The following is a 57671-nucleotide window of genomic DNA, read 5'->3' as shown; positions in this document are numbered from 1 at the left end:
AAAACGAAACTTCATTTCTCCATTTAAATCGGTTTCTTCCAGTAAATCGATCTCTGCAAAATCATGGAGATTCCGATAAATCGTATCATAACTTACACCTTTGAATTCCTGATTCATATAGTCAAAAACTTCTTTAGCAGATACGTAGCGGTTACGCTTCACTAAATAAGTTAACAATGCTTCTCTTTTTTTAGTATATTTAAAACCGTTATTTTTCAATGTTTCTAATGATTGTTCGATCAATGTCTGTTTTTTCATGACTTATTCCTCCAAATCAAAATGATTACGAAGTACGCATTCTAGAGTATGGTATAATAAACATAAAAAAAATGCAAGTGAGGTTTTATCCATGTCTTCCGATTCTACAGAAATCGTTACTTTTTTTGTCATCTCCGACTCTGCTGGAGAAACTGCGACAAAACTAGCGCAAGCTACTATGGCTCAGTATCCTACCGTTGAGTTCAACCTATTCCGCAGAACGTTCGTGACAGATGAAAAAACATTAAGGCAGGCATTGCAAGATGCATTAGAAGAAAAAGCACTTGTCCTGCATACATTAATCAATCAAGAACTGATCGAGATAACACGTTCTTTTTGTGAAGAACATCAATTATTTAGTTTCGATGTGATGACGCCACCGATATCAGAAATTGAACGTTTAACTGGTATCAAGCCAATTCGGCAACCTGGTGCCCTCCATTTATTGAATGAGAACTATTTCAAACGGATCAAAGCAATGGAATTTGCTGTAAAATACGATGATGGGAAAGATCCTCGTGGTTTTTTAGAAGCAGATGTCGTTTTGCTAGGCGTATCCCGAACTTCCAAAACGCCTTTGAGCTTGTTTTTAGCAAATAAAAATTTAAAAGTTGCCAATTTACCTTTGATTCCCCAAGCACATATTCCCAAACAGCTGTGGGAAATCGATCCTAAAAAAATCGTGGGACTGACGAATAACCCAGATATTTTAAATAATATCCGTAAAGAACGGATGCGCTCTTACGGATTAAACCCTGATACTGCTTATTCCGATATCGAAAAAATTAGAGCTGAACTCGATTTTGCGAATGATCTTTATGAAAAACTAGGATGTGTAGTGATCAATGTGGCATCTTTATCTATTGAAGAAACGGCTTCGCTTATTTTGAATGCTTTAGACCTAGAAGATCATAGTTATTATGGAACTGAAACAACAGAAAAAAGCGATTAATCATTTTTGTCTTTTTCTTAAAAAACACTGGAGTGTGACAACGAAATTTCTTCGTTGTCACACTCCAGTGTTTATCTATTTGCACCTATCGTTATTGATGTTCCACATGTTTGAGTGTCTGGTTCAAAATATCCAGTACATGAGAATCATCAAGACTATACAAAATCGCTTTTCCCTCGCGATGAGACTTGACGACATGATTTTCTCTTAATAAACGTAGTTGATGCGATACAGCAGACTGCTCCATTTCCACTGCTTGGGTGATTGCTGTCACATTTTGTTCCCCGTCTTTCAGATATAGCAGAATTTTAAGACGAGTGGGATCACTCAACATTTTGAATAATTGACTGACTTTCTCTACTTTTGATTTTTGCGTGTCTGGCAATCCATTCACCTCCAACTTGAAAAAAGACTGACTTCTAAAGTTTACCACTTTTTCCATCAGTCTCAAGTTTTTTATTCTTCTGTCATCTTTTTGATAATCGCTTCATAAGAGGCTACTTTTTCGGCTGCGTCTTCTGTAGAGCTTCCTTTTACACCAATATAAAACTTGATTTTCGGCTCAGTTCCTGAAGGGCGGATAGCAATCCAGCCATTTTCTTCCAATGTATATTTCAATACGTCGGATGGCGGTGTTGTGAGTTTTTCTACGTTTCCTTCACGGTCTGTTCGCGTCAATTCTTTAAAGTCTTCTGTTTGAATAACTTTTGCTCCGGCAAATTTTGTCGGTGCTTCTTTACGGAATTTTTCCAACAAAGCAGAGATTTTCGCAGAACCTTCTTGTCCGCTCATTGTCACAGAAATCGTTTTTTCTGCGAAATAGCCATAGGTTTCAAAAATCGTTTGCAAGCCGTCATACAACGTTTTGCCTTGTTTTTTATAGTAAGCTGCTACTTCTGCTAATAAAAGCAATGCTTGGATCGCGTCTTTATCGCGAACAAAAGGTTTAACTAAATAACCATAACTTTCTTCGAATCCAAACATAAAAGTATGTGAATGGTCTTCTTCAAATTGTTGGATTTTTTCAGCAATGAATTTAAACCCTGTCAACACATTGAACATGGTAGCACCATAGTGTTCCGCAATTGCTGTAGGCAATTCGCTGGAAACGATTGATTTCAATACCGCTGCGTTTTCTGGTAAAGTCCCCCGTGATTGATGTGCTTCCAAAATATATTGAGCAAACAATGCTCCGATTTGGTTCCCAGTCAATACTTCATAAGAACCATCTGGCAAACGAACCGCTGCGCCTAAACGGTCTGCATCAGGATCTGTTGCAATCAGCAAGTCAGCTCCTTCTTTTTCTCCAAGTCGTATAGCATATTCAAAAGCTGAATGTTCTTCTGGATTTGGCGATTTGACCGTAGTGAAATCTGGATCTGCCACAGCTTGTTCGGCAACTAGTACGAATTGTTCAAATCCAGCTTGTTTCAACGCACGTTCGCCCAACATTTTCCCTGTTCCATGAAGTGGTGTGTACACAAGTTTCAAATCTTTCCCCATTGTTTCCACCAATTCACGATCAATCGTCACTGCTTTGATTTCTTCTAGATAAGCAGCGTCCACTTCTTCTCCGATGATCGTGATCAACCCGCTATGTTTAGCTTCTTCGTCAGATAATACTTCGACTTTTAGCGGATTGCTGACTTCACGGACATATTTCGTCAATGCATCTGCGTCTGCAGGAGGCATTTGTCCGCCATCTTCTCCGTAGACTTTATATCCATTGTAAGCCGCTGGGTTGTGAGATGCGGTTACCATGATTCCCGCAAACGTCTTCAAATGACGAACTGCAAAAGAAAGCTCTGGTGTTGGACGCAGACTTTCGAATACATAAGACGGGATATTGTGATGTGCTAGTGTTTTGGCTGCTTCCATTGCAAATTCTGGTGACTGATGGCGTGAGTCATAAGCGATAGCGACACCTCGGCGTTTTGTTTCTTCACCTTGTGTATCCATGAAACGTGCTAGTCCTTCTGTTGCTTGTCTTACCGTATAGATGTTCATTCGATTGATCCCAGGTCCTAAGATTCCCCGCATGCCTGCAGTACCGAATTCCAACGGTGCATAAAAAGCATCTTCAAGTTTTTCAGGATCTTCACCCAGATCATTTAATTGTTTTTTTAAGTTTTCTTCTAAATTTTCTTCATGTACCCATTGTTCATACACTTGTTCCCAAGACATGAAAATAACACCTCTTTCTGAAATATGGTTCTTAATAAGTATAGCATTCACTTATTAGATATGAAAGTATGAGGACCAAAAAACGCTTAAATCAAGAAAGGATTCTTTTATCAAAAGGTGTTGGACGTGTTCGCATAAATCAGATTCAGTAAATTTCACGCGAAAAAAAAGAGTAAAAGAACAATTGAACCCGTTCTTCTACTCTTTTTAAACTTATGCTGTTGTTTCTTCCAAAGACTCCAAGTATTTATACACTTGTTGTCCAGCAATACCGCCGTCACCAACAGCTGTAGTGATTTGTCGCAAATCTTTTTCACGAACATCTCCGATGGCAAAAACGCCTGGCATATTCGTTTTCATTTCGTTGTCTGTTGGAATCCAGCCAGCCTCGTTCGTCAAACCTGCTTCTCTAAAAGGTGCAGTTAATGGATCCAGTCCAACATAGATGAATACTCCGTCTGCTGCTAAATCAAATTCATTGCCGGTTTTGACATTACGTGCTTTCACACCTGTCACTACCATTTCGTTTCCAACGATTTCGTCAACGACTGTATCCCACATAAAGGAAATTTTTTCATTTGCAAATGCACGGTCTTGGATGATCTTTTGTGCACGTAATTCATCTCTACGGTGGACGATCACTACTTCAGAAGCAAATTGTGTCAAATAGATGGCTTCTTCTACTGCTGAGTCCCCACCCCCGATGACTACTAGACGTTTGTTACGGAAAAACGCACCATCACAGACTGCACAGTAAGAAACGCCTCGTCCAGCAAATTCTTCCTCGCCAGGTACGCCTAATTTACGGTGGATACATCCTGTTGCGATAATGACTGTTTTTCCTTCGTAACTTTTATCTTCACAGATGACTTCTTTATGGCTGCCGTGATCCTTGATATCTTGAACGATTCCATAAGCATTTTCTGTCCCAAATCTTGAGACACTTTCATACATCTTATAAGCTAGATCGGGGCCCATGATCGAATCGAATCCAGGATAATTTTCGATTTCTGCCGTATTGTTCATTTGGCCGCCAGGGGCACCTTGTTCGATCATCAATACGGATAAGTTTGAACGTGAAGCATATAAAGCAGCAGTCATCCCAGCAGGACCTGCGCCAATAACGATTACATCATACATATGTAGATTCTCCTTTACTTAATCAAGTAAGCATACTTTACAGCCAATGCGAAAAAAAGTCTATTGTTCTGCTTGCGTTTCTCGAATAGCTTTATTATACTCGAAAAATCCGCTGAAAAACAATAGACTTTTATAAATCATTGATCAATCGTTCGAAAGATTTTCTCCATTTGAATCAATTACTTTTTTATACCAGTTGAATGATTTTTTCTTTGAACGGGCTAATGTGCCATTTCCTTGGTTATCACGATCGACATAAATGAATCCGTACCTTTTCTTCATCTCACCGGTACCAGCTGATACTAAATCGATACATCCCCAAGTCGTATAGCCTAATAGATCGACTCCGTCTAGTTCTACTGCATCCTTCATCGCCTGGATATGCGCTGCCAGGTAATCGATTCGGTAATCATCTTCCACATAACCATTCTCATCTGGCGTATCGACTGCACCTAAGCCGTTTTCTACAATAAATAATGGTTTTTGATAACGATCATAAATATCATTCATCGTTATTCTCAAGCCTAATGGATCAATTTGCCACCCCCATTCACTTGCTTGCAGATATGGATTTTTGACAGAAGCAAAGATATTTCCTGCAGTCTGTTCCAAGAGTTCGTTGTCGGTAGTCGAAACTCGGGAAGAATAATAAGAAAAAGAGATAAAATCAACAGTATGTTCTTTCAGCAATGCGGCATCCCCTGGTTCCATTTCGATCTGAATGCCATTTCGCTCCATTTCTTTCAATGCATAAGCGGGATATTCTCCTCGTGACTGGACATCAATGAAGAAATAATTTTCTCGATCTGATTTTCTAGAAGCCCAAACATCTTCAGGATTGCAAGTGTATGGATAATATGCTCCTGCTGCCAGCATACAGCCTACTTTGTTCTCCGGATCTACTTCATGAGCAATCTTCGTTGCGATGGCACTTGCAACCAACTCATGATGTGCCGCTTGATATTTGATTTGTTCTTCATTTTCTCCTTCTTCAAAATACAGCCCTGCGCCCATGAATGGTGCATGAAGGATCATATTGATCTCATTGAATGTCAGCCAATATTTGACAAGTCCTTTATAGCGATTGAAGATGACTCGGCACAGATTTTCATAAAAACCAACGAGTTCTCTGGAACGCCACGCACCATATTCTTTGATCAAATGCATTGGACAATCAAAATGCGTAATCGTCACAAGTGGCTCAATTCCGTGCTTTTGGCATTCTTTAAAGACATCCTCATAAAATTTCAAGCCAGCTTCATTTGGTTCTTTCTCATCCCCCATTGGAAAAATACGACTCCAGGCGATAGACATTCGATAAGTCTTGAACCCCATTTCTGCAAACAAAGCAATATCTTCCTTATAACGATGATACATATCGATTGCAATTTTTGCTGGATAAAAATGATCCTCATCAAATTCAAACATTTTTTTCTTTCCGGTGATAACAGGAAAACGGTCTTTTCCGATTGGCACCACATCTACGTTTGCTAGTCCGCGTCCACCTTCATCATAACCGCCCTCACATTGATTGGCTGCTGTAGCACCGCCCCATAAAAAATCTTTTCTGAATCCCATTATACTTCCTCCATTATATGTGTATTACTTGATAATTCTCTTGCCAGTTCATCTTGAACTTCGATTCCTTCTTCTTTTAATCGGCTGATTGTTTCCTTGAATTGCGGTAAATACTGCTGGTGTGCAATAAATAACTCATCCATGATCCGTTTTGCTGTCTTTCCTGATCGTATAAGCGGATTGATCGTAAACGCCTGTAAAGCTGTCCCATAATCACCAGTCACAGCTGCTTCGATCGTCAGCAATTCCATATTCTTCATTACCTGCAACCAGCCTCTTTCAGCAGCAGGAAGAGAACCAAACGCTACATTTCTCGCTCCTTGTGCGCCAACATAGGCAGTGACTTCTACTACACAATCTGCCGGGAGGTCAGGAACAGCTCCATCATTCTTTGTAGATACAACGATCTGTGTTTCTTTATTTCCATAGATTGAAGCAATCGTTTCACAGGCAGCGTCTGAGTAATAAGCGCCACCTCGTTTTTGCAATTGTTCAGGTTTATGGTCTAATTCTGGATCTTTGTATAATTCAAATAGCTCTGCTTCTGTTTCTTTCACTTGCTGCGCTCTTGTACCAATCGTTTGATATTCTTCTAAAGCATGTTCCAGCATTTCTTCTTCACGGTAGTAATAGCGGTGGTAGCCACAAGGGATCATGTTCATTTGTTTTAATTGTTCTTTGAAAAACGGGATATCAAAGATATTTTTCGGTAATCCATTATCTTCATCGTATAAACGATCAATCAATTCTGCCGTGCGGTCATTTCCTTTATTATCTGCTACTTTGTGCCAATGGAAATGATTTAGACCGGCAAACTTGTAGATCAGCTCTTCTTTTTTCTTGCCAAGCATTGCTGGTTCTGTCATCATCGCCATCACTGGCACATTGCATAATCCAATCACTTTATCCCATTTGCCATATCTGATAACTGCTTCTGTCACCATCCCACTTGGGTTCGCGAAATTGATCAGCCAAGCATTTGGACATAAACGCTTCATGTCTTCAACGATTGCCAAAACGACTGGCACGGTACGAAAAGCTTTGAATATCCCGCCAGCACCATTTGTTTCTTGCCCAATCATCCCATAATAACTAGGGATCCGCTCGTCTTTGATTCGTGCATCTAATTGACCGACACGAAACTGAGTCGTAACAAAATCCGCATCTTTCAATGCTTCTTCCCGATCCAGAGTTGCATAGATTTTGACTTCATACGGAGAAGCATCCCACATACGCTGAGACATCTGACTAACGATCTCAAGCTTTTCTTTTCCTTCTTCTACATCTACGAGCCAGATTTCTCGTATCGGTAATTCCTCATATCTTTTGATAAATCCTTCCATCAACTCAGGGGTGTAACTGCTGCCTCCACCAATCGTAGCGATTTTGATTCCTTTTGCCATGTTCTCACTCCTTTACTTTTTTACACTTTCATTATCTTTTTTGTAAACAAAACAAACAATAGAAATCCGTTTCTTTCCAGTAACATTTACAAAAGTTACTGTTTTCTAGTGGATTTTTGTAAATATCTTGTCAAAAAAAGTCTATTTTAAGTTATATAGTATAAATCCGTTTACAAAACATTTTCAAAAAAGTTATAATTTACGTAAAAAAATAAGAAGAAGGTATCTACATGTTATTACGTGAAAAAATCAAAGAAATCTCCTTTTCTCCTTCAGAAAATGAAGTGATCCAGTTTCTCTTAAGCGATTCTCCAGCACTTGGCGAAATGACCATCCAAGAGATCGCTGAGCGATGTTATGTCCACCCGTCTACACTCATCCGTGTAGCAAAAAAAATGGGTTTTGATGGCTGGGTCAGTTTTCGTAATGCTTTTTTAGCTGAAACAGCCTATCTTGAAGGGAATTTTCAAGACGTAGATGCGAATCTTCCTTTTTCCACCACAGACGGTATTATGACGATCGCAAATAAAATGGCTTCTTTAGAACAGATGACGATTCATGATACACTTTCTCTCATTCATCATGACCAACTGCAAAAAGCCAAACAACTAATGCTTCAAGCAAAAAAAATCGTGATTTTCGCCAGTAACTCGAATACTTTGATTTCTCAAGATTTCATGCTGAAAATGAAGCGCATCAAAATGGATGTCACGATTGTCACCACTTTTGGTGAATCATTCTATGAAGCGTACAATTGCACGAGTGATATGTGCGGGATTCTGATTTCTTATACGGGTGAAAACAATGTGATCCTTCGTACCGCAGAAATATTGAAACAAAATCATGTTCCAATTTTAGCTTTGACCAGTATCGGTGATTCAACGCTATCTGCAATGAGTACAGCCGCTTTGCGACTTACGACACGCGAGCGACTGTATTCAAAAATTGGTAATTTTACGATCAATACATCAATTTGTTATCTTCTAGACGTGTTATATAGTTGTGTTTTTGCAGAAAATTATCAACAGAATTTAGTCCATCTAATTTCTGTCGGTCAAAAATTCGATAAACGCCCTATCAGCTCAGCCATCATGAAAGAGCCTTTCAATTTTGAAAATAAAGAAGTGGAATAAAAAGAATAGTTAAGCCTAGTCCATTCTTCACCTAACCGTTCAGGTCAGTGCGGTGATAAGTGCATCGTCTGGCCCGACCGTCTCCCCTTGGTTTTCCAAAATATCCAAATAATCCGTGTAATTGGTGACGATCACAGGTGTTTCTAAACTGTATCCTTCCTTTTCGATTTTCTTTTTGTCGAAGCGTAGCAACAGATCGCCTTGTTTCACTCTTTCTCCTTGCTGCACTAAGCTTTCAAAATATTTCCCTTCCAACTGCACAGTATCCAATCCGACATGAATCAGCAATTCCAGCCCTGTTTCAGAAACCATTCCAATTGCATGTTTCGTCGGGAACAGGGTCATGACTGTTCCGTCAAAAGGGGCACGTACTTCTCCTTTTTCAGGGTAGATCAAGATTCCTCGACCTAGTGTTCCTTGTGCAAAAGCTGCATCCTTTGCTGCATTTAGTGGAGCGATTTGTCCTTGTATCGGTGTTTTTACAATTTCTTTACCTGATTTTTTCTGTATATCATCTGTTTCACCTGCTTCATCCTTCCAAAAGAAAAAAGTCAGCGTAAAGGATACCACCATCGCAATGGCGATCCCAATCAATACATTAATCACATCTGTTAAATCACCATCTGGTCTAATATAGTTGGGAATTGTAAAGATGCCTAGTCCACCTTGATTCCAAGAAGTTAAATTCATTAACCCACTATACGCGCCCCCTAACGCACCACCGACACAGGTAAAAATAAATATTTTTTTACGTGGTAATGTAAACCCATAAATAGCTGGCTCTGTAATCCCCACAATACCAGAAACAATGGCTGGTATTGCAATTGCTTTGTCTTTTGGATTTCTAAGCTTAAAGTAGAGTGCGGTAAGTGCTGCAGTTTGTCCAAAAGACACTACTGCAACAGGTGTCATAATATTTTGCCAACCATTCACAGAAAATTGCATCAATCCCATTGGTACGATTGCCCAATGGAGACCAAACATCACCAGAATTTGCCAGAAGAAGCCTACGATTGCTCCATAAATAACTGGCGAAAGTGCTAAAAGTGTTTCAAATCCAGCCATTAAAATATCAGTTGCGAATGTGAATGCTGGTCCAACGAGTAAAAAACCTAAGGGCATTGTAATAAGAACGGTGAAGAATGGAACGAAGAAATTCGCGATCATCTCAGGTACTAACTTTTTAATTGGCTTCTGAATTTGGCTAGCTAACAACACAATAAAGATAATGGGAATGACAGAAGAAGCGTAGTTACGCGCAATCCAGGGAATGCCAAATACTGTTTGATAAATAGGTGCTTCAAAAATAGTACCAGAAAATATGGTCGTCAGTGGTGCTTCTGCTGCACCACTCAAAACTTCCAGCGACAAGTTAGGATTCATTAATGCTGCGCCAAGCAACATCCCTACGAATTCATTTACTTTAAATTTACGGGCAGCTGTTAAACCGATAATAACAGGCATAAATTGGAATACAGAATCACCGATATTGTCGAACATAACAAATGTTCCAGAACCGCGATCAAACGCGCCTAAGAAGACAAGTAATGCTGTCAGTCCACGAATCATCCCACCAGCAGCCAGGATAGCAAGGAATGGCTGGAAACATCCCGATATTCCATCAATAAGCATATCAAACGGTCTCATTTTTTCTGTTGAAACAGCCTCATCAAAAGTAAGGTTTCCTGCTTTTATAACCTCTTCAAACACGACTGGCACATGATTCCCGATGACAACTTGGTACTGTCCTCCCGCTCGCATTACCGTCACAATACCGTCCATATTTTTCAAGATCTCATCATTTGCTTTTTCTTCGTTTTTTAATTTGAAACGAAGCCTTGTGATACAATGTGTCAAACCATTGATATTTTCCTTCCCGCCGACATTTTCTACAATTTTGCTCGCTAATTCTTGGTATTTTCCCATTTCTATTCCCTCCAATTAATTAGTGGAAGGTTTAGCCAACTGAATGTCACTACCCTTATTTCATACGTTCGTGTTAATTTGTCCTCCTTTTTATTTATTTACAACGATTCTCATGCACTAAACGCGCAGTATGGATCGTTAAATACATTTTTTCATCCGTGGACATCTGGTAGTTGAACGTCTCGGCTAAAAAGTCTGCTATTTTCTCAACGCAACCAAACGTATCCTTATATTTTTTTTGAATAACCTGAAACAATTCCTCAGAAACTTCTCCCACTTCTGATTTTTCTCCATCTAGGACGCGTGTCAGAAAAAAACGTAAGTGTGTGACGAATCGAAAAAAATGGACTGAATCATCATCAAATGTAATCTTATAGTAATAGCGGACGATATTTAGAATATCCTGTATTGTTATAGTAAACAGGTAGGTATTGTCTTGTTGGCTTTGAATGCCTTGTGCATTGACTAAATGCAATGCGATAAATCCGGCTTCATCTTCTGATAACTTGATGTGGTATTTATCCGAGATTTTCTTCACTGTTTTTTTCCCGATGGCATACTCTTTAGGAAATAGTTGTTTGATATCATACAGCAATACATTTGGTACAAATATTCCCATTTTGTGACGTTCGATAGCCGTATACAAATGATCCGTCAATGCAATATACACAGAATCATTCAACTGGACTTGTAGAGCCTCTTTTGTATATTCAATGATTTCACAAGAAATTTCTAAGTACTCAAGAGGAATCGCTTGTGCCAATTCTTGGAACTGTTGTGAAAGCCCGTCATTTGTCAACTGAAATCTTTTGTCGATGCATGAGTCAAAAATCGGGTCACCCACTTTCTTTTTGAATGCCAAACCTTTTCCCATCACGATCATTTCCTGATTTCTTTCATCCCTGGTTATTACGACGTTGTTATTCAGTACTTTCTCAATCAGCATGTTTTGCTCCTTTCCATGATATATAGGGCTGTATCCAAAACAAAAAGAAAAACCCAAAAAGCCGTCCATGGAACCATGGGAGACTCATCAGGTTTAGCTTGCATCAGGCAATCACTATCCAAGTTATATCATTTTCTTTATATTATCGAAAGCAAGTGTTTTTGTCAACGCTTTCTTAGTGGTTATTAGCCACTTTTTACTAGCTGTCGTCGTCTTTTTTTAATCGGGTGACTACGCCACTAACGCTCACAGATGAAGAATCTGGGAAGCTCTGTTTTATTTTCACTCTAGTGCTTAGGACAAAATGCTACTATGCTACTGTCACAACCTCTTTTTACACACCACTGCTTTGCAGTTTGTACATATCTGCATACAAACCATTTTGCGCTAGAAGTGTTTCATGATTCCCACGCTCTACTATATGACCTTTGTCTAAAACTAAAATCAATTCTGCATCCCGAATCGTGGACAGCCGATGGGCAATCGCAATCGTTGTCCGTCCTTGTCGCATTTTTGCCAATCCTTCTTGGATCAATCCTTCGGTTTCAGTATCGATATTTGCTGTTGCTTCATCCAATACTAGTATTTTAGGATCTGTCACGATTGTTCGCGCAAAAGTGATCAGCTGTCGTTGTCCACTAGAATAGCTGGCACCGTGTTCGATCACTTTTGAGTGATATCCTTTTGGTAATTCATCGATGAACTTGTTTGCTTGAACAAACTCAGCTGCATGGCGAATCTGTTCGTCTGTGATAGCTGGATTCATCATCCGGATATTTCCTGCAATATCTCCATAAAACAAGAAGGCATCTTGCAAGACCAATCCCATTTTCTTACGTAACTCTTCCATTGGATATTCTCGAATGTCATGATCATCAATCAAGATTTGGCCTTCATAAAATTCGTAAAACCGCATCAATACGTTGATGATCGAGCTTTTTCCGCTTCCGGTGTGCCCCACTAATGCAACGGTCTCACCCGGATTAGCGACAAAAGAGATATTGTTCAATACATTGTGCTCTCCATCATAAGAAAAGCTTACATTGCGAAACTCGATCTTACCTGAAGTAATCGCTTGATCTGCTCCAGGATTTTGTTGCGGTGCATATTCTTCTGTATCCATGATTTTCAAAATACGACTACCGGCAACCATCCCATCTGTAAAGGTGCTCAAAAAGTCCATCATTTGAGACATTGGATTAAAAAATCCCTGGACATAGGTCGTAAATGCATAGATCAGTCCAACTTCTACGGGAGAATGCAACGCATCGATCCCAAACAAAGTCAACGCCAACGCAATCGCCAATGCATAGAGAAAATTGATGATCGGACTTAACAGAATCGAATTCGTTTTGATCATCGCATAGCGCGTGTCTAAATACTCGTTGTTCACTTGTTCAAATTCTTTAGCTAAACGAGCTTCTTGGCGAAACTGCTGGATAATACGCATGCCGGAAATCGATTCATTCAATTTCGTGTTCAGCTGACTTAATTTTTCCCGCATATTTCGGTAAATACGAGAACTGAATTTCTGGTAATACCAGATGACGATTCCTAAAATCGGCAAAAACACCAAAGTCCACAAGGCAATTTCTCCATTGATTTGAAACATGGCAACGAAAGAAGAAACGACTGCAAAGATCCCAGTCAATACCATCAAAAAGACATACCAAAATTCAAATAGCGTTTCTGTATCATTCGTCACTCGAGAAACGGTCGATCCTGCCGGTGTCTGGTCAAAATAACGCATACCTAGTGTATGCAGCTTTTCAAATAATCTTACCCGAACATACTGATAGGTCTTCAATGAAGCCATGGAATACAAATACCATTGGAAAAACCAAATGATACTTTTGACTATGACTCCAAACAAGTACACACCAGCAAAAAACAAAATAACTTGTGTCGTAGCTGACTGTTTAGCCAGATGATCATCCATAAAAGTTTGGATGATCCTTGGCAATAGGACATTGATCACAGACAGGGCAAACGCAAATAAGATAGCAACGATGAACGTTCTTCTAAAAGGTTTGGCGAACTTCATCAGTCGTTTGATGATCTTCTTCTGTTCTTTAAGTGGAATCGATTTTGTCCATTCCGATTGATAATTTTCATCCATCAGGCCTCGCCTCCTTCTATCTTCGCTTCTAATTGCTGTTTTTCCCACATTCGTTCATACCAGCCACCTAATGCAAGCAGCTCGTGGTGGGTTCCTCGTTCAATGATTTTCCCTTGATCGACAACAATGATTTCTTTTGCATGCATCACGCTGCTTAAACGGTGAGCTGCAATGATGGTTGTTTTCTCTTTTCTTATTTCTTTTAAATTATGCAAGATAGCTTCTTCTGTTTTGGCATCTACTGCAGAAAGTGCATCATCTAAGATCAGCAATTCAGGATTTTTGATCAATGCTCGAGCAATCGAAATCCTTTGTTTCTGTCCGCCAGATAAAGAGACTCCACGTTCTCCAACTAAGGTATCATAACCTTTTGGCAATTCCTTGATTTCATTGTTGATAAATGCTAAAGAAGCCGCATGCTCTACTTCTTCTTCTGAAAGTTTTGGATTAGAAAAACGGATATTATCTCGAATGGTCATCGAAAACAGGAAGTGATCCTGAGGCACATAACCGATTGATCCTAATAAAGCATTCAATGAATATTCTTTGATCGAACGTCCGCCAAATTGGATTTTCCCTTGATAATCATCGTATTCACGCATCAGTAATTTGATGATCGTCGTTTTTCCCGCACCAGTTTTCCCAACAATACCTAATGTTTCTCCTTCTTGGATTGCAAACTTTATTTGTCCTAATGCTGGTGATTCTTCTTTCGGATAGTTAAAAGAGGAAATAGCTACATTCAGCTCGCCTTTTGCCGGGGTCTGCACTGCACCCAGTTGTTCCACGATATGCGTCTTTTCATGCAAAAGTTCATTGACGCGATCATAAGAAGCATTTCCTCTTTCCAATACGTTGAACAATCGACCAATCGCAAACATCGGCCAAACAAGCATACCGATATAGCTAATAAATGAGACCATCTGCCCAATCGAGATCGTGCCTTCCAAGACATACTTTCCACCTAAAATAATTGTTGCAACATAAGACAGACCGATAATCAAGGTAATGAATGGATCAAATAAGGAGTCTAAAAAATTGACTCGTTTGTTTTTAATAATTGCATCTTCAATCTTTTCTTCAAAATCCGCTAGATCTTCTTTTTCTTGTCCAAATGTTTTAATGACTTTGATCCCAGTGATACTTTCTTGTGTCTTATCATTGATACTAGAAAAAGCTTCTTGCGAATCACGAAAAGCATCATGGAGTTTCGACCCCAGCACTCGTGAAGTGACGGCCAGCAAAGGCAGAGGAATCAGCGCAATCAGTGTTAAGCGCCAATCAATAAACAAAATCATCGCAATGATCGTTGTTCCGCCCGTAATCACTGAATCTGCAAAGGTCAAGATACCAGCTCCTGCTACATTCTGGATCGCATTCAAATCATTCGTTGCATGAGCCATCAAATCCCCAGTCCGATATTTTTGGTAAAAGAGATTGTCCATTTCTGTAAAATGTTTGAATAACTGCTGCCGAAGTTCTTTCTCCAACCGAGCTGCACTTCCCCAAATATTCGTCCGCCAGATATAACGAAAAAGATATTGTAAAAAAGCAGCGATAATCAATAGGAAGATCCACCCGAAAATGATCTTTACTGATAAATTTTTATCGGCAATCTCATCAATGATGATCCCAATCACTTTTGGAGGAACTAACTGTACCAAGGCCACTGCGAATAGCGAGAAAACCCCAATTAAATAATGTTTCTTTTCCTGACGAAAAAACCAGCCTAACTTTCTAAAAATCGACATTTTACTCCTCCTTTGTCTTTATCAAGAGCCTAGGATTGTCAGTGCTTGTCTTTTTGCTGAATAATCTGAATAGTCTAACAAATTACGAAATAAAAAACGGACTGAAAAAATCAGCCCGTAAAAAGTCGTTGGGTCAGAACCTATTTTTTCCCTTGGTTCTTCATTTGCTGCATCATCTGGCGAATTTTCTTCTCAGATGGTTTTTGCCCCATTGACATCATCATTGATCGCAACATGTCCTCATTAACGGGAGGATTTTTTTCTAAATAGTCTTTCATATATTTACGCGCTAGGAAAAAGCCACCTACTGCGCCGATTAGCAAAGCAATAATAGCAATAAGTACGACAATACCTGTTGATAACATATAAATCTCTCCTTTCTATTTCCGAATTGCTCTCAATGACTTATTTTACTAAAGTTTATTGAAAAAAGAAAGGCGTATTCTTTAGTTTCATGCAAAAAATAGTGGTTTTTTTAGAGGAGAACAAAATTTCTTTCGTCATCTAGCAAGACGCGCCACGAAAATAAATTAGGCATACCGAATCTTTTTCTTTAATTTTTTCTTTTTGAGGTGTAGAATGTAATCGTAGATAAATAGGAAAGGTGGTTTTTTCTTGAATAATCAATCCAACAAACAATTTCATAAGCATCGACTTATTGAACATACAAATGGTTTATCTTTAGCTGAAGTAAATGGAACAGTTGATGTACCAAAGGGGAAAAGTTTTTTTAAAACACTTCTTGCTTACTCTGGACCAGGTGCATTAGTAGCAGTTGGGTATATGGACCCGGGTAACTGGTCTACTTCGATCACCGGAGGACAAAATTTCCAATATTTATTGATGTCAGTTATTTTGATGTCTAGTCTTATTGCTATGCTTTTACAGTATATGGCAGCAAAATTAGGAATCGTGAGCCAAATGGATTTGGCACAGGCAATCCGAGCACGCACAAGTAAGACATTAGGTGTCATTTTATGGATATTGACTGAATTAGCCATTATGGCAACAGACATCGCAGAAGTCATTGGTGCAGCAATCGCCCTCTACTTACTTTTTGATATTCCATTGGTGATTGCCGTCTTTATTACTGTATTAGATGTTTTCGTTCTCTTACTACTGACAAAAGTCGGGTTTCGTAAGATCGAAGCACTGGTTGTCTGCTTAATTTTCGTCATTTTATTCGTTTTTGTCTATCAAGTTGGCTTGTCTAACCCAGATTGGCACAGTTTATTTGCTGGCTTTATCCCTAACAGCCATACATTCTCCGACTCACCGGTCATCGGCGGCGAAACTCCGCTGACTGGAGCTTTAGGGATTATTGGTGCAACAGTCATGCCGCATAACTTATATCTTCATTCAGCAGTTTCACAAACTCGGAAGATTGATCACCAAGACGAAGAAGATGTAGCACAAGCTGTACGTTTTTCTACTTGGGACTCTAATATCCAATTGTCGATGGCTTTTCTAGTCAATGCATTGCTATTGATCATGGGTGTCGCTGTCTTCAAAACCGGTTCTGTCCAAGATCCTTCCTTTTTTGGTCTGTATGAAGCCTTATCTGATCCATCAGCTATGAGCAATGGTATCTTGATTGCTGTAGCAAAATCTGGTATCTTATCCACTTTATTTGCTGTAGCACTTCTTGCTTCTGGCCAGAACTCTACTATTACTGGTACGTTGACCGGTCAAGTCATCATGGAAGGCTTCATCCATATGCGTATCCCGATTTGGCTAAGAAGACTGGTCACACGATTGCTTTCTGTGATTCCTGTATTGATTTGTGTTTTGTTTACAAGTACAAAAGGAACGATCGAAGAACATACCGCTTTGAATAACTTGATGAATGAATCCCAAGTGTTCTTGGCTTTTGCGTTGCCGTTTTCGATGATCCCTTTACTGATGATGACCAACAGCCAAGCGGAGATGGGTAGCCGATTTAAAAATTCATTTGTTGTAAAACTTCTTGGCTGGTTCTCTGTGATTAGTCTGACTTACTTGAACTTACGAGGATTACCAGGACAGATCGAAAGTTTCTTCGGCGAGCAAGCCACTTCAGCTCAACTAGCATTGGCTGATCAAATCGCTTATGTAATCATTGTTCTTGTCCTTCTCCTATTGGCATGGACGATTGGTGATTTATATAAAGGAAACAAAAAATATGAACAGCGTTTGCAGGAAACGGTAGAAGAAATCGAATAGAAACTGATTTTTCCACACAAAGACCCTTGATAGTTAGGTTAAAAATCTAGCTACCAAGGGTCTTTTTATTTAGAAGATAAAGCTTTTTTCAGATTTAATTTACTGAAAACTAGCATGCTTGTTACTACGATGAATTGCGTTAACGGCACGCCTGCGCCAGTGTAGACACTTAAAAAATAATCCTTTTTTTCTGGCGCATAAGAACAAAACCACGAGACACCGAAAAGAAAAACCAATTGTGTCAGTATTAATCCGGTGACCACAATCAAAGAGGAACTATAATAGGCACGATCAGCTTTTGCAAATACGGTTCCTAGTATCATAAGTAATATCCCTGCTATTGAAGCAATCAGCACGGGAATAGCCAGAACTTGGTAAATTTTTATGATGACATTCGCGACTTTTGCTGATTTTGTTAATTGGAAATTAGGTGTTCTCGGTTCATTACTATCGATCCAATTCTCCATTAGCGGAAGGTTTAATAATTCTTGAGCCTGTTTGACTTGTTCTTGCGTTCCGAAACTATAATTTCCTCCTTGATGGAAATCTTTATATCGCCATGCATAAGCGTATCCTGATTGAAGGAAATCGAATACGATTGGCAGATCACTCATCGTCTTTCCATCTCCTGATCCCATCAGATAGAACTCTTTTTTCTTTTTGATGGTTCCCTTGTGATAGGCTTCTTCTAATTCTTGGTTGACTTTTTTCCAAAAATCATTGGTTTCTTTTGCATTGTTTTGGTAATAACCAGATTCGCTTACCACGTCTCGCAATGCCCAAAAGATGATATCTCCGGGTAATTCTTTTACTTTTCCACCTTGAGTCCACGCGTGAGTCGTATATAATTCGTCAATACGGGTAGAAACAGTATGGAATGTAGGAGATGCGGCTAATGCTTTATTTAGTGCAGCATGTGAGACCCATATCTCACTGTTTTCTTTATTCAAGTTCGTTTCATCATCTATTCGGATCAGTTGTTTCATCAAACGTCCAAATTCTCCACTGGAACGGTCATTGATGGTTGCAATACCGTATGTTGTCTCATTTTTATATTCGATCCACTGATAGACGATGGAAAAGCCAACTATAGGAAGTAAAAACAATGAAAGTTTCAGCCATTCCCGTTTCGAGAGAAGAAAGAGTCGTTTTTTTAACTTCTTTACTTCTTTGAAAGAAAAGTCTTGCCCTAGCAAGATCTGGACGAAACTGATACCCAAAGCTACTACAGTAAAAGGAAGAAGCCAGATAGAATCTTCGCGAATGAACCAAAAGAAAGGAAAAGCGACAGAAAGCCCTAAAAACCATGGCAGCAATTTTCTGCTAGAACCGTATTTGCGGTAATAAATAGCTAATAAACAAGCGATAATGATCTCAACAGCCGGAATCACGAGGGCATTACGATATGTTCGAGTGGAATATTCATGTGTAAAACTAATCGGAGAAAACAAAAAATAAAAATAGATACTTAAAAGAAGATACTTGTTCTTCACAATCGGTTTAAACGCGAGTGCAACCAATATACTGGCAAAAATACTGAATATGCCGAACAAAACTGCATAAGAAAGATGCAGTTTATGTGCAAGTACTAAAAATAAGCTGTAGGAGATTCCTTTGGAAAGTGTTGTAGTCGTATACTCCCCTAGCCATTTACCGTCCAAAATATTTTGAGCATAGCGAATCAGCAGCTGGTCATCATAGGTTGCCGACATGTCTGTTCCATAGATTGCTTTACTATATAAATACAAACGAATAATTGTAAATAATAGGGCTATGCCAAGAATAAAGTATCTATGTTTCTTTTTTAGTTGGTTGATCAAGGGTTTTAAAGTGTTCAGCATCTTTTCGTCCTTCCAATCACGTTTTGCCACTTGCTTGTGAAACTTTTCGTTTTTTTACTTTTCTACCAGTATACCTTGTTTGTCTAAATTTAAAAAGAGGGGGGAGAAGATGCATGATGAAAAAGACTGCAAAAAGTACTCCTTTGTTTCTTAAACAAAAAAGGACAAGGCAATGTGCCTGGTCCTTTTTTGCTGCTGTCAGATAGAAAATCTTAGAGTATCACTTCTTCTGCTAATAACTCAGGAAACACTTCTGGATCGAATGTTTGCGCTTTGAACATGGCGATTTCTTTTCCATATGGTGCGTAAGCTTTCTTTTTATCTTTGCCGACATAGGGAGTTTCCAAGATTTTCGAAATATTGTCAAACATTGGATCATGGACGATCTTATTCAGCGTGTCGAATCCGATTGTTCCAAAACCAATATTGGCGTGCCGGTCTTTATGCGAACCTTGCGGATTTTTAGAATCATTGATATGGAGTACTTTAAGCCGATCTAACCCGATGATCTTATCAAACTCTTCCATTACACCTGAAAAGTCTTCTTTAATATTATAACCGGCATCATTCGTATGACAGGTGTCAAAAGTAACGGATAATTTTTCATTCAATTTTACTCCATCGATGATTTGCGCTAATTCCTCAAATGTTCGACCGATTTCCGTACCTTTACCTGCCATTGTCTCCAAAGCGATTTGTGCCGTCTGTTCTTTTGTCAAAACTTCATTCAAGCCTTCAATAATTCTAGCAATTCCGGCTTCTGTTCCTGCCCCTACATGAGCACCTGGGTGAAGTGTAATTTGAGTAGCGCCTAAAGCTTCCGCACGAATAATCTCTTCTCTCAGAAATTGGACGGCAAAAGGAAACATTTCTGGTTTGATCGTATTCCCCAAATTAATGATATAAGGGGCATGAACGACGATATTTGTTAGACCGTTTTCTGCCATGTACGCTTTTCCGGCATCAATATTCATCTCTTCGATGGCTTTTCTTCTAGTGTTTTGAGGGGCGCCTGTATAGATCATAAAAGTCGAAGATCCATAACTGGCTGCTTCTTCTGCTGCTCCTAACAGCATTTTCTTTCCGCTCATGCTGACGTGTGAGCCTAATAACATGGATGGATTCCTCCTTGAAAGGCAATTGTTACTAACAATTCCTATATATTGGTAAAATGATATACAAAGAAAATGATTGATTTTTCTTTGCCCTGTTCTCCATAGTAACTGAAATTTTCTCTAAAGAAAAGCTTAAGAACTCTTTTATAAAAAAGATCATTTTCTCACGTTTTAACTCCTTTAAAAAAGAAATTCCTGCCAAAAACAGCCTTGTCTGTTTTTTTGTTCTATTATTTGCTATAATTAGCGAAATAAAACCATTAGTTGAGGTGACCCTTTTGCCACGCAAAAATACTCGAAAAAAACAGAATAGAAGAAAAAAAGAAAAATGGTTTGTTCCTAAGATTATTTTTAGAGTTTTTCAATCATTGACTGTTTTTATTACTGTTCTTCTCTTGATGTTCGCAGCTCTAGGTATTGGAATAGGCGCTGGCTATTTTGCCTATCTCGTCGAAGACACACAATTGCCGACTAAAAAAGCACTGCAGACAGAACTAGGAAACATTACAGAAACGTCAAAGATTGTTTATGCAGATAATACAGAGATATCAAAAATCCAGACAGATCTGATGCGCACGACTATTTCATCTGATAAGATTTCTCCTTTATTGAAAACTGCAATTATCAGCACAGAGGATGAATACTTTGATAAACACCAAGGTTACGTTCCTAAAGCTGTTTTACGAGCATTAGTATCTGAAGCTACTGGTATTGGCTCTTCTGGTGGATCAACTTTGACACAGCAATTAGTCAAACAGCAGATCCTTACAGATGAAACAACATTCAAACGTAAAGCAAACGAGATCATTCTTTCTGCACAAGTAGAAAAATACTTTTCAAAAGATGAGATCATTGCTACGTATTTGAATGTCTCACCATTTGGTCGTAATAATAAGGGTCAAAACATTGCTGGAGTCCAGGAAGCTGCAAAAGGAATCTTTGGTGTAGATGCAAAAGATGTTACTCTGCCGCAAGCTGCTTACATCGCTGGATTACCCCAAAGCCCGATCACGTATAGTCCATACACGAACACAGGCGCGCTAAAAGAAGATCTTTCTGCCGGCCTTGCCAGAAAAGATTTTGTTTTATTCAGTATGTATCGTGAAGGCCAAATTACGAAAGAACAATACGAAGAAGCAAAAGCCTATGACCTTACAAAAGACTTTCTACCACAACAAATCGCAGAACAGACTGACAGAGAATTCTTGTATTATACTGTGATGAATGAAGCAACAAGAATCATTGCACAACAATTGGCTGAAAAAGACAACGCTGATATGTCTGATTCATCGATCAGTGACGCTTATTATCAAAAGGCACAGCAAACGATCCAAAATAAAGGATATACAATCCATTCGACAATCGATAAAGATGTCTATGCTGCATTGCAAAATGGCGTTGAAAATTATGGATACATGTTAGATGATGGTGCTGGCAGTCAAGTAGAAACCGGAAATGTATTGATGGATAACAGAACTGGCCGCATCTACGGATTCGTTGGCGGACGGAATTACAGTCAGAATCAAAATAACCATGCCTTCGATACAGAACGTCAAGCTGGCTCATCAATCAAACCAGTTCTTGTTTACGGACCTGCAATCGACATGGGGCTTATCGGATCAGAATCCCGTGTATCAGATTATGCAACAACTTGGCAAGAAGGAGAAAATGCTGGCGAGAAAATCGTCAATGCTACTAACGAAGGATCGAACACCTTCCAAACCGTCCGTGAGTCACTAGAATGGTCCAACAATATCCCGGCTTATCACTTATATCAAGATGTGTTGAATTCCGGTGGATCGAAACAATATGCTTACGAGCACTACTTGGCAAAGATGAACTACCCGGCAAATGACAATTGGGGCGTTGAATCTGCTCCTTTAGGTACAGTAGATGTCACGACGCTTCAACAGACCAACGGATTTCAGGCTTTAGCAAACGGCGGCGTCTATGAAGAAGGCTATATCATCGATTCCATCACAGATAACGCAGGAAATGTAATTTATAAACACGAAAGCAACTCTGTCCGGATCTATTCGGAAGCAACGGCATCGATCATGAATGACATGATGCGCAGTGTGATCAATGCAAAAATCACTACACCATTCAAAGATGCTATCTCAAGCTTAAACGGAAATCTAGGAAAAGCAGATTGGGTCGGAAAAACTGGTTCTACCAATGAATACCGAGATTCATGGCTAATTGTCTCTACTCCGTCTATTACCATCAGTAGCTGGGCAGGGCACGATGACAATACTGGAATGGACAGCAAAGCAAGGATACGTTCGGCTAATTATCTTGCCAATCTGATCAATCAAGCTTACCAAGCAAAACCTGACATTTTTGGCACTGATGAGAAATTCGAATTATCATCTGATGTGATGAAGAAAAAAGTATCTGGATTTACTGGTCAAACACCTGGAAAAGTTACTGTCAATAAAAAATCCATTCAAACACCTGGAAAAACAGTTGAATCGCTATGGGCGAAAAATGGACCGAAGAAAAGCGCCTTTAAGTTTGGCGTTGGCGGTACCGATGAAAACTATACAGATTACTGGAACACCGCTTCAGCTTATGCAAGAGCGAATCAAGCAACCAAAGAATCAGATGAGAAAGATGATTGATTTAATAGAATACACAGTAATAAGGGAATGTGACAATAGTATTGTCACATTCCCTTATTTTTTTGATGATGGTGAACAAAATGCAGCATCTATACACGGATTGTTTTATATACGATAAATGTAATTTCAACCACTTTCTCTCTTTTTTAAGACACAAAAAAAGGATTATAACAAAATTTTGTCATAACCCCTTTTCCCGAATAAACGGTGTTCTCCTGCCAACTCCGAATCACGAGTCACAATATTCATCAAACATGAGATGCTGTTTTTTGAAATTGCTCCTTGTAACGCAGAGTTAAACGGCAGGCACACAACCTCTGAATGGTTGTCCTTTTATTATTTTGTAGATCCTTTTTCTTCGATTCCATAAGGCAAGATAATCGTTTTTTCTTCGACTTCTTCTTTATTCATCATTTTCGTCAATAGGCGCATAGATACCGCCCCTAAATCGTATAATGGTTGTGTGATACTTGTTAAACGAGGACGAGCTACTTCTGTCAGTAGTGAATTGTTACTTGTGATGATTTCGAATTCTTCCGGTACTTTCACGCCACGGTCTAATAAACCATCCAAAATACCGATGGCTAATTCATCATCTGAAACATAGACAGCTGTTGCACCGCTATTATGGATCCGATCGACTAGAGATAGACCATCTTTGAAGTTGTATTGTGCTTCAAAGATCAATCCTTCGCTATATGGTAGGTTATTTTCGCTTAATGCTTCTTTATAGCCTTTCAGACGATTTTGTCCATTGATAGGATCGATCAACGCACCACTGACAAAAGCGATTTTTTTATTGCCGCTTTTTGCCAATTTGTTTACTGCATCTTTTGTTGCGGATACATAATCAATGTTTACGCTACCTACTTGTTCATCTGGATCAATAGAGCCAGCTAATACAACAGGAGTTTTTGAACGTGAAAATTCTCCACGGATTTCGTCTGTGATATGGTGACCCATGAAGATCACGCCGTCCACTTGCTTAGCCAGTAAGTTATTCAATACATTGACTTCTTTTTGGTCGTTGCCATCTGAATTTGCTAAGATAATATTGTATTTGTACATTGTTGCCACATCATCGATACCACGTGCTAAAGAAGCAAAGAACATATTGCTGACATCAGGGATGATTACCCCAACTGTTGTTGTTTTCTTACTTGCCAAGCCACGCGCAACTGCGTTTGGACGATAATCCAAGCGATCGATAACTTCCAAGACTTTTTTTCTTGTTGCTGGTTTGACGTTTGGATTGCCATTTACGACACGTGAAACAGTAGCCATCGAAACATTTGCCTCTCTCGCTACATCATAGATAGTGATTGTTTGCTTTTCCATTTGTGTTCTCCTATTCATATTTTATATGTTTTCTGAAAATACGTCTTACATTTCTAAAATAGAATATCAAATAATCTCAAGAATTGCAACCGTTTTATCTCTGTTTTCATGAAAATTTTTACTTTTTTCAGTTTTTAGAACGTTGGTCTTTTAATAAATCAGTGGTACAATTATTGAATACAAAATTAATTTAGAAAGTAGGTTGCCAAATGAATAACGTAAAAATCAATGAACTACGTCAATGGATGGCACAACACCAAGTCGAATTGGCTTATATCAGCGACCCTGGCCACATCGCTTACTTTTCCGGATACGAAAGTGATCCTCATGAGCGTGTACTAGCTCTTTTTATCCCTCTTGAACAAGATCCTTTCCTTTTCACTCCTGCTTTGGAAGTTGAAGATGCTCAAAACAGTAGTTGGGCGTATGATGTCCGTGGCTATTTAGACAGCGAAAACCCTTGGGAGATCATCGGAAAAGAACTTCGTGCTCGCTATGGTCAGCCTGGCAATGTAGGGATTGAAAAGAATGCTCTGACTGTCGAGCGCTTCGATGCTATCTCTGATATCTTGACGGGAACGGATTCTTACACTGATCTAACTTCCATCATCCAACGTCTACAACTGATCAAAACTCTAGAGGAAAAAGACAAACTGATCGAAGCTGGTAAATGGGCCGATGTTGCATTTGAGATTGGCTTTAAAGCAGTGAAAGAAGGCGTGACTGAACAAGCGATCATTGCAGAAATCGAATACCAATTGAAAAAACAAGGTGTTTCACAAATGTCTTTCGACACATTAGTCCTTGCAGGAGCAAATGCTGCAAGCCCTCATGGTACACCAGGAAACACGAAGATTTCACCGAATGAACTTGTGTTATTCGATCTTGGCGTTGTTTGGAATGGCTATTGCAGTGATGCTACTCGTACAATTGCTTATCAAAAACCAACCGACTTCCAAGAAAAAATATACAACATCACTCTTGAAGCACAGCTTGCCGCACAAGAAGCCGTCCGTCCAGGTGTGACAGCAGGTGAACTTGATCAAATCGCACGAAACGTGATCAACAGCTATGGCTACGGCGAATATTTCAATCACCGTTTAGGTCACGGGATCGGAACAACCGTCCACGAATTCCCTTCCCTTGTAGAAGGAAATGACTTAGTAATCGAAGAAGGGATGTGCTTCTCTCTTGAACCAGGAATCTATATTCCTGAAAAAGTAGGGGTACGTATCGAAGACTGTGTATATGTGACAAGCGATGGCTGTGTGCCATTCACGACTACACCAAAAGAATTACTTGTTTTAGAAAAATAAGAGTAAAAAAGGTGAGAGCTAGTCCGCTCCCACCTTTTTATTCTATAAATTTGTGATTTTAGTGATTTGTAGATGAATCTGTCATTGTATCTTTTATTTCTTTTTTAGCTTCTTTCGCATCTTCTTTTGCCATTTTCATCATTTCTTTTGTGTCATCTGCAACTGGTTTTGCTTCTGACATTCCTTCATTGACAGTATCTCCTGCTTTACCAGCAGCGTCTTTTACATCAATCATGATATCTTCTGAAGTATCTTTAGCAATACTTCCTAATTCATCTGCAGGTTTTTTCATATCTTCTGCCGTTTTTTTGAAACGATTAGATAAGTCAGCTGATTGTTCTTTAAGATTTAACAAGATATCGTCAGATTCACTTCCTGCTTCATCTGCTGATTCACTTACTTTTTGTTTGACACTACCTGCTAGATCACCTGCTTGTTGAGAAAGATCTTGCGCTTTTTCTTTTGCAATACCTGTTAACTCAGTCGATTTTTCTTTCGCCATATCTGTGTAATCTGAAGCCATATCCATCAAATCATCCGCTTGGGCAGCTAATTCATCCCGAAGTTCTTTACCAGATTTTGGTGCTAACAATAACGCGGCGATTGCTGCGGCTGTGCCTCCGACTACTGCACCTAATAAAAATCCACCTTTTTTAGCCATTTTTATTTTCCTCCTGTCATTTCAGTATGTTTTTTGTTTTTAAAAAATTTCATCGCTGTCCCACCGACTTTTCCGGCAACCGTCGCTTTAGCTGTCGTTTTACCGATTCCGCCGACTTTCGTCGCGATGTTTTTACTAGAATGATTAAGTTCTGATACACTTTCACTTAAATCAGCAACTGCTGTGAACAATGGATCGATCGTTGCGACTTTTCCATTGATATCCAAGAGCAGTTCATTACTTTTGACCAGCAAACCTTCTACTTGTCTAGACAAAAGATCTACGTCTTTTGTGACGATTTCGATCGTCGTATTTGCTTCTGCTACAGTCTGATCTACTTTTTCTAAAGTTTTAGAAACTTGCAACAACACACGAACGATAAAAACGACAAGTATCGCAAAGGCGATTGCTGCGATCAATCCTGCAATTTCTCCTCCTGACATGATCAAACTCCCTTCTTGTCTCTCTTTTCTATAAGGATAGCATTTTCGTGTTTTTTAAACAAATAAAAACGAGCTTCAACTACTTTTTATTCAATTAGCAGCTGAAGCTCGTTAGAAAAAAGGGTTATTTTTTCTTTTCTTCTTTGATTTCTGTTATTCCTTTTGGATTATGATCGATCTTGCTTCCTTCTGCTTCTAATGTTTTACCTAAAGACAGGATGTACTCACGTAAAGGTGCACCTACTTCTGGATGTGTTAGACCATATTCAATACTTGTTTTCATAAAACCAAATTTGTCACCGACATCGTAACGTTTACCTGTGAATTTACGGGCAAATACGCGTTGTGTTTTATTCAATGTATCGATTGCGTCAGTTAGTTGGATTTCATTTCCGGCTCCTGGTTGTTGCTCGGACAATACATCAAAAATTTCTGGAGTCAATAAGTAACGTCCAATAATAGCTAAATCACTTGGTGCTTTGCTTGGATCTGGTTTTTCAACAAAGTTTTTGACATTGTATAACCCATCTTCCAATACTTCTCCTGGATTGATAATTCCGTATTTTGAAGTTTCATCATGAGGAACTTGCATAACGGCGATCGTAGAAGCATGAGTACGTTCGTAATCATCGATTAATTGCTGTGTCAATGGTACTTCGTCTTCCATGATATCATCGCCTAGCATAACGACAAATGGTTCATTTCCAATAAAGGCTCTTGCTTGAAGAACGGCATGTCCTAAACCCTTTGGATGAGATTGACGGATGAAATGCAAGTTGACATCTGTCGTTTCTTCTACTAATTTCAATAATTCGGTCTTTCCTTTTTCACTTAGGTTTGTTTCTAATTCAATATTTGAATCAAAGTGATCTTCGATTGGTCGTTTAGCTTTTCCTGTAACGATCAAGATGTCTTCGATTCCTGATTTCAACGCTTCTTCAACGATGAACTGGATTGTTGGTTTATCAACAATTGGCAACATTTCCTTTGCCATAGCTTTTGTTGCTGGTAAAAATCTTGTTCCTAATCCTGCTGCTGGAATAACTGCTTTTTTGACTTTCATATACATTCGCTCCTTCAAAAAATTGTTAATGAGAATTCATTTTCTTTTTTCCCATCACGTAACATGATTTCTTTTGCGGCTGTTTTGATTTCTTTTTGTTCATACAGCACTTCATAGATTGTTTGAGTGATGGGCATTTCGATTTCCATTATTTGGGCTAGTTCCATCGCTGCTTGGGTAGTATTCACACCTTCAACGACCATTCCCATATTAGCTAGCACCTCTTCTAGGGGCTGCCCTTGTCCTAACAAGTTGCCTGCGCGCCAGTTCCTAGAATGAACACTTGTGCAAGTAACGACTAGATCGCCTACTCCGCTTAATCCGATAAAGGTCAGCGGGTTGGCACCCATTGCTACACCTAAACGGCTGATCTCAGCTAATCCGCGCGTCATGATTGCTGCCTTTGCATTATCGCCAAACCCTAAGCCGTGAATAGCGCCAGCACCAATAGCAATAATATTTTTCAAAGCTGCCCCCATCTCTACACCGATCACATCAGGATTGGTATAGATCCGAAAATAATTATTCATGAACAGCTCTTGTACATATTTTGCTGCTTTTGCATCTGTACTTGCAGCTGTGATCGTAGTGATGTCATGTTTCGCTACTTCTTCTGCATGGCTTGGTCCAGAAAGAACAACAACAGCTTTTCTTTTTTCTGCTGGGATTTCCTCTAACAAGATGTCAGAGATCCTTTTATGTGTTCCCTGTTCTAATCCTTTACTTGCATGGATGATCACTGGCTTTGTATTCAATTTAGGCACTAGTTCTTTTGCAACAGAACGTATTGCTTTCGTTGGAATGACGAATAGCACCGCATCTGCGTCTTTTACTGCATCTTCCATATTGGTGAATGCTTGGATGGAATCGGGTAGATAATGATCTGGTAAATAGCGTTGATTCGTGTGTTGGGTGTTGATTTCTTCTACTTGTGAAGCACGATGTCCCCAAATCCGAACGTCATGTCCGTTTTCGGCGAGGACTTGTGCCAAAGCAGTACCCCAAGAGCCTGGTCCTAAAACCGCTACTCTATAATTCATTTTACCACTCCTGAAATTTTTTTCATTTTTAACGCTCTAAAAATCAGATAATTTGTTGATTTTTTCCTAATGAGCGGTCATAATCCGGTAAATTTCCTTTTTTTCTGCGCCAAATAAATAGAATCAATGTACCGACAAATAACACAGCAGATAATAATTGAGAAATACGGATCACACCTAAAAAGTAAAGACTGTCTGTACGTAATCCTTCAATAAAGAAACGCCCGAAACTATACCACATTAGATAACATAAAAGGACTTCGCCTTTTTTCAAAAGGTGTGGTTTCTTTCGTAAAAACAAAAGCAAAATAAATCCAATCAAACTCCAAAGTGATTCATAAAGAAATGTTGGTTGACGATAGATCCCTTCGATATACATATTATCAATGATGAATTGCGGTAAATGCAGACTTTCTAAGAAGCTTCGCGTCGTGTCTGGTCCATATGCTTCGTGGTTCATGAAATTTCCCCAACGACCGATTGTCTGTGCTAATAATACACTTGGTGCAGCGATATCTAAAAAAGTCCACAAAGAAATAAAATGATATTTAGTAAAAAAATACAGCGTGATCGCGCCTGCAATCAGTCCGCCATAAATAGCTAAGCCTCCTGAACGGATATTGAATATTTGGATTGGATCAGCTATATACTGGGGAAGATCAAATAAAACATAATATAAGCGAGCGCCAATAATGGAGATAGGCAATCCCCACAACATAAAATCTGTCACATCATCTGCTTTTAATCCTACCCGAACAGCCTCTCTGCTGCTAAGCCACATGGCGATAATGATACCTGATACGATAATCAATGCATACCAGTAGATAGGAATCCCTACAAGCTCAAAAGCAACTCGATTGATTTGTGCTAACATATTGTCACTCCTTGCTAGTCGTTGCCTGAGTTTTCTTCAATCAAGCGACTTAATCTTTCTTCAAATGTTTTCGTTGCGTCAAAGCCCATTGTACGTGCGCGGAAATTCATCGCGGCTACTTCAATGATGATTGCAACGTTTCGTCCTGTTTTGACAGGGATTTTTATTTGTGGAATGCCCACTTCCGCGATTTCAACGGTCGTGTCTTCAGAGCCCAGACGGTCGTATTTCTTATCTTTTGCCCATGCTTCCAGATAAACAGCCAACTGGACTTGCATAGAGCCACGTACCGCACTCGCACCAAAAAGATTCATTACATCAATGATCCCGATTCCTCGGATTTCAATCAGATGTTCCAGGATTTTAGGCGGTTCTCCGATCACCGTTAATTCATCTTGCTGATAGACATCTACTCGATCGTCTGCGATCAATCGATGACCGCGTTTGATCAACTCCAACGCTGTTTCACTTTTTCCTATCCCACTGTCACCTTGAATCAGTACACCTAATCCGTAAACATCCACTAAAACACCGTGGACACTTGTTCGAGGGGCAAGGCGACCATCTAAATAACTGGATAATTCTCCTAATAAACGAGAAGTTGAGATGGGAGAACGCAGTACAGCTATCCCATTTTCATTTGCTGCCTGGATCATTTCTTCTGGAGCTGGTAATCCTCTTGAAATAATAAATGCGGGCATATCTTCACTACATAATCTTCTCATGATGATCAAACGCTCTTCTGGGATCATCCGTTCCGCAAAACTGATTTCTTTACTGCCAAATAGCTGTAAACGATTATGGGAATAATAATTAAAATAACCAGTCAACTCTAGTCCTGGGCGTGAGATGTCCCCAGTTACGATGACACGGTCTAAGCTTTTCTCGTCGCCTGTCACGATTTCCAAAGATAATTTTTTCACTAATTGGCTAACTTTTACAACTTCTGACATTCATGCTACCTCATTTCTATTAGAGTGTTCTCTATCATTTTATCATTGTCTAGCCAAAAGTACTACCAATTAAAAAAAACGTTTTTATTTAATTACCAATGTAATAGAAAACGCATTCCTGATTCTAAATAAAAAAACTGCGCCGATAGTTCGGCACAGCTTTCTTTTATTTTCTACTGTTATGTTCGCTGACAATTACATTGACAAGCGACATCAAGATAGCTACTAACAACGCTGCACCGAATGAAGAAAAACTAAAATGTTCTGCTCCCACAAAAAAGGAGGTCATTTTAAGAATCGCTGCATTGATAACAAACGTAAACAATCCCAATGTGACTAATGTAAAGGGCAGGGACAGTATCGTCAAAATCGGTTTGACAAACATATTCAACACAGACAATACAAAGCTGGCAAGAACGGCCGTCCAAATACTGCTCACATGGACCATCGCAGGAAAAAGAACAGCCAATGATATGAATGTTAACGTATTAACTAAAATACGTTGAAAGTACGACATTAAAAGTCACTCCATTCGTCATCATCGATTTTTTCCGCTTCTTTGCGTTTTTTTGTTTGTTTACGATAATTGTTTTTTTTATAATATGCATTGTTATGTCCATAGTTTGTTCGTTCAGAAGGCGCATCTGGAATAATCAAAGCTAATAGAATGTATAAAATGATGGGACTACCAAAAGCAACTAAGCTTAAGAATACATAAAGCACTCGGATAACAGTCGGATCGATCCCGATATATTCCCCTATCCCTGCTAAAGTCCCTGTCAAAACTTCATTTTCATTGGATTTTGTCAACTTTTTTTTCATCATGTCTCACCTCTGTTCTACTATTTTAAATGAAGAAAATCGTTGTGACAACCTTCTTCTTAATCGGTGTCTTTCTGCAAAATTCTCGGTCACAAATTACCATATTCATAAAACGTGACGAGCTTTTTCTGAAATTATTCCTTGTGTCTCGGCGATAATTGGCAGGTTCATAATCTCTTGGTAAACGGTGTTCAAGAGATAGCCTATCGGCAATAAGGCACAATTTTGTAAAATAGGGGAAGCTATTTTACAAAATCGCTTCTTATTGCTCAAGGCTGAACATCTCTTTCACAACCTCTTTATTTATCTGTATCTTTTAAATAGATACTTCCTGTTGTCGTTGAAAGTTGCACTTGCGCGATTTCACCATCTGAAACACGACGGAATTGCAACATTTGGTTTGTCCGTTCTTTTTTCTCACGAACTACTTCGTAATTGGACAGACGGCTGTTGATACTTCCAAGACTTGTTTTAGCATGTCCTTCCAAACCGATGCCATCTGGTAAAGCGACTTTGACATTTCCGTTCACTGAACTTGCTTCTACTTTTTTCAAATTATCTTCTTTAATCGTAAGACGTACATCACCATTTACCAAAGACACAGAAAGGTTTTCTGCTGTCGCACCAAATGTCACTGTACCATTTACTGTTTCGATAATAGAATCTAAGATGTTCCCGTTTCGAATATCGATATTGCCGTTTACACCTTCTACTTCCAGCATCGTTGCAGTTAATTGGTCCACGATGATGTTACCATTCGTAGATTTTGTATAAATATCTTTAGCTTCCAATGTTTCAATCATGATGTTGCCATTTAGAAGTTTAATAGCTGCGTGGTCGTATACTCGTTTAGGTAAGTAGAAAACAAGGTCTGCACGCACACGTTTATTTGGAATTTGGAAGGAGATATGATCTTCATTAACCTCAATCTGGCTCCGTTCAGAGAATGCTTCAAATGGTTCAGCACCCATTTTTCCGTAAAGTTTGATCTTAGCTTCAACTTTCACATCGTTGCTGTCCCACGTTTTTAACGTCACGTTTCCGTTTGCTGCCTTGATATCAAGAATACTTGCTGCAGGAGCTTCATAGTAAAATTCATGCTCAAATTTCGTTGTCGCAATCCCAGGGACACGTAAGCTGACATCTTTCCATTCCATGTTGTCATTCACTGTTTCTGAAACAGTTTGGAATGTTTTCTTCAAGAATTTGCCTAACTGTGATCCAGCTTCTGACATTTTTTCGCCTACTTGATTCAGTGTATCTGTTGCTTGATCTTTCCAATCATCTGGCAATTCAAACTTATCAGTAAACGTTTCTTTTTTCTCAGACCATTGATTCTTACGGATATCTTTTAATTCTGCTTCTAATTTCAATTGTTCTTCTAACAGTGTATCGCCACTAGCTTCTAATTCTTTGATTTCTGCTTCTAACGTCTGACGCTGTGCTAATTCTTCTTCTGTCAACTCGCCTAATTCTTCTTTTGTATTCAGCTGCATCAATGCTTCCTGTTTCTCATTGCGTGCTGCCTTATTGTCAGCGAATTGAGCATTTACTTCATCTAGACGCGCCGAAGTTTTATTCGCTTCAGTTGCTAGTTCATCTAAGATCTTTTCTAAGTTTTCTTGATCTTGTCTTTCTCTTTCCTTTGGATCAACTGGCTCAGAAATTTCTTCTTCGCCGTTTTCAAGTTTATCGATCAATTGATTTGCCTGATCTTTTTCTTTATGACTAGCAGTTACCTTGTCTGCTTCTTTTTTGATTTGCTTTTCGTCTTTTTCAGTTGCCATGCTTTCTAATAAATCTAAGCCTTCTTCAGTCGAAAGGATTCCTTTTTTCACTAAATCTAAAATACGTTCTCTTTCTTTCATGGAAATTGCCTCCTTAAGCAAAATTGTTTGCAAGCTTTTCCTTACATCCATATTATGCACTGATTCAGTAAAAATGTCATAGGACTTAAGTTGTAACTTTTACTCCATCTTGAGTTGTTCTTTCTTTTTTGTAAAGAGATATGCTGTAGTCACGCAGGTTAAAGGAAGAACAAGTAGTGCGGACAATGTGGTAAGAATAGCCATCGTATATTCTAGAACAAATGATTTTTCATTGATCACTTGCTGAAAAGGAATGTCTAAATCAATAAACCAGAGGATCAACGCTAAAGAACTTCCCATGAATGCAAAAAGAAGTGTCATTACTGTTGACGCCAATATTTTTTTAGCAATAGCGAAACTAGAATGGCGCAATTGGTAAAAAGATAATTGCGGATTTGCCTGATATACTTCGAATGTCCCACTAGAAATTGCTACACTCGCATCTAAAACAGCACCACTAAGACTAATCAGAAGCAACGATCTCGTAAGTAATCTAAAATCAATCGCTAAAGTCTTATCTAAGCCAGATAATTCTTCTAGTTCTACCGATGTAAAACCTTGGATCGCTAAAAAATCAGTGATAGGAAGCAATAGTAGGAAACAAAATAAAAAGATCAGTATACTCACAAAAGCTGCACGCATTTTTAGATTATAACCGTTGATAAAAAATAAGATAACCACAGCAATCAATAAAAATCCTATGACCGACAATGCCAGTATCGGCCACTTCTGATGATAACCGAATAACAACAGGAAAAAGATCCCTAAATTGATGAATAAGCCTAAAAGAATATACATACCTTGCGTACCGCCAATAAGTAGCACGCTGATTGCTAAAATCCCAACAAGTATAATAAGTACATTCATCGTTTCAGCCTCCTTACAGTCAGAAAAAAGAGGACCGAGATGGGGATCGATAATACTATTCCTAAGCTGCCAGCAATGACGCGTAAAAATTCCAATGATAAATGCTGTTCTATCGTTTCTTTGAACGACCATTGATTTCCTAAATATAAAAGAAGCGATGGAACTGACCCACTGATATAGACGAACAAAAGGATATTGGTCATCGAGCCAATCACATCTCGACCCACTTGCCTTCCTGAAAGCCATAACTGTTTCGCTGTTATTTCTGGTTGTTGCTTAGTCAATTCTTCTAATGTCGCAATGACTGTGATAACGGTATCGAGTGTTCCTCCAGCTGTTCCAATCAGTACGCTAGAAAGAAAAACAGAACGATACGGTCGTGTCAGATAATTCAGTTCCTCATAGCGCAGTCCTTGGTCTTTCCAATGATTCATTGTCAAAAGACAAATAAAAAATGCTAAAAAAACACTCGTAACTGCAGCTGAAATTTTGATTATACTGCTTCTATTCCATCCATTTAAAGCCAATATGCTAATAATCATCCCTATAACGACGAACAGGATAGATATATTTAATAGAGAAATCCCTTCTGTTTTAGTAAAGATGAGCAACAAAAGTAAAAGTAAAACGATATTGATGATGAGACTTCCTAAAGCAAATAGACCCTGTTTTCCGCCAATAAGCAACATGGCGCCAATGAAGATACTTGTGAAGAAGAAAAGCCAGCCATCATTTTTTTTTGCTACTAGCTGCCATTCATCTCCATGCATTTGGACTAGATACATTTGTCTCGCTTTTATATTTGCTGTTTCTATTTGATTTTTTTGATAAGGAACCGATAAATAAATCGATTCTCCTTTTTGATCCGTGTTCATCAGTCTTCCTGTAATCAATTGATGATCCTCTTTTATTCGTACTTTTTCGATCTCGATGACAGGTACTTCATATAAAGCAGCTTGATGCTGAATAACCCATGAAGTAAGCACACAAATAAAAAATATAGTGAGGATGCTAATTTTTTTTTGCATTCTTTATCCTTTCTATGAAATGATGAAAAGGGTTTGTGACATGTTTTGTCACAAACCCTTTCCCGAATAAACGGCAGAATCACAGCTTCAGTTTAGAAAATCTCATTGTGGTTCGTATTTAACTCAGTGATTTTCCCTGTGGCCAAGTAGACGATCCATTCACAGATGTTTGTCACATAGTCTCCGATCCGTTCTAGATAACTGGCAACATTCAAGTAGTCTGTTCCACTGATGACTGTCTCAGGATTTTCCTGCATATTTTTGATTGTTGCATTATAGATTCGATTGAAATAGTCATTGACTCTTTGATCCATATTGGCGATCGTACGCGCGTCTTTTTCGTCTGTTTTGACATAAGCAACTAGGACGTTGTCCACCATTTTTTTCACATAATCGGACATATCGGAGATCTCTTTTTCGATTTCCGGTATTCTCGTCTGCCCTTTTACGCGAATCGTGGATTTAGCAACAGACACCGCATGATCGGCCATACGTTCTAAATCCGAGCTAGCTTTCATGACCGTAATGATCATACGCAAATCAGTTGTAACTGGCTGTTGCAATGCGATCATTTCAAAACTTTTCTTCTCCAAGCGTGTTTCCATGTTATTGATATTTATATCGTTTTCGATAACTTCTTGGGCTAAGATTTTATCGTGTTTGATGTATGCACGAACTGACTTGTGCACGGCGCTGCTCACCATCATCCCCATTTCGTAGAACTGATTATGGAGATTCAGCAATTCTTCTTCAAATTGTGTACGTAGCATTCCGTTTCCTCCTTATCCAAATCGACCTGAAATATAATCTTCTGTCTCTTGTTTTTCTGGATTCATGAATATCTTCTTCGTATCATTGTATTCGATCAAGTGACCATCTAAAAAGAATGCCGTCTTATCTGAAATACGTGAAGCTTGAGACATATTATGGGTCACGATGATCATCGTATACCGCTCTCTTAATTCTAACAGCATACTTTCGATTTTCCCAGTAGAAACAGGATCAAGCGCACTTGTTGGTTCATCCAATAAGATGATTTCCGGATTAACTGCCAAAACACGTGCGATACATACACGCTGCTGCTGCCCACCGGATAAAGATAAAGCACTTTTATGCAATTTGTCTTTCACATCATCCCAAACAGACGCTGCCTTCAGGCTTTCTTCAACTACTTGATCAAGGACTTTTTTATCTTTTTCCCCTTTTAATTTCAATCCATAGATGACATTTTCATAGATAGAAAAAGGAAATGGGTTTGGCTGCTGGAATACCATGCCGATTTCTTTTCTTAGTTCAACAACATCTGTTTTTGGACCATAGATGTCTTTGTCTTTATATAAAACACTTCCGGTGATCGTTACATTCGGAATCAGGTCATTCATCCGGTTCAAAGAACGCAGATAAGTGGATTTTCCGCAACCAGAAGGACCGATCATCGCAGTGATTTCCCCTTGATTGAAGCTTAGATCGATCCCTTTTAGTGCTTCTTTCTTTCCATAATACAGATGAAGATCTTTAGATGAAATAATCTCTTTTGTCATGTTGAGGCCTCCGTCTTAACCAAAATGACCGGACACATAATCTTCGGTTGCCTGAATTTTTGGTCTGGTAAATATCTTGTTAGTTTTGTCATATTCCATTACTTTTCCTAAATAGAAAAAGGCAGTATAGTCGCTGATACGAGCTGCTTGTTGCATGTTATGCGTCACGATGATGATCGTATAGTCTTCTTTCAAGTTTACAAGTGTTTCTTCAACCGTTCCTGTCGAAATAGGGTCCAAAGCACTTGCCGGCTCGTCTAGCAGCAAGATATCAGGTTTCATCGCGATCGCACGAGCAATACATAAACGTTGCTGTTGCCCGCCAGATAAAGCCAAGGCACTTTTGTCTAAGCTGTCTTTTACTTGGTCCCACAAGGCAGCTTGTTTCAAGCTTGTTTCAACGATTTCATCTAATTTCTTTTTGTTTTTTTCGCCGTGCTGTTTCAAAGCAAATGTAATATTGTCATAAATCGACTTGCTGAACGGATTAGGACGTTGAAAAACCATGCCAATCCGTTTGCGCATCTCATAAACATCCACTTGAGGCGCATTAATATCTACGCCTTGATACATGATTTTCCCAGTGATTTTCGTATTAGCGATCCCATCATTCATTCGATTCAACGAACGAAGATACGTAGATTTTCCGCAGCCGGAAGGACCAATCAGTGCAGTGATCTTATTTTTTTCAAATTCCAGATCCACTCCTTTGATTGCTTCATTGTCGCCATACCAGACATGTAGATCATCCGTATATAGTGCTACTTCTTTCTCTTTTGGCATGGTGATGACATTTGTTTCATTCCAGTTATATTTTTTCATTTTGCTTCTTCTCCTTAGGCTGAAGTCATTTTTCGGTATAATCGTTTGCCAATCGCACGAGCGCCGAAGTTGAACAGTAAAACAGCAATGATCAACACGGCAGAAGCGCCAGCCGAAACAGAAACACCATCAGGCATCGTGCCTTCTGTATTGATCTTCCAAATATGGACAGCTAATGTTTCAGCTTGACGGAAAATGCTGATAGGGCTTGAAACACTTAATGGATTCCAGTTCGTAAAATCTAACGCAGGTGCACTTTGTCCAGCCGTATAGATCAATGCAGCTGCTTCACCAAAAATTCTTCCAGAACTTAGGATCACACCAGTCAAAATCCCTGGTGTCGCTTCTGGAACCACCACTTTTATCACTGTTTCCCAGCGTGACAAACCTAAGGCCAATCCTGCTTCTCGTTGTGTGTAATGGACCGCTTGTAAAGACTCCTCAACTGTTCTAGTCAAAAGAGGCAAGTTGAATACAGTCAAAGCCAATGCACCAGAAATAATCGAGAAACCATACTGGAATTGAATAACGAAAACCAAGAAACCGAATAAACCGACAACGACAGAAGGCAATGAGCTCAAGATTTCAATCGACGTGCGAATCACATCTGTTAGCCAGTTTTTTCCAGCATATTCTGAAAGATAGATACCCGCACCTAAAGAAATAGGAAAACTGATGATCATCGTGATCAAAAGCAAATAAATCGAGTTAAATAGCTGGATCCCGATTCCACCGCCTTCTTGGTAGGCTTTGGAAGGTTCGGTCAAGAAGGACCATGAAATGTGCGGTATTCCCCGAACTAAGATATAAAGTAGTAAAGCTGCTAAAATCAATACGATGATCCCCGAAACTACATATAAAACACCTGTAGCAATTTTATCTGAGCGTTTTGCGTTCATTATTTCAGCTCTCCTTTCTTCCCAATCATACGGATCACGATATTAAAGAATAATGACATCAATAGCAAGATCAGCGCTAATGACCATAACACATTATTTTCAACTGTTCCCATGATTGTATTTCCGATTCCCATTGTTAAGATGGACGTCAATGTAGAAGCAGGAGTAGTAAGTCCTGTTGGCATCAATGCTGCATTACCGATGACCATTTGGATAGCTAAGGCTTCACCAAACGCACGAGCCATACCAAAAACGACTGCTGTTAAAATCCCGGGCACGGCTGCTCGTAGCACGACTTTGTAGATTGTTTGCCATCTTGTGGCACCAAGCGCTAATGAAGCTTCCCGATAGTGCCGTGGTACTGCCTTTAATGCATCAACAGTCATCGTTGTGACAGTCGGCAAGATCATAACGAACAACACAAATGTACCAGCTAAGATACCAAACCCAGTCCCGCCAAAAATACTTCTGACAAAAGGCACGATAACTGATAAACCGATAAAACCATAAACGACAGAAGGAATACCTACAAGCAGCTCGATGACCGGCTGTAAGATCTTCGTTCCGTTTTTAGGAGAGATCTCCGTCATGAATACTGCTGCACCAATGGCAAATGGCGTGGCAACGATAGCAGATAAAAAGGTCACAATAAACGAACCTGTGATCATAGGCAATGCCCCTACCATTGGTTTCCCATTTGCTCCGATTTGGCTTGGATTCCAATCTGTACCAAACAGAAAATCAAATACATTGATCTTATCAGTAAAAAAGGTGGCCAATCCTTTACTAGCTACAAAATAAAAAATAGATAATACAACCAACACGATCAGCGCGATACATAAAAAACTGATGAATTTTCCACGCTGTTCCATTTTTGAACGTTTTGATTTTGTTAATAATACTTTTTTCACATCTTCCACAGATGACTCCCCCTTAATCAGGTTTAACATACTCACTCAGTGTACAAATTGAACATCAATTTGGTTTTAATAACATGTAAAAGTTTAGCTAAGTTTGTAAATTTTGTGTAAAGATTACTCTTTAACGATATTTCCTTGCCAATCACGTTCGACTTTCATATGAGAAACAGGGATATAACCTAGTTCTCCAACGATGTTATCTTGTACTTCATCAGATAAGATATAGTCTAAAAATTCTTTTGTCAGTTTTTTTGGATGATCTCTTGTGTACATATGCTCATATGCCCAAATCGTCCATTTGTTCGTTGTCACATTTTCATCTGTCGGTTCTACACCGTTAACATTCAACGTATCTACATCATCGGAAACATAAGAAAAAGCAACATAGCTGATTGCACCGGGTGTGTCGGCAACGATCTGGCGCACCATTCCGCTTGAATCTTGTTCTTGTGCCTGAACAGCTGTTTCTCCGTCCAATACCCATTTTTCAAACGTGCTACGGGTTCCGCTTCCTGAAGCGCGGTTCAATATAACTACTGGCTGATCTTTTCCACCGACTTCACTCCAGTTTTTGATCTCGCCTGTAAATAGTTTTTTCAGGTTTTCCATACTGATGTCTTTTACGCCAATATCCTTGTTCACAATAGGAGTGATCCCAACAACTGCTACTCGATGATCGACTAATGCTGAGGCATCGATCCCCGATTTTTCTTCCGCAAACAAATCAGAGTTTCCGATGTCGACTGCTCCTGACTGTACTTGAGACAAACCAGTTCCGCTTCCGCCCCCTTGTACATTGATGAATTTTCCAGGATTTTCTGTCTGGTAAGTTTCAGCAACTGTTTCTACTAAAGGCTGTAAAGCAGAAGAGCCAACAGCCGTAATGGATTCTCCTCGATCAATCCACTTTGAACAGCCTGATAAAAGAATAGCTAATCCTATTATTGGTAAGAATAATTTAAGTTTTTTCATTAGAAATCTCCTTTAATCCTAAAGTATGTTTATTTTATCATTTTCATTACTTGATGAAAACGAATCAAAATCATTAAATAACAAAATAAATTCTCATAATTGTAAAAAAAACTATCTCATTAAAAGTTTCTATGCTATACTAGCTTTGAAATGTGTCTCTTTTAATAGCATATATTAGCTTATTTCTTGCTTTCCCCAAAAAACAAGAGATACCCCAAAGTTAATTTCGCTCATGCGAGACGCTTTCTCCATTTCTGACGTACTCTCAGAAATGGCCCCGTTAGAAAAGGACACGAGATCTCCATCTGTTGATGGTTCTCATGTCCTTTTTATGTTTTAAAGGAGCGGCGAAATCAATCTTGCTAATCCTTCTTTCATCTTGATGATTATTCCTCGGTTTTCATACATTTCTTTTGTGAGATGCGTAGAAATTTTCGAGTCTTCAAAAAAAGCTTTTCTTACACGTGAAGCCATTCGTTCATCATAAACCAGTGTATTGACCTCAAAGTCCAAGCGAAATGAACGAACATCGATATTTGCTGAGCCAACTGAAACAATGCCACCATCGATAATCATCGTCTTTGCATGAATAAATCCATTCTCATATGTTTCGATCCTTGCTCCATACTCGATTAGCTCTGCAGCGAAAGAATACGTTGCCCAGTAAACGAGAAGATGATCTGGTTTGTTAGGTATTTGGATATGAACTTTTACGCCTGAAAGAAGAGCCAACTTCAGTGCTTCATGAATCGATCCATCCGGTATGTAATAAGGCGTTTGGATCAATATCTCCCGTTTGGCTAACGAAATCATTTTCAAATAAGTCATTTTGATTTGTTCATGTTCGGTATCTGGTCCGCTTGTCACGATTTGAACAGCTATATCACCAGTAGAGTGAATGGACGGAAAAAATTTGGGAGAATAGCCTACTTCTTTTGTATGCTGAGAATTCCAGTCCATCAAAAAACGGTTTTGCAAGGTATACACCGCTTCTCCGTAAATACGCAAATGATTGTCTCGCCAATAACCAAATTTCTTTACCAATCCTAGATATTCATTTCCAACATTGAACCCACCTGTATATCCGATTTTCCCATCAATAACTACGATTTTACGATGATTGCGATAATTGATCCGAGGATTAATATACGGAACAAATAGAGGAAAGAAAAATGCGACTTCTCCGCCTGCTTTTTTCAAATTCTGAAAAAAGCTGGAAGAAACTTGTGTGGAACCCCATGCATCAAGAAGGACTCTGACTTTTACCCCTCGTCTTGCCGCCTCTGTCAATGCATCTCGAACTTCTTCACCTAATGCATCACTGCGATAAATATAATACTGGAAGTGGATATGGTCTTCTGCCTGCTTGATATCTTCAATCAGCGCATCGAATTTTTCACGACCATCTGTAAATAAAGTGATTTCATTTTTAGTCGTATAGAGCGTACTTTCAAATACCGTGAGCATATAGATCAATTGTTTCACATCTACTTGTCCAGTAGGCGGATGAGGATAAAGCCCTCGCATCAATGCCTGTTTGTCTTCTTCAATTTCCAGGTTCTTACCGATTTTCCCTTGGATCTTCAAATCAAAGATTTTCTCTTTGGAAATCCCTCTTCCTAAAAAAATATATAAAATAAATCCTACAACTGGAATGAACATCAAAACGAGCAGCCATGCCCATGTTTGAGCAGTTTCCTTTCTTTCTCGAAAAACGATGATAAAGGAAAGCAAAATATTCATAATCAAAAGGATCGTAAAAAAATTGTCAACGATAATTTTCACGGCTTCACCTCTTCTTCTACCAACTTAAGAATACCCAAGTTGTTTTTTAAAGTAAAGGGAAAAAAGCCGCTTCCTTCTATTCTCCTAGCCAATAAAAAAAGAAAGCTGGAACGAAACTGTCCAACTTTCTCATTTTATTTATATTGTGGTATTAAAATTTCAAGAAACGTCTCATAGAAATGATCGAGCCAAGTGAACCAATGATCACACCAATGCCGACCATTAAAAGATTGATTTTCCAAACGATATTTTGTGGATGAATCAATGAATAATGGGAACGTAATAATGATGGATTGATCAATTGGAAAAACCATGCATAACCAAATGTGATGATCAAAATCGGAAGAATCGCACCGATCAGACCGATCCAGCCACCTTCAAGGAAAAACGGCCAGCGAATATATCCATTTTTTGCACCGACTAAACGCATGATTTGAATTTCACGCTGTCTAGACAAAATCGTGATCCGAATCGTGTTCGAAATGAGAAACATCGCTACGAACAGCAGCAATGCCGCTGCAACTAATCCCCATGTCCGAACTGCACCAGCGATTTGGAAAATCCGATCTGAGGAAGCTCCACCGTAATCAGAACGAGAAACATTCTTCAAATCTGCTGCTTCTTCTGCTACTTGTTTTGTATAAGAAGGATCAGTAGCACTTACTACATACACATCATATAACGGGTTATTGTCACCTTCAAACAATTTCCAGGAATCACCCATTTCGTTTTGGATTTTTTTCAATTCCTGTTCTTTACTTGAAAATTCAACTTTTTTAACATGATCTAAGTCATTCAATTCTTTTTCTAGCTTTTTCATCTCTTCGTCTTTTGTACCGATATCTACGAATACAGAGACATCAACGTTTCCTTCTACATCCTGAGCTAATTTAGTTGCATTCATGATAACTGCCATGAATACACCGACTAAAGTCAACGTGATCGTTACCGCACTGACTGAAGCAACTGTCATCCAGCCGTTACGTTTCAAACTCTTGATACTTTCTAGTAAATGGCGGAAAAAGGTTCTAATCATCGTATCCATATTCCCCTTCCGCTTGATCTCGAATAATGCGGCCGTTTTCGATAGCAATTACTCGGTGCCGAATCGTATTTACGATCGTACTGTTATGTGTAGCCATCACGACAGTAGTTCCTTGGGCATTGATCCGATCTAATAATTTCATGATTTCCCATGAGTTTTCTGGATCCAGATTTCCTGTAGGTTCATCCGCGATAAGTACTTTAGGCGTATTCACGATTGCCCGAGCAATAGAGACACGTTGCTGTTCCCCACCGGATAATTCGCTAGGAAAGACTCGAACTTTGTGTTTCAAACCAACAAGGTCCAGCACTTCCATTACTCGTTTTTTGATATCCCGAGGTTTTCTGCCGATAACTTGCATAGCGTACGCAACATTTTCATATACTGTTTTTCTTGGTAATAATTTATAGTCTTGGAACACCACGCCGATTTCTCTGCGTAGATAAGGAACTTCGCGGTTTTTGATTGCTATTAGATCATGACCTGCGACGTTCAAAGTTCCTTTTGAAGCTTTTTCTTCTCGATACATCAATTTGATGAATGTAGATTTACCGGCTCCAGACGGACCAACCACATAGACAAACTCTCCTTGTTCGATGACAATTGAGAGATTGCGGATAGCGGTCGTACCATTTGAGTACTTCTTCATTACATCCTTCATTTCAATCATGGCGTTCTCTCCATATCTTTTTCAGTCTTTAGCTATTATAGCATGGCAATGTTTCAACATGCTTGCAAAATCTTACAATTTTATTTCAATTTAACAATGGGTTCTTATTGTAGATGCATTTTTAAATAGCCGTCAATAAATAAATCAAGGTCACCGTCCATAACTGCTTGGACATTTCCTGTCTCTACGTTTGTCCGATGGTCTTTTACCATAGAATATGGATGGAAAACATAAGAACGGATCTGTGAACCCCAGCCGATTTCTTTTTGTTCTCCTCGAAGTGCAGCTGCTTCTTGTTCTTTCTTTTCCACTTCTAATTGATAAAGCTTAGCTTTTAACATCCCCATCGCTTGCTCACGGTTTTTCAATTGTGAACGTTGTGCCTGACTAGCTACTACTGTTCCTGTAGGCAAGTGAGTGATCCGTACAGCAGATTCTGTTTTATTGATGTGCTGACCACCTGCACCACTTGCTCGGTACGTATCGATTTTCAAATCATCTGGATTGATTTCTATATCGATCGTTTCATCAAGCTCTGGCATCACATCTACCGAACAAAAAGAAGTATGACGTCGTTTCGCTGAGTCAAAAGGCGAAATCCGTACAAGGCGATGAACACCTTTTTCTGATTTTAGATAACCAAAAGCGTTGTGTCCTTTAATCAGCAGGGTCACACTCTTGATCCCTGCTTCATCACCTGCTTGATAATCTAGTGTTTCTACTTGATAGCCATGCTGCTCTGCCCAACGTGTATACATACGTAAAAGCATGCTGCCCCAGTCTTGGGACTCCGTTCCGCCAGCCCCTGGATGCAATTCGACGATCGCATTGTTTCGATCATAAGGTCCGTCTAACAGCATAGATAATTCATACGTCTTCATTTTTTCATCTAATGCATTGATACGTGTTTCTGCTTCTTCTTGCATTGCTGCATCAGGTTCTTCTTGCAGCATCTCCACCATCAATTCGATTTCTTCTAGTTCTTCGGCAAGAGAATGGAATTGGTCATAGGTTTCTTTATTAGCGTTATTTTCGCTGATCACTTTTTGTGCGGCTTCGCTGTCATCCCAAAAACCAGGTTCAGCCATTTTTGCTTCTGCTTCCGCGATGTCTTCTTCCAGCTGATCTAAGTCAAAGAGACCTCCTGAAACTTGTGACCTTTTCCTGCATTTCTGTCAGGAGATTTCGAATTTCGGATATTTCCATGTTTTTTCCTTCTTTCACTATACTTTTTTCATTATATCTAGTCTAACAGAATCAGCAAATAACAGAAAGAAGGTGAGACGAATTCTTAAAAAAAGAATTTGTCTCACCAATCCTGCTGTCAGAAATTAGTTTGCATTTTTTCCATGACAGTTCTTATATTTTTTCCCGCTTCCACAAGGACAAGGATCATTTCTTCCGACCTTGTTCACATGGATTGGCTGTTTTTTCGCGCTAGTATTACTATTTTCTTTGGCATCTCCGTCTTCTGAGTGAGAAGCTGTTCCTTGAGAAACCTGTTCACGCTGTACGTTTTGACGGATCTCAGCTTTCATAAAGATTCGAGTGACTTCATACTCGATGGCGCCTACCATATCTTCAAACATCTTATAGCCTTCTGTTTGATATTCGACTAATGGATTGTTCTGTCCATAAGCACGTAAGCCGATTGACTGACGTAATTGATCCATTGCATCAATATGGTCTGTCCATTTAGAGTCCACAACACGCAAGATCACGACTTTTTCAAATTCCAACAGTTGCTCTGGACCATTTAGTTGAGCCGCTTTGGTATTAAATACTTCTTGTGCTCGTTCGTTTAGATACTCTTTGATCTCCTGAGCTGTTTTTCCTTCGATATCTGCAAGAGTAATACTATCTTCATGGACAAGAGTACTTCCGGCAAAATCGATGATACTTTCCAAATTCCAATTTTCTTTCTCTAATTGTGTATGCGCATCTACTACACGACTGATTGTCCGTTTGACCATGTTCATTAGTGGCTTGGATAAGCTTTTTTCTTCCATGATTACTTCTTGTCGCTGTTTATAGATTACTTCACGTTGTTCACGCATCACATCATCGTATTGTAAGACGTTTTTACGTGTGTCATAGTTATTTCCTTCTACACGTTTTTGTGCAGATTCTACTTGTTTCGTCAGCATCTTGCTTTGGATAACAGCATCTTCCTCACCGATCTTCATCCGATCTAAGAAAGCTTTGATTCGTTCTGAACCGAATCGTTTCATCAAATCATCTTCCAATGACAAGTAGAACTGCGACATACCAGGGTCTCCTTGACGTCCTGCACGTCCTCGAAGCTGGTTATCGATACGACGAGATTCATGTCGTTCTGTCCCGATAACTGCTAGACCACCAAGTTCTCTTACCCCAAGTCCTAACTTGATATCTGTTCCCCGACCAGCCATGTTGGTAGCAATCGTCACAGCACCTTTTTGACCGGCATTCATGATGATCTCTGCTTCTTTAAAGTGATTTTTCGCATTCAGCACTTCATGAGGAATACGTTCTTGATTCAGCATATCTGATAATAACTCAGATGTTTCAACCGCAACAGTTCCGACTAACACAGGTTGACCTTTGCGGTAGCGATCTTTGATATCTTGCACGACAGCGTGGAACTTGCTTTGTAATGTTGGGTAAAGCAAATCTGGACGATCATCACGGATAACCGGACGATTTGTCGGAATCTGGTATACTTGGATGTTATAAATTTCTCTGAATTCTTCTTCTTCTGTTTTAGCTGTACCAGTCATTCCCGCAAGTTTCTTGTACATACGGAAATAGTTCTGGAAAGTGATCGTCGCCATGGTTTTCGTTTCGTCTTCGATCTCTACGCCTTCTTTAGCTTCGATTGCTTGGTGAAGTCCATCTGAATAACGGCGTCCATCCATGATCCGACCAGTGAACTGGTCAACAATCAGTACTTTTCCGTCTTGGACAACATAATCGATATCTAAAAGCATGATATAGTTGGCTCTCAATGCTTGATCCAAGTGATGGGTCAATGCAGTATTTTCAATGTCGTATAAGTTATCCAAACCGAATGTTTCTTCTGCTTTTTCGATCCCTGCTTCGGTTAAACTGATTGTTTTTGATTGTACATCGATTTTATAATCTTCTTCTTCTTTCAAACGTTTCACGAAGTTGTCTGCTCTTGTATATAAAGCTGTGGATTTTTCTGCTTGCCCTGAAATGATCAGCGGCGTTCTCGCTTCATCAATCAAGATTGAGTCAACTTCATCGACAATGGCATAATTCAGCGGACGTTGTACCATTTGATGGCGGTAAACGACCATATTGTCTCTCAAGTAGTCAAATCCTAATTCATTATTCGTACTATAAGTGATATCACAATTATAAGCCTCGCGTTTTTCATCCGAAGATTTTGAGTTGATATTCAACCCCACTGTTAATCCTAAGAAATTATAAAGTTCGCCCATTTCCGTCGAGTCACGGGTTGCTAAATATTCATTGACGGTAACTACGTGTACCCCTTCGCCAGTCAGAGCATTTAGATATACTGGCATCGTTGCGGTCAAGGTTTTACCTTCACCAGTACGCATTTCAGGGATATTTCCATCGTGAAGCACGATTCCACCCATCAATTGTACGTGGTATGGATATAAACCTAATACACGTTTTGCTGCTTCTCGGACGACTGCAAAAGCTTCCGGAAGTAATTGATCTAATGTTTCTCCTTTTTGGTATCTGCCCTTGAATTCAGCAGTTTTTGCCTGTAATTGTTCATCAGTTAATGCTGCCATTTGGTCAGCGTATGCTTCAACTTTTTTTGCAATGCTATCTAAACGTTTTAGTTCTTTCTTATCGTTTTCGATAAGTGAACGAATCAAATTGGCCATGCGTTGTGTAATCTCCTTTTCCTTCTGTGTATTATCCAGACTATGTAGACTTTACTTTTCATTTTATCATTAGTTATAGATAATTGAAATATCTTAAGCGTATTAAAGTAAGAACTTCATAATTTATTCATATTTCATCTAAAAGAGGAGGAAACTCAAAAAAACTTGCGGCAGCTGTCAGTAGCTGCTGCAAGTTTTCGTTGTTATTTAAGTAAGGCTGATCAGTCTGTTTCAATCAGTCCGTATTTTCCATCTTTACGGCGGTAAACGATACTTGTACCATTTGTTTCTGCATCTTCAAAAATAAAGAAGTTATGTCCCAGCATGTTCATTTGTAAGACTGCTTCTTCACTATCCATTGGTTTCAATGAAAGGCGTTTCGTACGTACGATATCTAATTCAGAATCATTTTCGTTTTCGTCCTCTTCATTGAATAAAGCAGCAGCATCTGCAGTATTCATGCCCGTTTCACGGGATTTACGATTAATTTTTGTTTTGAATTTGCGGATTTGGCGTTCCAATTTGTCAACAACCAAATCGATACTTGCGTATAAATCTGGAGAAGTTTCTTCGGCACGTAATACAAGATAAGGTAATGGGATCGTTACTTCCACTTTTGCTGTTTTTTCTGTATAAACTTTTAAGTTCACATGCGCCGTTGCATCGGGTGCGTCACTGAAATAGCGTTCTAGTTTGCCTACTTTTTTCTCAACGTAGTCGCGAATCGCTTCAGTTACTTCGATATTTTCGCCGCGTACATTATATCTAAACATAAAAATTACCCCTTTCGTCTACCACAATCAAGAAGGAGAAGGACCACTCTTTCCCTCTTCTTAATTCTATTATATCGAACTCTAGGTTATTTGCAAATTAAATCGCTATCAAATTTCCACATCTAATTCATCTCGCCAAAGAAATGGTTCGGATGATTTTCGGCTGTGCGACCTGCAAACAATCTGCTGCGTGGAAAAGAGTCTGTCCTGTTGTATAGACATCATCAATAATCAATATTTTTTTATTTTGTATCTTAGAAAAGGTGACTGCAAGTTCAAAAGGTTGAGGCATCTCCAATCTTTCCTTTCGCGTGTTTTTTGCTTGAGCCAGCAGATGCTTCTCTCTTTTGAGTAGCATCTGAAAAGGAATTCTTGCTGCTTTCAACATCTCGCTTACTTGATTGAATCCTCTTTCTGTTCGCCTTTTTTCAGATAAAGGTATTGGACAATAGATGTATGTCGGGTATTCTTTTTTTTATCTGCGTCCATTTATATGCAAAGGTGCCTGCTAGTCGGATATCTCCCATAAACTTGTATTGATTGAGCCAGGCCTTCATATTTTCATCGTACACAAAAAAGGCACGGTGCTGAAAATCATAGGTCGGATATTTCTTCTTCCATTCTTGACAGTCACTGCAGTAAACGGGAATAGACTTTACTTTCTTTTTCGTACTCTCTAGATTGAAATGGATTGGTTTTTGACAGCCAGAACAGCCTCTTGTTTCCAATAAATGAAATTGTGCGCGACAAACTGAACAAGTCTGAGGTAATCTGTATTTCGAAACACCAATAATCTCGCTGAATGTTAAATTTTGGACGATATCTTTACTGCAGCAACTGCACCTCACAGCATCTTCTTCCCTTCTTCATTCATTTCTTTGATTTCCTGACAAGCTTTTCGAATAGCTGTAGTTTTTTCTTCATAGAAAAAGTATACTTGACTGTTCGTATAAGGCCCTTTACGATCGGCTCTTCCTGCGATTTGTACCAAAGAAGATTTAGTAAAAACCGGATGATCCGCTCCTAAAACGATAACGGATATTCTTTCAAATGTGACTCCACGTTCAAGGATCATCGTGGTTAACAGTATGTCATATTTTGCTTCTCGCATTTTCTGGACTTTTTCCGCCCGCTGATTGTCTCTTGAAGAAACATCTGTGATCTCATATCTCGGAAGAGCCTCTTGAAGTGTGGCTTTCAAACGATGCATCATCGTGATACTTGGACAAAATAAAAGGATATGGTTTTCTTTAATTAATTGATGAATGATCCGCACCAAAGATTTTATCTTCTTCTTGTTCTTGCATTTTTGTCGCCAATTATTCATGAAAACCAAGACGGGTTCAGGAAGCAAACGCCGATGAAAGCGTAAAGCAAGTTTGTGGATGTCAAACGTCTGCTTGATTTCCTTTAGTAACTTTTTATCAGGTGTGGCACTTAAGTAGATGAATCGTCCGTCTGGTTTAATCGCTGTTTGCACAGCATGAGCTAATCCTGCATCCCCGTTATAAGGAAACGCATCGATCTCATCGATCACTATTAAATCAAAGGACCGATAAAAACGGTATAGCTGATGAATCGTACAGATAACAAAAGAAGTAAAGGTATAAGCCGTTGCTGTATTCCCATGGAGCAACGTGATTTTTTCTTCTGGAAAAACATAACGATAGCGTAAAAACAATTCATTACAAACATCGACTCGCGGTGTACAAATCGCTACTCTTCCTCCAGCTTTTAAAGTTTCCACTAAAATAGGATAAAGCATCTCTGTTTTCCCTGCACCTGTTACAGCCCAAATAAGATGATGTCTTTTTTCTGAATGGCAAAGTATTCTCTTTGAGATTTCCGTTTGTTTTTCAGTAAGCTGTCCTGTCCAAAAAAAGACGACTTCTCGAGGTTTTGCTTCAGGCTGATCAAACAAATATAAATCTTGTTGAGTGTCGCATCGCCCTAAATATAGACAATGTGTACAAAAATAACCGTAATCTGCAAGCTGTCCATCAATGACGGACGTCCTCATTCCACAGCGATGACAAAGAATCCAGTTGCCCAAACGTTCCACTGCTGCGATCTTCTCATAATTTGGTAAATTTACCTCCTCACAGTCTATTGCTTTAATATCTCTCGTCAGAAGCCTTCTACCCCAAAAATGATTCATATTATTCGCCCTAAAAAAATATACGAAAAAACAAGCGATCTATTTTTTGGATCGCTTGTTCGATAGTTATACTGTTCTATTTATTCACCTATGAGCGTGATTGCTTGATCTAACACTTTTTCGCCATTCATCATACCATAATCAGCCATATTGATGACATCTAAAGGAATGCCTTTTGGTTCCAGACGTTTCTCAAAATCAGCTTTCATAAAGCGAACTTGTGGGCCTAATAACAACACATCCACGTCTTTATTTGCAAGATTGTTATCTGCGTCAGAAGCGGACACAGCGAAAATATCAGAGTCGATTCCTTTTGTTTCAGCAGCTTTTTGCATTTTTGTTACTAGTAAACTTGTGCTCATACCAGCCGAACATACAAGCATGATTGTTTTTTTAGCCATACTTTTCTCTCCTTTTTAAAACAAACTACGCAAACGTTTTCTTCGCGTCTGTTACTCTATTATATAAAAAGAAAGAAATTTGTCAACGTTTTCTAAACGCGGTTTATTTAATCAAATAGCCAACTAGATTTCACTAATTTATTGAACACGACATATTCTTTGTCCAAATTGATGACAACTACTTCATAGCCTGCATTTATCCAGCCATAGGCACCTTTTTCAGGGTGTTTATAATCATTTGCCCACCAATCTGTACTTTCCCTTGCTGTTTTGGGAAGTCCGTTACTGGGAAACAGCAGTTCGTCAAATTGGGTAAAGGTCAACGTTACTTGAGAGCCGCCATTGTTCTTCAAATAATGCGTAATTGCATCGTACTTTTTCATTCGTTCCTGCATCCCCAGATCCACCTGCCTTTGTCTTTATTATCGCATACTACAGCAATTGCGCAACCGTTACAGTGTTGAAACAACCTAGAACTTTATTTATACTGAATAAAGAAAATGAAAAAAAGAGGTGACAAGATGATCGAGCGCTATCGTACAATAAAAGAAAATGGACAAAGTGAGATTGAGATCAAAAAATCACGCTTTATCTGTTCTCTTAGACGAATAGAATCAGAGGACCAAGCAAAAAGTTTCATTCAAGAAATAAAAAAAGAACATTGGAAAGCGAACCATAACTGCAGCGCCTTCATCATTGGAGAAAAAAATGAAATCCAGCGAAGCAGCGATGATGGAGAACCAAGTGGAACGGCGGGCGTACCGATGTTGGAAGTCCTCAAAAAAAATCAACTGATCAATGTAGCTGCAGTAGTCACTCGATATTTTGGAGGAACGAAACTCGGCACAGGCGGATTAATACGAGCATACACTCATGCGGTCTCTCAAGCATTGTCTGACATTGGAATCGTAGAAGGTACCTTGCAACAGGAGATCTCTGTGATGATCACGTATCCGCAACTAGGAAAATTACAGAATTATCTTGAACTCCAACATTTTTTTATAAAAGAAATCCAATATACTGATCAAGTTAGCGTCATCTGTGCTGTAGATGAAAAAAGTGCTGACCACTTTAAAGAATCCATCATTGAGCTGCTGAACGGACAAGTCCAATTTGAAGAGGGTCCTGTTTCTTATCACGAGCAACTGGTAACTGATCATATATAAAAACAGGTGATTCTGATTCTCTTTTATTTCTAATAAGGAATCAGGGATCACCTGTTTTTTATTTTTCCAAATAAAACTCAAAACGATTTCCTACGTATTGCGTACGCACATACTCAAACGGCGTACCGTCTTCAAAATAAGAAATCTGGCGCAAACGAAGAACTGCATCTCCTCGTTTTACCTCTAAATAGTCAGCAATTTTCTCAGAAGCCAACACAGCAGTAATCGTTTGATTCGCTGGACCGATCTTTTTCCCGCCTTTTTCTTCTAGCGTGCGATACAACGATTCAGTAATCTCTGCTTTGCTGTAGCCATCGATCAGCTTTTGTGGCACACTGGCAACTTCAAAACAAATAGGGACATCATCTGCGAAACGAATACGTTCCATTCGCAAGATCGTGTCATCTTTACTCAAGTTTAGTTTTTCCATTTCACTTGAGCTTGGCGAAGTCAAGAAATAAGAGATTGTCCGACTAGACGGTACTCGATTTTGCGATTCCATAATTTCTGTAAAACTTGTTGCACCAGACATTTTTTCTTGTACTTTTTCTCGCGCAACATATGTACCCGAACCGATCTTTCTTTCTAAGATCCCTTCATCTGCCAAGTTTTGAATTGCTTGTCTCAACGTCATACGGCTGACATTGAATTTCACTGCTAATTCTCTTTCTGAAGGAAGACGGTCTCCGACTTTCCATATACCTTGTTCGATTTCATTTTTTAATTGGTCATGAATCTGTATATATACAGGTAATTGATTCGACATAACGTACACCCGTCCTTTCGTTTCTTCTATTATAACTGGTATATACCTGATTCACAACTGAAAAAGATAAAGGTTTCTATCCATCAACAGAGGATTTAGACACACATCGTTCTCCCTACTCCTATTGTCAGAAACAATTTTTTAGATATGTTCAACCTAGAAAATAACAAAAGACCCTAAAATCGATGAAAATGCCGACTTATGGATCTTTTGTTATTATTAGCGGTTTTTAGCCATCCATTTTTTTGTATGATTCGTTGGGCGTTTTGATTTTACCTGGACCGCTTTTCCGCCTTTTTTCGGAATATTCACTTCAATATTGTATTTTTCTGATTTGACCAAATCATATAACTTTTCAGCTGCTTCGTCTACTTTTTCTTTCCATTTCATGTGGATCCCTCCAATTCTTGTAGTTAACTTAACTCTATCTTAAATCAGCAGAATCTTCAAGGAACAAGGTAGCAAAGCAAAAAAAAGAGCTCTCGAACTAACGAGAGCTTACGATTGTGGTATACTGGGGTAGCTGGATTCGAACCAACGCATGAGGGAGTCAAAGTCCCTTGCCTTACCGCTTGGCTATACCCCAATGAAATGGAGGAGAGTGGATTCGAACCACTGAACCCTAAGGAACGGATTTACAGTCCGTCGCGTTTAGCCACTTCGCTACTCCTCCGAAAGGTTTGTATCAACCTGACTTAGTTATAATACCTAATTTTCCAGATTTTTGCAACCCTTTATTGAAAGTTTTTTTGATATTTTTTTATTCGTGCAGATTCCAGTGTCGAATCACTGTTTCTATCGCATTTTCAAGACTTTTTTCTTTTCCAAAATCTTCTTCACCAAAGAAAATTTCATATTCTTTTGGCCCATAGGCTAAGATCTCACCAATCATTTTTTTCCCTATAAATAACTGAGTGACTTCATAATTCTTACCTTTGATATCTTTTTTCACTTCTTCTATACGCACTTCAATATCTTTATTTTTTTTTGACATCATTTTCACCTCTCAGACATTTTATCATACTGCAGCAAATAAAACATTCCTTAGGTAAAAATCTCCTATTCATTTCATTCACTTCTTTTATGCAAGCTGCACCTTCTCTAAAGCTCTTAATTCTCTCCTTGACGTACAGCGAGATAGTTTGCTGCTGCACCTACAAGATTAGCATCGTTTCTGTACTCACATAATAAAATCTGCGGTTCGAAATCATGCAGATCGAATTGTTCTGTCAGCTTCTTCATTCGGCTTTTGATCTCATCAATGAGCCCTTCTTTTGCAGAAACCCCGCCGCCTAATACGATCACTTCTGGATCAAACGAAAATTGAATACTGAATAATCCCTTTGTAAGATACGTATAAAAACTCTCAACTTCTTCTTTTGCTATTGCATCTCCAGTTTCTGCTAATTCAAAGACATCTTTTCCGGTATAAGCATTTTTATCGAGACCTTTTCGTTCACAATAACGCCAAGCCATCTGTACCGCTGTACCAATTTTACTGAATGTCTTATCGCCATCTAAGAACATCAACCCAAATTCTCCACCGTAAAGATGTGCCCCTTTATTGATTTGTCCTTTCGTGAACAATGCCCCGCCAATCCCAGTTCCTGCTACAACAAAAGCAACATCTTGATAATCGCGGGCAGCACCTTCATAAAATTCAGCCATTCCGGCACAGTTGGCGTCATTTTCAATCGTTACTGGAAGTTGAAACAGAGTTTCCAAATCTCGGAAAATATTAAATCCATGAATATAAGGAATCGCACTGATTCCCTCAATCACCTGTTTCTCATTATTCACTACTCCAGGAGAGCTGATTCCAATTCCTTCGACTTCAAAAGAAACGAGTATTTTTTTATAAACTTGAAATAATTGCGCTTTCATTTCTTCCCAAGATTCAGGCGTTGCAAATTGTCCCTTACCTTTAATCTCTTTGCCATCCCAACAACCATATTTGACAGCCGATCCACCAAAATCAAAAACTAATATTCCCATAAAAATATTCTCCTTTTTGTTTGCTAAAGCTATTGTAATGTATCTATTTAGCATTTGAAAGCATTTTCTTGAATTGAAATTTTAATAGTTAAAGCTATTTTTAGGTAAGTGAATTGCTAAAATCACTTGATCCCTTAATTGATCTCCATTTTCAAAAATGGGCTCAGAGTAATGATGGATAAAATAGTCTTTGACTCGACCAATCTCCACATAGCCCATTTTTTGATAGAGATGTAACGCCGCACTGCTAGTACTGCCGGTTCGTATGATGATCTGAGTTTGACTGGAAGCGAGTTGTGAAAGCTTCTGAAAAGCTGTCTCAAGTAATTTTCCGCCAATCCCCTTTCCTTGATACGTTGGGGCTACTGCTACATTGACGATTTCGTATTCTTTTTCCCTTGCCACATAGATCAGTACACCTATTGTTTTTTCTTTTTCTTTCCATATCCAGCCACTCCCTCTGGAAACATATACTTGAACTTTTTCTTTATCAGGATCTGCATCTAATAACAAGGACCATGGTAAATCTTTCTTGTTTAGTTCTTCGATCATTTTTTGTCCCCCATATAAGTAGTTGCGGAGTTGTTACTTTGACAATAATTTTCCTCTTTTTCTTTATCGCTCAGTGCTACCCGTATTTTTCACAACCTTTTTATAATCTGGTTCTTTTTTATCTTTCTTATTTCGCGTTAATTGGAATGTCAATGGTACATAATCGATACCGCCTTTGACAAAAGGATGACAGCGTAAGATCCGTGCAGTCCCCATTACCGTCCCTTTTAGCGCACCATGGGTTTGAATTGCTTTTATCATATAATTGGAACAGGTTGGGTAATAACGGCAGCTAGGTGGAAATGCAGGCGAAATAAAGCGCTGATATCCTCTAACTAAATAAATCAATATCTTCTTCATCAATTAGATTCCTTCTTTTCTTTTACTAAAAAAAGGGATCGCGACTAACGTCAACGTTCCCTTCTGTTTTCTTTTATCATGTTCTGCTTCATGGCTCACTTCATATCGACTAGAACCACTGTGATTCTTATTTATCAATGAAAAAAGTCTCGAATATGAATCCACAAACTTGGCTGAAATACTTTAAATGGATTGCCGCCACCGATGACACCATATCCGATCATCGTTCCGGCCACAAAAAGAAGGATAAGCAATAAGATCACCACTAAAATCTTTATCAAAGTTAATAAGATATATCGTTGGTTACTCATTCAGCCACTTCCTTAAGCAATCGTTTGTGCTGTTTTTTCAGCAGAAGTTTGATCCATGTCTACACGTTCAACGTCTGCACCTAATTGCTGTAGTTTGATATGGAAATTATAATATCCACGGTCTAGATAATTCAAGTTACGCACACGTGTGATTCCATTTGCTTTCAAGCCAGCTAAAACTAATGCTGCTGCTGCCCGCAAGTCTGTTGCATATACTTCTGCACCTTGCAATTCATGGTTTCCATCCATGATTGCTACATTTCCGTCGATTCTGACATGAGCGTTCATACGGCGCATCTCTTCTAAATGTTGGAAACGATTTTCAAACACTGTTTCAGTCACTACACTTGTACCTTCTGCAACTAATTGGATAGCTGTCATTTGAGCTTGCATATCTGTAGGGAAACCAGGATGAGGCATCGTTTTTACATCTGTAGGTAAGATATGTTTTGGTCCGATGACACGGACTCCGCCTTCTTCTTCAATGATTTCTGCACCCATTTCGATCAATTTAGAAATCAATGGGCGGTTATGTTCAGAGATAGCATCTGCAATCAGCACATTACCTTGTGTCATTGCAGCAGCAACCATAAAGGTACCTGCTTCGATACGATCTTGTACGATTGAGTGGTTGACTGCATGTAAATGATCTACGCCTTCAATACGCATTGTTTCAGTACCAGCTCCATAGACTTGAGCGCCCATTTTATTCAAAATGTTTGCTAAATCAACGATTTCTGGTTCGCGAGCTACGTTTTCAATGATGGTTGTTCCTTTTGCTTTTACAGCAGCCATCATGATATTTTGAGTAGCACCTACACTAGGGAAATCTAAATAAATCGTGTTACCGATCAATTCATCCGCAATTGCTTCGATATAGCCGTTTTTTTGAATAATTTTTGCTCCTAAAGCTTGAAATCCTTTTAAATGCAAATCGATTGGTCGTTTACCAATCGCACATCCACCAGGCATAGCTACTTTTGCATGTCCATTTCTGGCAAGTAGCGGACCCATCACAACGATTGAAGCACGCATTTGACTAACATACTCATAAGGCGCTTCGATTTCTAATTGTCTTGAAGCGTCGATTGTTACTTGATTCTTTTGTTCATCAAAATCTACATCTACGTTTAAGTGACGAATCACTTGATTCATAGTGAAGACATCAGAAAGAATCGGAACGTTGTCTAATGTCGTAATACCTTCTTCTGCTAACAAACTAGC

Annotated in this window: 54 protein-coding genes, 2 tRNA genes and 1 pseudogene (2 of these 57 cut by a window edge); 6 read left to right on the top strand and 51 right to left on the bottom strand. The window is 39.0% G+C overall.

Annotation, left to right across the window (positions count from 1 at the left end):
- On the bottom strand, positions 1-258 hold the 5' portion of the coding sequence (locus OS139_RS03575) for a Fur family transcriptional regulator (RefSeq protein WP_002287322.1). 171 nt of this gene lie to the left of the window's left edge; the window shows 258 of its 429 coding nt (coding positions 1-258); it begins with the start codon at positions 256-258; the stop codon falls past the left edge of the window.
- A gap of 91 nt (positions 259-349) precedes the next feature.
- Between OS139_RS03575 and OS139_RS03570 the strand changes: the two genes are divergently transcribed.
- Positions 350-1210, top strand: coding sequence for a pyruvate, water dikinase regulatory protein (locus OS139_RS03570; RefSeq protein WP_002296156.1), 861 nt, complete (start codon positions 350-352; stop codon positions 1208-1210).
- Positions 1211-1301: 91 nt separating this feature from the next.
- On the opposite strand, the gene OS139_RS03565 is transcribed toward OS139_RS03570, so the two are convergent.
- The 5 genes from OS139_RS03565 to OS139_RS03545 all read right to left on the bottom strand — a co-directional run bounded on the left by OS139_RS03565 (position 1302) and on the right by OS139_RS03545 (position 7515).
- Complete coding sequence (locus OS139_RS03565; protein ID WP_002321425.1) at positions 1302-1652, bottom strand: ArsR/SmtB family transcription factor; 351 nt, start codon at positions 1650-1652, stop codon at positions 1302-1304.
- Between the two features lie 14 nt (positions 1653-1666).
- The gene (locus tag OS139_RS03560) at positions 1667-3394 is read right to left on the bottom strand and encodes a phospho-sugar mutase (RefSeq protein ID WP_325066802.1); all 1728 of its coding nucleotides are present in this window, start codon (positions 3392-3394) and stop codon (positions 1667-1669) included.
- Between the two features lie 213 nt (positions 3395-3607).
- A complete protein-coding gene (gene trxB / locus OS139_RS03555) occupies positions 3608-4534 on the bottom strand; it encodes a thioredoxin-disulfide reductase (protein WP_002296150.1) in 927 nt (308 codons plus the stop codon).
- Between the two features lie 144 nt (positions 4535-4678).
- Positions 4679-6112: a 6-phospho-beta-glucosidase gene (locus OS139_RS03550; RefSeq protein ID WP_002289178.1), complete on the bottom strand. Its 1434-nt coding sequence runs from the start codon at positions 6110-6112 to the stop codon at positions 4679-4681.
- A complete protein-coding gene (locus tag OS139_RS03545; RefSeq protein WP_002299462.1) occupies positions 6112-7515 on the bottom strand; it encodes a 6-phospho-beta-glucosidase in 1404 nt (467 codons plus the stop codon). The genes OS139_RS03550 and OS139_RS03545 overlap by 1 nt, the downstream gene beginning before the upstream one ends.
- Positions 7516-7745: 230 nt before the next feature.
- Between OS139_RS03545 and OS139_RS03540 the strand changes: the two genes are divergently transcribed.
- The gene (locus tag OS139_RS03540; RefSeq protein ID WP_002306223.1) at positions 7746-8648 is read left to right on the top strand and encodes a MurR/RpiR family transcriptional regulator; all 903 of its coding nucleotides are present in this window, start codon (positions 7746-7748) and stop codon (positions 8646-8648) included.
- Positions 8649-8687: 39 nt separating this feature from the next.
- Here OS139_RS03540 and OS139_RS03535 read toward each other — a convergent pair whose 3' ends face one another.
- The 5 genes from OS139_RS03535 to OS139_RS03515 all read right to left on the bottom strand — a co-directional run bounded on the left by OS139_RS03535 (position 8688) and on the right by OS139_RS03515 (position 15755).
- Entirely contained in the window at positions 8688-10574 is a 1887-nt protein-coding gene (locus OS139_RS03535) for a beta-glucoside-specific PTS transporter subunit IIABC (protein WP_002331553.1), read from the bottom strand.
- Between the two features lie 94 nt (positions 10575-10668).
- Positions 10669-11520: a BglG family transcription antiterminator LicT gene (licT, locus tag OS139_RS03530; RefSeq protein WP_325066801.1), complete on the bottom strand. Its 852-nt coding sequence runs from the start codon at positions 11518-11520 to the stop codon at positions 10669-10671.
- Between the two features lie 334 nt (positions 11521-11854).
- On the bottom strand, positions 11855-13639 hold the full coding sequence (locus OS139_RS03525) for an ABC transporter ATP-binding protein (protein ID WP_002313511.1): 1785 nt from the start codon (positions 13637-13639) through the stop codon (positions 11855-11857).
- Complete coding sequence (locus OS139_RS03520) at positions 13639-15390, bottom strand: ABC transporter ATP-binding protein (RefSeq protein WP_002331555.1); 1752 nt, start codon at positions 15388-15390, stop codon at positions 13639-13641. Before OS139_RS03520 ends, OS139_RS03525 begins: the two co-directional genes overlap by 1 nt.
- 140 nt (positions 15391-15530) lie before the next feature.
- On the bottom strand, positions 15531-15755 hold the full coding sequence (locus tag OS139_RS03515) for a YneF family protein (protein ID WP_002294955.1): 225 nt from the start codon (positions 15753-15755) through the stop codon (positions 15531-15533).
- 250 nt (positions 15756-16005) lie between these two features.
- Here OS139_RS03515 and OS139_RS03510 point away from each other — a divergent pair, with 250 nt between their 5' ends.
- The gene (locus tag OS139_RS03510) at positions 16006-17592 is read left to right on the top strand and encodes an Nramp family divalent metal transporter (protein ID WP_002323831.1); all 1587 of its coding nucleotides are present in this window, start codon (positions 16006-16008) and stop codon (positions 17590-17592) included.
- A gap of 65 nt (positions 17593-17657) precedes the next feature.
- Here OS139_RS03510 and OS139_RS03505 read toward each other — a convergent pair whose 3' ends face one another.
- Both OS139_RS03505 and OS139_RS03500 read right to left on the bottom strand, forming a co-directional pair.
- Positions 17658-19433, bottom strand: a complete 1776-nt coding sequence (locus OS139_RS03505) for a glucosyltransferase (protein ID WP_325066800.1) — start codon at positions 19431-19433, stop codon at positions 17658-17660.
- 212 nt (positions 19434-19645) lie between these two features.
- Positions 19646-20548 carry a deoxyribonuclease IV gene (locus OS139_RS03500; protein ID WP_002331556.1) on the bottom strand — a complete coding sequence of 301 codons (903 nt, stop codon included), beginning with the start codon at positions 20546-20548 and terminating at the stop codon, positions 19646-19648.
- A gap of 278 nt (positions 20549-20826) precedes the next feature.
- Between OS139_RS03500 and OS139_RS03495 the strand changes: the two genes are divergently transcribed.
- Positions 20827-23172 carry a transglycosylase domain-containing protein gene (locus tag OS139_RS03495; protein ID WP_002331557.1) on the top strand — a complete coding sequence of 782 codons (2346 nt, stop codon included), beginning with the start codon at positions 20827-20829 and terminating at the stop codon, positions 23170-23172.
- A 336-nt stretch (positions 23173-23508) separates the two neighbouring features.
- On the opposite strand, the gene ccpA is transcribed toward OS139_RS03495, so the two are convergent.
- On the bottom strand, positions 23509-24510 hold the full coding sequence (ccpA, locus tag OS139_RS03490) for a catabolite control protein A (RefSeq protein WP_002291653.1): 1002 nt from the start codon (positions 24508-24510) through the stop codon (positions 23509-23511).
- Positions 24511-24719: 209 nt separating this feature from the next.
- On the opposite strand from ccpA, the gene OS139_RS03485 reads away from it, so the two are divergent.
- Complete coding sequence (locus OS139_RS03485; protein ID WP_002296134.1) at positions 24720-25826, top strand: aminopeptidase P family protein; 1107 nt, start codon at positions 24720-24722, stop codon at positions 25824-25826.
- Positions 25827-25884: 58 nt separating this feature from the next.
- Here OS139_RS03485 and OS139_RS03480 read toward each other — a convergent pair whose 3' ends face one another.
- The 27 genes and pseudogenes from OS139_RS03480 to OS139_RS03350 form a co-directional block, all read right to left on the bottom strand.
- Positions 25885-26487: a YtxH domain-containing protein gene (locus tag OS139_RS03480; RefSeq protein WP_002294968.1), complete on the bottom strand. Its 603-nt coding sequence runs from the start codon at positions 26485-26487 to the stop codon at positions 25885-25887.
- A gap of 2 nt (positions 26488-26489) precedes the next feature.
- Positions 26490-26930, bottom strand: coding sequence for a DUF948 domain-containing protein (locus tag OS139_RS03475; RefSeq protein WP_002306214.1), 441 nt, complete (start codon positions 26928-26930; stop codon positions 26490-26492).
- A 124-nt stretch (positions 26931-27054) separates the two neighbouring features.
- Entirely contained in the window at positions 27055-27993 is a 939-nt protein-coding gene (galU, locus tag OS139_RS03470) for a UTP--glucose-1-phosphate uridylyltransferase GalU (protein ID WP_002289574.1), read from the bottom strand.
- A gap of 14 nt (positions 27994-28007) precedes the next feature.
- Positions 28008-29033, bottom strand: a complete 1026-nt coding sequence (locus OS139_RS03465) for an NAD(P)H-dependent glycerol-3-phosphate dehydrogenase (RefSeq protein WP_002294970.1) — start codon at positions 29031-29033, stop codon at positions 28008-28010.
- Positions 29034-29076: 43 nt separating this feature from the next.
- The gene (lgt, locus tag OS139_RS03460) at positions 29077-29907 is read right to left on the bottom strand and encodes a prolipoprotein diacylglyceryl transferase (protein WP_002331558.1); all 831 of its coding nucleotides are present in this window, start codon (positions 29905-29907) and stop codon (positions 29077-29079) included.
- A 14-nt stretch (positions 29908-29921) separates the two neighbouring features.
- Entirely contained in the window at positions 29922-30860 is a 939-nt protein-coding gene (gene hprK / locus OS139_RS03455) for an HPr(Ser) kinase/phosphatase (RefSeq protein ID WP_002289568.1), read from the bottom strand.
- 166 nt (positions 30861-31026) lie between these two features.
- The gene (locus tag OS139_RS03450) at positions 31027-31377 is read right to left on the bottom strand and encodes a phage holin family protein (protein ID WP_002289566.1); all 351 of its coding nucleotides are present in this window, start codon (positions 31375-31377) and stop codon (positions 31027-31029) included.
- Entirely contained in the window at positions 31377-31685 is a 309-nt protein-coding gene (locus OS139_RS03445) for a PspC domain-containing protein (protein WP_002306213.1), read from the bottom strand. The genes OS139_RS03450 and OS139_RS03445 overlap by 1 nt, the downstream gene beginning before the upstream one ends.
- 296 nt (positions 31686-31981) lie before the next feature.
- Positions 31982-33550 (bottom strand): daptomycin-sensing surface protein LiaX, encoded by a 1569-nt coding sequence (liaX, locus tag OS139_RS03440; protein WP_002331559.1) that lies wholly within the window; start codon positions 33548-33550, stop codon positions 31982-31984.
- Positions 33551-33649: 99 nt separating this feature from the next.
- Positions 33650-34417, bottom strand: coding sequence for a YibE/F family protein (locus OS139_RS03435; RefSeq protein WP_002294975.1), 768 nt, complete (start codon positions 34415-34417; stop codon positions 33650-33652).
- Complete coding sequence (locus OS139_RS03430) at positions 34414-35445, bottom strand: YibE/F family protein (protein ID WP_016628425.1); 1032 nt, start codon at positions 35443-35445, stop codon at positions 34414-34416. The genes OS139_RS03435 and OS139_RS03430 overlap by 4 nt, the downstream gene beginning before the upstream one ends.
- Before the next feature lie 92 nt (positions 35446-35537).
- Positions 35538-36215 (bottom strand): phosphate signaling complex protein PhoU, encoded by a 678-nt coding sequence (gene phoU, locus OS139_RS03425; protein WP_002289490.1) that lies wholly within the window; start codon positions 36213-36215, stop codon positions 35538-35540.
- Positions 36216-36227: 12 nt separating this feature from the next.
- Positions 36228-36986, bottom strand: a complete 759-nt coding sequence (gene pstB / locus OS139_RS03420; protein ID WP_002289489.1) for a phosphate ABC transporter ATP-binding protein PstB — start codon at positions 36984-36986, stop codon at positions 36228-36230.
- A 15-nt stretch (positions 36987-37001) separates the two neighbouring features.
- The gene (gene pstB / locus OS139_RS03415; protein ID WP_002289486.1) at positions 37002-37808 is read right to left on the bottom strand and encodes a phosphate ABC transporter ATP-binding protein PstB; all 807 of its coding nucleotides are present in this window, start codon (positions 37806-37808) and stop codon (positions 37002-37004) included.
- A 14-nt stretch (positions 37809-37822) separates the two neighbouring features.
- Positions 37823-38707, bottom strand: coding sequence for a phosphate ABC transporter permease PstA (pstA, locus tag OS139_RS03410; protein WP_002292759.1), 885 nt, complete (start codon positions 38705-38707; stop codon positions 37823-37825).
- Entirely contained in the window at positions 38707-39627 is a 921-nt protein-coding gene (pstC, locus tag OS139_RS03405) for a phosphate ABC transporter permease subunit PstC (protein ID WP_002292761.1), read from the bottom strand. Before pstC ends, pstA begins: the two co-directional genes overlap by 1 nt.
- Before the next feature lie 114 nt (positions 39628-39741).
- Positions 39742-40599 carry a phosphate ABC transporter substrate-binding protein PstS gene (locus OS139_RS03400; protein WP_002292763.1) on the bottom strand — a complete coding sequence of 286 codons (858 nt, stop codon included), beginning with the start codon at positions 40597-40599 and terminating at the stop codon, positions 39742-39744.
- Positions 40600-40935: 336 nt separating this feature from the next.
- Positions 40936-42384: a cardiolipin synthase gene (gene cls, locus OS139_RS03395; RefSeq protein ID WP_002306208.1), complete on the bottom strand. Its 1449-nt coding sequence runs from the start codon at positions 42382-42384 to the stop codon at positions 40936-40938.
- A gap of 151 nt (positions 42385-42535) precedes the next feature.
- A complete protein-coding gene (gene ftsX / locus OS139_RS03390) occupies positions 42536-43420 on the bottom strand; it encodes a permease-like cell division protein FtsX (protein WP_325066821.1) in 885 nt (294 codons plus the stop codon).
- Positions 43413-44099 (bottom strand): cell division ATP-binding protein FtsE, encoded by a 687-nt coding sequence (gene ftsE, locus OS139_RS03385; protein WP_002292768.1) that lies wholly within the window; start codon positions 44097-44099, stop codon positions 43413-43415. Before ftsE ends, ftsX begins: the two co-directional genes overlap by 8 nt.
- A 104-nt stretch (positions 44100-44203) precedes the next feature.
- Positions 44204-45305, bottom strand: a protein-coding gene (gene prfB / locus OS139_RS03380; RefSeq protein ID WP_096948712.1) for a peptide chain release factor 2 whose coding sequence is annotated in 2 segments (ribosomal slippage) — positions 44204-45232 and positions 45234-45305 — 1101 coding nt in all. Because the reading frame shifts where the segments join, the coding sequence is not laid out codon by codon here.
- Positions 45306-45430: 125 nt separating this feature from the next.
- A complete protein-coding gene (secA, locus tag OS139_RS03375) occupies positions 45431-47965 on the bottom strand; it encodes a preprotein translocase subunit SecA (RefSeq protein WP_002289770.1) in 2535 nt (844 codons plus the stop codon).
- 221 nt (positions 47966-48186) lie between these two features.
- Entirely contained in the window at positions 48187-48738 is a 552-nt protein-coding gene (gene hpf, locus OS139_RS03370; RefSeq protein WP_002294985.1) for a ribosome hibernation-promoting factor, HPF/YfiA family, read from the bottom strand.
- Between the two features lie 127 nt (positions 48739-48865).
- A pseudogene (locus OS139_RS03365) lies at positions 48866-49586 on the bottom strand (ComF family protein).
- Entirely contained in the window at positions 49583-50896 is a 1314-nt protein-coding gene (locus OS139_RS03360; RefSeq protein WP_002306206.1) for a DEAD/DEAH box helicase family protein, read from the bottom strand. The pseudogene OS139_RS03365 and the gene OS139_RS03360 overlap by 4 nt, the downstream one beginning before the upstream one ends.
- Before the next feature lie 80 nt (positions 50897-50976).
- Entirely contained in the window at positions 50977-51297 is a 321-nt protein-coding gene (locus OS139_RS03355; protein ID WP_002331561.1) for a PTS sugar transporter subunit IIB, read from the bottom strand.
- A 107-nt stretch (positions 51298-51404) separates the two neighbouring features.
- Positions 51405-51692 (bottom strand): DUF7662 domain-containing protein, encoded by a 288-nt coding sequence (locus OS139_RS03350; protein WP_002294988.1) that lies wholly within the window; start codon positions 51690-51692, stop codon positions 51405-51407.
- Positions 51693-51818: 126 nt separating this feature from the next.
- On the opposite strand from OS139_RS03350, the gene OS139_RS03345 reads away from it, so the two are divergent.
- Positions 51819-52463: a YigZ family protein gene (locus tag OS139_RS03345; protein ID WP_002296584.1), complete on the top strand. Its 645-nt coding sequence runs from the start codon at positions 51819-51821 to the stop codon at positions 52461-52463.
- A gap of 58 nt (positions 52464-52521) precedes the next feature.
- On the opposite strand, the gene OS139_RS03340 is transcribed toward OS139_RS03345, so the two are convergent.
- The 10 genes from OS139_RS03340 to murA form a co-directional block, all read right to left on the bottom strand.
- Positions 52522-53229, bottom strand: coding sequence for a GntR family transcriptional regulator (locus OS139_RS03340; RefSeq protein ID WP_002292782.1), 708 nt, complete (start codon positions 53227-53229; stop codon positions 52522-52524).
- Positions 53230-53448: 219 nt separating this feature from the next.
- Positions 53449-53619: a hypothetical protein gene (locus OS139_RS03335; RefSeq protein WP_002294990.1), complete on the bottom strand. Its 171-nt coding sequence runs from the start codon at positions 53617-53619 to the stop codon at positions 53449-53451.
- Positions 53620-53743: 124 nt separating this feature from the next.
- A tRNA-Gln gene (locus OS139_RS03330) sits at positions 53744-53815 on the bottom strand.
- Between the two features lie 6 nt (positions 53816-53821).
- Positions 53822-53902: transfer RNA gene (locus OS139_RS03325), tRNA-Tyr, on the bottom strand.
- Positions 53903-53989: 87 nt separating this feature from the next.
- Positions 53990-54226: a DUF2969 domain-containing protein gene (locus OS139_RS03320; RefSeq protein ID WP_002316425.1), complete on the bottom strand. Its 237-nt coding sequence runs from the start codon at positions 54224-54226 to the stop codon at positions 53990-53992.
- Between the two features lie 113 nt (positions 54227-54339).
- Complete coding sequence (locus tag OS139_RS03315) at positions 54340-55224, bottom strand: ROK family protein (RefSeq protein ID WP_002299423.1); 885 nt, start codon at positions 55222-55224, stop codon at positions 54340-54342.
- 81 nt (positions 55225-55305) lie between these two features.
- Entirely contained in the window at positions 55306-55776 is a 471-nt protein-coding gene (locus tag OS139_RS03310) for a GNAT family N-acetyltransferase (RefSeq protein WP_325066799.1), read from the bottom strand.
- Positions 55777-55839: 63 nt separating this feature from the next.
- Positions 55840-56136 (bottom strand): membrane protein insertion efficiency factor YidD, encoded by a 297-nt coding sequence (yidD, locus tag OS139_RS03305; protein WP_002331562.1) that lies wholly within the window; start codon positions 56134-56136, stop codon positions 55840-55842.
- A 134-nt stretch (positions 56137-56270) separates the two neighbouring features.
- Positions 56271-56447: a DNA-directed RNA polymerase subunit beta gene (locus OS139_RS03300; RefSeq protein WP_002292789.1), complete on the bottom strand. Its 177-nt coding sequence runs from the start codon at positions 56445-56447 to the stop codon at positions 56271-56273.
- A 12-nt stretch (positions 56448-56459) separates the two neighbouring features.
- On the bottom strand, positions 56460-57671 hold the 3' portion of the coding sequence (murA, locus tag OS139_RS03295; RefSeq protein ID WP_325066798.1) for a UDP-N-acetylglucosamine 1-carboxyvinyltransferase. It continues 90 nt past the right edge of the window; 1212 of the gene's 1302 nt are visible here — the last part of the coding sequence; the start codon falls outside the window, past its right edge — the gene reads right to left on this strand; its stop codon occupies positions 56460-56462.

This window comes from Enterococcus sp. E4-223 (genome assembly GCF_035727065.1).
GTDB lineage: Bacteria > Bacillota > Bacilli > Lactobacillales > Enterococcaceae > Enterococcus_B > Enterococcus_B faecium.
Note: the sequence above shows the minus strand (reverse complement) of the source record. Positions and strands in the feature narration are given on the sequence as shown.

Bases quoted from the DNA above. Each gene is read 5' to 3' on its own strand.
- OS139_RS03570 (WP_002296156.1), top strand. From the start codon at position 350: ATGTCTTCCGATTCTACAGAAATCGTTACTTTTTTTGTCATCTCCGAC.
- OS139_RS03565 (WP_002321425.1), bottom strand. From the start codon at position 1,652: ATGGAAAAAGTGGTAAACTTTAGAAGTCAGTCTTTTTTCAAGTTGGAG.
- OS139_RS03560 (WP_325066802.1), bottom strand. From the start codon at position 3,394: ATGTCTTGGGAACAAGTGTATGAACAATGGGTACATGAAGAAAATTTA.
- trxB (WP_002296150.1), bottom strand. From the start codon at position 4,534: ATGTATGATGTAATCGTTATTGGCGCAGGTCCTGCTGGGATGACTGCT.
- OS139_RS03550 (WP_002289178.1), bottom strand. From the start codon at position 6,112: ATGGGATTCAGAAAAGATTTTTTATGGGGCGGTGCTACAGCAGCCAAT.
- OS139_RS03545 (WP_002299462.1), bottom strand. From the start codon at position 7,515: ATGGCAAAAGGAATCAAAATCGCTACGATTGGTGGAGGCAGCAGTTAC.
- OS139_RS03540 (WP_002306223.1), top strand. From the start codon at position 7,746: ATGTTATTACGTGAAAAAATCAAAGAAATCTCCTTTTCTCCTTCAGAA.
- OS139_RS03535 (WP_002331553.1), bottom strand. From the start codon at position 10,574: ATGGGAAAATACCAAGAATTAGCGAGCAAAATTGTAGAAAATGTCGGC.
- licT (WP_325066801.1), bottom strand. From the start codon at position 11,520: ATGCTGATTGAGAAAGTACTGAATAACAACGTCGTAATAACCAGGGAT.
- OS139_RS03525 (WP_002313511.1), bottom strand. From the start codon at position 13,639: ATGGATGAAAATTATCAATCGGAATGGACAAAATCGATTCCACTTAAA.
- OS139_RS03520 (WP_002331555.1), bottom strand. From the start codon at position 15,390: ATGTCGATTTTTAGAAAGTTAGGCTGGTTTTTTCGTCAGGAAAAGAAA.
- OS139_RS03515 (WP_002294955.1), bottom strand. From the start codon at position 15,755: ATGTTATCAACAGGTATTGTCGTACTTATTGCTATTATTGCTTTGCTA.
- OS139_RS03505 (WP_325066800.1), bottom strand. From the start codon at position 19,433: ATGCTGAACACTTTAAAACCCTTGATCAACCAACTAAAAAAGAAACAT.
- OS139_RS03500 (WP_002331556.1), bottom strand. From the start codon at position 20,548: ATGTTATTAGGCTCACACGTCAGCATGAGCGGAAAGAAAATGCTGTTA.
- ccpA (WP_002291653.1), bottom strand. From the start codon at position 24,510: ATGGAAAAGCAAACAATCACTATCTATGATGTAGCGAGAGAGGCAAAT.
- OS139_RS03485 (WP_002296134.1), top strand. From the start codon at position 24,720: ATGAATAACGTAAAAATCAATGAACTACGTCAATGGATGGCACAACAC.
- OS139_RS03480 (WP_002294968.1), bottom strand. From the start codon at position 26,487: ATGGCTAAAAAAGGTGGATTTTTATTAGGTGCAGTAGTCGGAGGCACA.
- OS139_RS03475 (WP_002306214.1), bottom strand. From the start codon at position 26,930: ATGTCAGGAGGAGAAATTGCAGGATTGATCGCAGCAATCGCCTTTGCG.
- galU (WP_002289574.1), bottom strand. From the start codon at position 27,993: ATGAAAGTCAAAAAAGCAGTTATTCCAGCAGCAGGATTAGGAACAAGA.
- OS139_RS03465 (WP_002294970.1), bottom strand. From the start codon at position 29,033: ATGAATTATAGAGTAGCGGTTTTAGGACCAGGCTCTTGGGGTACTGCT.
- lgt (WP_002331558.1), bottom strand. From the start codon at position 29,907: ATGTTAGCACAAATCAATCGAGTTGCTTTTGAGCTTGTAGGGATTCCT.
- hprK (WP_002289568.1), bottom strand. From the start codon at position 30,860: ATGTCAGAAGTTGTAAAAGTTAGCCAATTAGTGAAAAAATTATCTTTG.
- OS139_RS03450 (WP_002289566.1), bottom strand. From the start codon at position 31,377: ATGTCGTACTTTCAACGTATTTTAGTTAATACGTTAACATTCATATCA.
- OS139_RS03445 (WP_002306213.1), bottom strand. From the start codon at position 31,685: ATGATGAAAAAAAAGTTGACAAAATCCAATGAAAATGAAGTTTTGACA.
- liaX (WP_002331559.1), bottom strand. From the start codon at position 33,550: ATGAAAGAAAGAGAACGTATTTTAGATTTAGTGAAAAAAGGAATCCTT.
- OS139_RS03435 (WP_002294975.1), bottom strand. From the start codon at position 34,417: ATGAATGTACTTATTATACTTGTTGGGATTTTAGCAATCAGCGTGCTA.
- OS139_RS03430 (WP_016628425.1), bottom strand. From the start codon at position 35,445: ATGCAAAAAAAAATTAGCATCCTCACTATATTTTTTATTTGTGTGCTT.
- phoU (WP_002289490.1), bottom strand. From the start codon at position 36,215: ATGCTACGTACACAATTTGAAGAAGAATTGCTGAATCTCCATAATCAG.
- pstB (WP_002289489.1), bottom strand. From the start codon at position 36,986: ATGACAAAAGAGATTATTTCATCTAAAGATCTTCATCTGTATTATGGA.
- pstB (WP_002289486.1), bottom strand. From the start codon at position 37,808: ATGAAAAAATATAACTGGAATGAAACAAATGTCATCACCATGCCAAAA.
- pstA (WP_002292759.1), bottom strand. From the start codon at position 38,707: ATGAACGCAAAACGCTCAGATAAAATTGCTACAGGTGTTTTATATGTA.
- OS139_RS03400 (WP_002292763.1), bottom strand. From the start codon at position 40,599: ATGAAAAAACTTAAATTATTCTTACCAATAATAGGATTAGCTATTCTT.
- ftsX (WP_325066821.1), bottom strand. From the start codon at position 43,420: ATGATTAGAACCTTTTTCCGCCATTTACTAGAAAGTATCAAGAGTTTG.
- ftsE (WP_002292768.1), bottom strand. From the start codon at position 44,099: ATGATTGAAATGAAGGATGTAATGAAGAAGTACTCAAATGGTACGACC.
- secA (WP_002289770.1), bottom strand. From the start codon at position 47,965: ATGGCCAATTTGATTCGTTCACTTATCGAAAACGATAAGAAAGAACTA.
- hpf (WP_002294985.1), bottom strand. From the start codon at position 48,738: ATGTTTAGATATAATGTACGCGGCGAAAATATCGAAGTAACTGAAGCG.
- OS139_RS03360 (WP_002306206.1), bottom strand. From the start codon at position 50,896: ATGAATCATTTTTGGGGTAGAAGGCTTCTGACGAGAGATATTAAAGCA.
- OS139_RS03355 (WP_002331561.1), bottom strand. From the start codon at position 51,297: ATGGCTAAAAAAACAATCATGCTTGTATGTTCGGCTGGTATGAGCACA.
- OS139_RS03350 (WP_002294988.1), bottom strand. From the start codon at position 51,692: ATGCAGGAACGAATGAAAAAGTACGATGCAATTACGCATTATTTGAAG.
- OS139_RS03345 (WP_002296584.1), top strand. From the start codon at position 51,819: ATGATCGAGCGCTATCGTACAATAAAAGAAAATGGACAAAGTGAGATT.
- OS139_RS03340 (WP_002292782.1), bottom strand. From the start codon at position 53,229: ATGTCGAATCAATTACCTGTATATATACAGATTCATGACCAATTAAAA.
- OS139_RS03335 (WP_002294990.1), bottom strand. From the start codon at position 53,619: ATGAAATGGAAAGAAAAAGTAGACGAAGCAGCTGAAAAGTTATATGAT.
- OS139_RS03320 (WP_002316425.1), bottom strand. From the start codon at position 54,226: ATGATGTCAAAAAAAAATAAAGATATTGAAGTGCGTATAGAAGAAGTG.
- OS139_RS03315 (WP_002299423.1), bottom strand. From the start codon at position 55,224: ATGGGAATATTAGTTTTTGATTTTGGTGGATCGGCTGTCAAATATGGT.
- OS139_RS03310 (WP_325066799.1), bottom strand. From the start codon at position 55,776: ATGATCGAAGAACTAAACAAGAAAGATTTACCATGGTCCTTGTTATTA.
- yidD (WP_002331562.1), bottom strand. From the start codon at position 56,136: ATGAAGAAGATATTGATTTATTTAGTTAGAGGATATCAGCGCTTTATT.
- OS139_RS03300 (WP_002292789.1), bottom strand. From the start codon at position 56,447: ATGAGTAACCAACGATATATCTTATTAACTTTGATAAAGATTTTAGTG.